Origin of the sequence: Pseudomonas iridis (assembly GCF_017980685.1) — a bacterium.
GTDB classification, from domain to species: domain Bacteria; phylum Pseudomonadota; class Gammaproteobacteria; order Pseudomonadales; family Pseudomonadaceae; genus Aquipseudomonas; species Aquipseudomonas iridis.
This window is the reverse complement of record NZ_JACXXO010000016.1, coordinates 1-57,671: the sequence shown is the minus strand read 5'-3', so window position 1 is coordinate 57,671 and position 57,671 is coordinate 1. Positions and strand designations below refer to the sequence as shown.

Annotated in this window: 52 protein-coding genes (1 of these 52 running past the window's edge); 19 read left to right on the top strand and 33 right to left on the bottom strand. The window is 58.9% G+C overall.

The features are described from left to right. The 3 genes in view from IEQ42_RS21860 to IEQ42_RS21850 are tightly spaced (each overlapping or abutting the next) and all read left to right on the top strand, a layout consistent with a single transcriptional unit that may run on beyond the window. Window positions 1-216: the 3' portion of a PP0621 family protein gene (locus tag IEQ42_RS21860; protein ID WP_042561130.1), read on the top strand. It extends 18 nt beyond the left edge of the window; the window shows 216 of its 234 coding nt (coding positions 19-234); its start codon lies off the left edge, out of view; the stop codon is at window positions 214-216. Further along, a complete protein-coding gene (locus tag IEQ42_RS21855) occupies window positions 206-1,795 on the top strand; it encodes a sensor histidine kinase (protein ID WP_210705168.1) in 1,590 nt (529 codons plus the stop codon). The genes IEQ42_RS21860 and IEQ42_RS21855 overlap by 11 nt, the downstream gene beginning before the upstream one ends. Further along, complete coding sequence (locus IEQ42_RS21850; protein WP_210705166.1) at window positions 1,792-3,138, top strand: sigma-54-dependent transcriptional regulator; 1,347 nt, start codon at window positions 1,792-1,794, stop codon at window positions 3,136-3,138. The genes IEQ42_RS21855 and IEQ42_RS21850 overlap by 4 nt, the downstream gene beginning before the upstream one ends. 129 nt (window positions 3,139-3,267) lie before the next feature. On the opposite strand, the gene thiO is transcribed toward IEQ42_RS21850, so the two are convergent. The 7 genes from thiO to IEQ42_RS21815 are packed head-to-tail and all read right to left on the bottom strand — an operon-like array spanning window position 3,268 to window position 10,051. Beyond that, complete coding sequence (gene thiO, locus IEQ42_RS21845; protein WP_210705164.1) at window positions 3,268-4,368, bottom strand: glycine oxidase ThiO; 1,101 nt, start codon at window positions 4,366-4,368, stop codon at window positions 3,268-3,270. 57 nt (window positions 4,369-4,425) lie between these two features. Continuing rightward, window positions 4,426-4,827, bottom strand: coding sequence for a type IV pilin protein (locus tag IEQ42_RS21840; protein WP_047303296.1), 402 nt, complete (start codon window positions 4,825-4,827; stop codon window positions 4,426-4,428). A gap of 15 nt (window positions 4,828-4,842) precedes the next feature. Then, window positions 4,843-7,932 (bottom strand): pilus assembly protein, encoded by a 3,090-nt coding sequence (locus tag IEQ42_RS21835; protein ID WP_210705163.1) that lies wholly within the window; start codon window positions 7,930-7,932, stop codon window positions 4,843-4,845. Further along, window positions 7,919-8,398, bottom strand: a complete 480-nt coding sequence (locus tag IEQ42_RS21830) for a pilus assembly PilX family protein (RefSeq protein ID WP_210705162.1) — start codon at window positions 8,396-8,398, stop codon at window positions 7,919-7,921. Before IEQ42_RS21830 ends, IEQ42_RS21835 begins: the two co-directional genes overlap by 14 nt. 11 nt (window positions 8,399-8,409) lie before the next feature. After that, window positions 8,410-9,123 (bottom strand): PilW family protein, encoded by a 714-nt coding sequence (locus tag IEQ42_RS21825; RefSeq protein ID WP_210705161.1) that lies wholly within the window; start codon window positions 9,121-9,123, stop codon window positions 8,410-8,412. After that, window positions 9,120-9,581, bottom strand: a complete 462-nt coding sequence (pilV, locus tag IEQ42_RS21820) for a type IV pilus modification protein PilV (protein ID WP_210705160.1) — start codon at window positions 9,579-9,581, stop codon at window positions 9,120-9,122. The genes IEQ42_RS21825 and pilV overlap by 4 nt, the downstream gene beginning before the upstream one ends. Then, window positions 9,578-10,051, bottom strand: coding sequence for a GspH/FimT family pseudopilin (locus IEQ42_RS21815; protein ID WP_210705159.1), 474 nt, complete (start codon window positions 10,049-10,051; stop codon window positions 9,578-9,580). Before IEQ42_RS21815 ends, pilV begins: the two co-directional genes overlap by 4 nt. 130 nt (window positions 10,052-10,181) lie before the next feature. Here IEQ42_RS21815 and IEQ42_RS21810 point away from each other — a divergent pair, with 130 nt between their 5' ends. Then, complete coding sequence (locus IEQ42_RS21810; protein WP_210705158.1) at window positions 10,182-10,736, top strand: GspH/FimT family pseudopilin; 555 nt, start codon at window positions 10,182-10,184, stop codon at window positions 10,734-10,736. Here the strand turns inward: IEQ42_RS21810 and ispH are convergent. The 6 genes from ispH to murJ form a co-directional block, all read right to left on the bottom strand. Further along, window positions 10,708-11,652 (bottom strand): 4-hydroxy-3-methylbut-2-enyl diphosphate reductase, encoded by a 945-nt coding sequence (ispH, locus tag IEQ42_RS21805; protein WP_210705157.1) that lies wholly within the window; start codon window positions 11,650-11,652, stop codon window positions 10,708-10,710. The genes IEQ42_RS21810 and ispH overlap by 29 nt on opposite strands. Before the next feature lie 138 nt (window positions 11,653-11,790). Beyond that, window positions 11,791-12,228, bottom strand: coding sequence for an FKBP-type peptidyl-prolyl cis-trans isomerase (gene fkpB / locus IEQ42_RS21800; protein ID WP_181818467.1), 438 nt, complete (start codon window positions 12,226-12,228; stop codon window positions 11,791-11,793). 7 nt (window positions 12,229-12,235) lie between these two features. Continuing rightward, window positions 12,236-12,748 (bottom strand): signal peptidase II, encoded by a 513-nt coding sequence (lspA, locus tag IEQ42_RS21795; RefSeq protein WP_042561143.1) that lies wholly within the window; start codon window positions 12,746-12,748, stop codon window positions 12,236-12,238. Next, window positions 12,741-15,572: an isoleucine--tRNA ligase gene (gene ileS, locus IEQ42_RS21790; protein WP_210705155.1), complete on the bottom strand. Its 2,832-nt coding sequence runs from the start codon at window positions 15,570-15,572 to the stop codon at window positions 12,741-12,743. The genes lspA and ileS overlap by 8 nt, the downstream gene beginning before the upstream one ends. Window positions 15,573-15,585: 13 nt before the next feature. Next, the gene (gene ribF / locus IEQ42_RS21785; protein ID WP_042561145.1) at window positions 15,586-16,524 is read right to left on the bottom strand and encodes a bifunctional riboflavin kinase/FAD synthetase; all 939 of its coding nucleotides are present in this window, start codon (window positions 16,522-16,524) and stop codon (window positions 15,586-15,588) included. A gap of 129 nt (window positions 16,525-16,653) precedes the next feature. Continuing rightward, window positions 16,654-18,192: a murein biosynthesis integral membrane protein MurJ gene (murJ, locus tag IEQ42_RS21780; protein ID WP_210705153.1), complete on the bottom strand. Its 1,539-nt coding sequence runs from the start codon at window positions 18,190-18,192 to the stop codon at window positions 16,654-16,656. Between the two features lie 252 nt (window positions 18,193-18,444). On the opposite strand from murJ, the gene rpsT reads away from it, so the two are divergent. Beyond that, window positions 18,445-18,717, top strand: coding sequence for a 30S ribosomal protein S20 (gene rpsT / locus IEQ42_RS21775; protein ID WP_003228351.1), 273 nt, complete (start codon window positions 18,445-18,447; stop codon window positions 18,715-18,717). Window positions 18,718-18,844: 127 nt separating this feature from the next. Here the strand turns inward: rpsT and IEQ42_RS21770 are convergent, their stop codons facing one another. The 7 genes from IEQ42_RS21770 to rplU form a co-directional block, all read right to left on the bottom strand. Continuing rightward, window positions 18,845-20,683 (bottom strand): toxin-antitoxin system YwqK family antitoxin, encoded by a 1,839-nt coding sequence (locus IEQ42_RS21770; protein WP_210705151.1) that lies wholly within the window; start codon window positions 20,681-20,683, stop codon window positions 18,845-18,847. A 22-nt stretch (window positions 20,684-20,705) separates the two neighbouring features. Continuing rightward, window positions 20,706-20,882, bottom strand: coding sequence for a hypothetical protein (locus IEQ42_RS21765; protein ID WP_210705150.1), 177 nt, complete (start codon window positions 20,880-20,882; stop codon window positions 20,706-20,708). Between the two features lie 130 nt (window positions 20,883-21,012). After that, window positions 21,013-21,480: a CreA family protein gene (locus IEQ42_RS21760; RefSeq protein WP_210705149.1), complete on the bottom strand. Its 468-nt coding sequence runs from the start codon at window positions 21,478-21,480 to the stop codon at window positions 21,013-21,015. Between the two features lie 10 nt (window positions 21,481-21,490). Next, window positions 21,491-22,609, bottom strand: a complete 1,119-nt coding sequence (proB, locus tag IEQ42_RS21755) for a glutamate 5-kinase (RefSeq protein ID WP_210705148.1) — start codon at window positions 22,607-22,609, stop codon at window positions 21,491-21,493. Between the two features lie 123 nt (window positions 22,610-22,732). After that, window positions 22,733-23,956: an Obg family GTPase CgtA gene (gene cgtA / locus IEQ42_RS21750; RefSeq protein ID WP_115146542.1), complete on the bottom strand. Its 1,224-nt coding sequence runs from the start codon at window positions 23,954-23,956 to the stop codon at window positions 22,733-22,735. A gap of 193 nt (window positions 23,957-24,149) precedes the next feature. After that, window positions 24,150-24,407 (bottom strand): 50S ribosomal protein L27, encoded by a 258-nt coding sequence (gene rpmA / locus IEQ42_RS21745; RefSeq protein WP_003176049.1) that lies wholly within the window; start codon window positions 24,405-24,407, stop codon window positions 24,150-24,152. Between the two features lie 35 nt (window positions 24,408-24,442). Next, window positions 24,443-24,757, bottom strand: coding sequence for a 50S ribosomal protein L21 (gene rplU / locus IEQ42_RS21740; protein WP_003176051.1), 315 nt, complete (start codon window positions 24,755-24,757; stop codon window positions 24,443-24,445). Between the two features lie 240 nt (window positions 24,758-24,997). On the opposite strand from rplU, the gene IEQ42_RS21735 reads away from it, so the two are divergent. The 3 genes from IEQ42_RS21735 to IEQ42_RS21725 all read left to right on the top strand — a co-directional run bounded on the left by IEQ42_RS21735 (window position 24,998) and on the right by IEQ42_RS21725 (window position 26,916). Beyond that, window positions 24,998-25,966 carry a polyprenyl synthetase family protein gene (locus IEQ42_RS21735; RefSeq protein WP_007909817.1) on the top strand — a complete coding sequence of 323 codons (969 nt, stop codon included), beginning with the start codon at window positions 24,998-25,000 and terminating at the stop codon, window positions 25,964-25,966. Window positions 25,967-26,110: 144 nt separating this feature from the next. After that, on the top strand, window positions 26,111-26,452 hold the full coding sequence (locus IEQ42_RS21730) for a zinc ribbon domain-containing protein YjdM (protein WP_210705147.1): 342 nt from the start codon (window positions 26,111-26,113) through the stop codon (window positions 26,450-26,452). 206 nt (window positions 26,453-26,658) lie between these two features. Next, complete coding sequence (locus IEQ42_RS21725) at window positions 26,659-26,916, top strand: PA4570 family protein (RefSeq protein ID WP_042561152.1); 258 nt, start codon at window positions 26,659-26,661, stop codon at window positions 26,914-26,916. 137 nt (window positions 26,917-27,053) lie between these two features. Here IEQ42_RS21725 and IEQ42_RS21720 read toward each other — a convergent pair whose 3' ends face one another. The 3 genes from IEQ42_RS21720 to IEQ42_RS21710 all read right to left on the bottom strand — a co-directional run bounded on the left by IEQ42_RS21720 (window position 27,054) and on the right by IEQ42_RS21710 (window position 28,721). Beyond that, window positions 27,054-27,671 (bottom strand): BamJ family beta-barrel-assembly machinery protein, encoded by a 618-nt coding sequence (locus IEQ42_RS21720; RefSeq protein WP_150595305.1) that lies wholly within the window; start codon window positions 27,669-27,671, stop codon window positions 27,054-27,056. A 123-nt stretch (window positions 27,672-27,794) separates the two neighbouring features. Continuing rightward, entirely contained in the window at window positions 27,795-28,100 is a 306-nt protein-coding gene (locus IEQ42_RS21715; protein ID WP_210705146.1) for a DUF6482 family protein, read from the bottom strand. Between the two features lie 132 nt (window positions 28,101-28,232). Further along, complete coding sequence (locus tag IEQ42_RS21710) at window positions 28,233-28,721, bottom strand: TIGR00645 family protein (protein WP_042561155.1); 489 nt, start codon at window positions 28,719-28,721, stop codon at window positions 28,233-28,235. A gap of 163 nt (window positions 28,722-28,884) precedes the next feature. Between IEQ42_RS21710 and IEQ42_RS21705 the strand changes: the two genes are divergently transcribed. Continuing rightward, complete coding sequence (locus IEQ42_RS21705; protein ID WP_210705145.1) at window positions 28,885-30,714, top strand: hypothetical protein; 1,830 nt, start codon at window positions 28,885-28,887, stop codon at window positions 30,712-30,714. Here the strand turns inward: IEQ42_RS21705 and IEQ42_RS21700 are convergent. Beyond that, the gene (locus IEQ42_RS21700; RefSeq protein ID WP_042561157.1) at window positions 30,711-31,031 is read right to left on the bottom strand and encodes a PA4575 family protein; all 321 of its coding nucleotides are present in this window, start codon (window positions 31,029-31,031) and stop codon (window positions 30,711-30,713) included. The genes IEQ42_RS21705 and IEQ42_RS21700 overlap by 4 nt on opposite strands. A gap of 324 nt (window positions 31,032-31,355) precedes the next feature. Further along, window positions 31,356-33,794, bottom strand: coding sequence for a Lon protease family protein (locus tag IEQ42_RS21695; RefSeq protein WP_210705144.1), 2,439 nt, complete (start codon window positions 33,792-33,794; stop codon window positions 31,356-31,358). 277 nt (window positions 33,795-34,071) lie between these two features. On the opposite strand from IEQ42_RS21695, the gene IEQ42_RS21690 reads away from it, so the two are divergent. From IEQ42_RS21690 to IEQ42_RS21675, 4 genes are all read left to right on the top strand, one after another. Continuing rightward, window positions 34,072-34,560, top strand: a complete 489-nt coding sequence (locus tag IEQ42_RS21690) for a DUF3015 domain-containing protein (protein ID WP_150595302.1) — start codon at window positions 34,072-34,074, stop codon at window positions 34,558-34,560. A 96-nt stretch (window positions 34,561-34,656) separates the two neighbouring features. Further along, window positions 34,657-36,510, top strand: a complete 1,854-nt coding sequence (locus tag IEQ42_RS21685; RefSeq protein WP_210705142.1) for an Lnb N-terminal periplasmic domain-containing protein — start codon at window positions 34,657-34,659, stop codon at window positions 36,508-36,510. Window positions 36,511-36,708: 198 nt separating this feature from the next. Next, window positions 36,709-37,065 (top strand): hypothetical protein, encoded by a 357-nt coding sequence (locus tag IEQ42_RS21680; RefSeq protein WP_210705139.1) that lies wholly within the window; start codon window positions 36,709-36,711, stop codon window positions 37,063-37,065. A gap of 70 nt (window positions 37,066-37,135) precedes the next feature. Further along, complete coding sequence (locus tag IEQ42_RS21675) at window positions 37,136-37,642, top strand: GreA/GreB family elongation factor (RefSeq protein ID WP_210705138.1); 507 nt, start codon at window positions 37,136-37,138, stop codon at window positions 37,640-37,642. Here the strand turns inward: IEQ42_RS21675 and gdhA are convergent. Both gdhA and ettA read right to left on the bottom strand, forming a co-directional pair. Beyond that, window positions 37,627-38,964: an NADP-specific glutamate dehydrogenase gene (gene gdhA, locus IEQ42_RS21670; protein ID WP_210705136.1), complete on the bottom strand. Its 1,338-nt coding sequence runs from the start codon at window positions 38,962-38,964 to the stop codon at window positions 37,627-37,629. The genes IEQ42_RS21675 and gdhA overlap by 16 nt on opposite strands. A 371-nt stretch (window positions 38,965-39,335) precedes the next feature. Beyond that, window positions 39,336-41,000: an energy-dependent translational throttle protein EttA gene (gene ettA, locus IEQ42_RS21665; protein ID WP_042561164.1), complete on the bottom strand. Its 1,665-nt coding sequence runs from the start codon at window positions 40,998-41,000 to the stop codon at window positions 39,336-39,338. A 286-nt stretch (window positions 41,001-41,286) separates the two neighbouring features. Here ettA and morA point away from each other — a divergent pair, with 286 nt between their 5' ends. The 5 genes from morA (at window position 41,287) to IEQ42_RS21640 (ending at window position 49,761) form a co-directional block, all read left to right on the top strand. Continuing rightward, on the top strand, window positions 41,287-45,144 hold the full coding sequence (gene morA / locus IEQ42_RS21660) for a sensor domain-containing protein (RefSeq protein WP_210705134.1): 3,858 nt from the start codon (window positions 41,287-41,289) through the stop codon (window positions 45,142-45,144). 248 nt (window positions 45,145-45,392) lie between these two features. Then, window positions 45,393-46,646, top strand: a complete 1,254-nt coding sequence (gene glyA / locus IEQ42_RS21655) for a serine hydroxymethyltransferase (RefSeq protein WP_210624914.1) — start codon at window positions 45,393-45,395, stop codon at window positions 46,644-46,646. A gap of 277 nt (window positions 46,647-46,923) precedes the next feature. Next, a complete protein-coding gene (locus tag IEQ42_RS21650; RefSeq protein WP_210705132.1) occupies window positions 46,924-48,237 on the top strand; it encodes a C4-dicarboxylate transporter DctA in 1,314 nt (437 codons plus the stop codon). Between the two features lie 84 nt (window positions 48,238-48,321). Continuing rightward, entirely contained in the window at window positions 48,322-49,026 is a 705-nt protein-coding gene (locus tag IEQ42_RS21645; RefSeq protein WP_150597082.1) for a FadR/GntR family transcriptional regulator, read from the top strand. A 24-nt stretch (window positions 49,027-49,050) separates the two neighbouring features. Beyond that, window positions 49,051-49,761, top strand: a complete 711-nt coding sequence (locus tag IEQ42_RS21640) for a GntR family transcriptional regulator (protein WP_210705130.1) — start codon at window positions 49,051-49,053, stop codon at window positions 49,759-49,761. A gap of 122 nt (window positions 49,762-49,883) precedes the next feature. On the opposite strand, the gene yjiA is transcribed toward IEQ42_RS21640, so the two are convergent. From yjiA to IEQ42_RS21625, 3 genes are all read right to left on the bottom strand, one after another. Next, window positions 49,884-50,855: a GTPase gene (gene yjiA / locus IEQ42_RS21635; protein WP_210705128.1), complete on the bottom strand. Its 972-nt coding sequence runs from the start codon at window positions 50,853-50,855 to the stop codon at window positions 49,884-49,886. A 162-nt stretch (window positions 50,856-51,017) separates the two neighbouring features. Then, window positions 51,018-51,215: a YbdD/YjiX family protein gene (locus IEQ42_RS21630; RefSeq protein WP_042561171.1), complete on the bottom strand. Its 198-nt coding sequence runs from the start codon at window positions 51,213-51,215 to the stop codon at window positions 51,018-51,020. Window positions 51,216-51,230: 15 nt separating this feature from the next. Continuing rightward, window positions 51,231-53,297, bottom strand: a complete 2,067-nt coding sequence (locus IEQ42_RS21625) for a carbon starvation CstA family protein (protein WP_210705126.1) — start codon at window positions 53,295-53,297, stop codon at window positions 51,231-51,233. Window positions 53,298-53,456: 159 nt separating this feature from the next. Here IEQ42_RS21625 and IEQ42_RS21620 point away from each other — a divergent pair, with 159 nt between their 5' ends. Next, window positions 53,457-53,825, top strand: coding sequence for a PilZ domain-containing protein (locus tag IEQ42_RS21620; RefSeq protein WP_210705124.1), 369 nt, complete (start codon window positions 53,457-53,459; stop codon window positions 53,823-53,825). A gap of 108 nt (window positions 53,826-53,933) precedes the next feature. Here the strand turns inward: IEQ42_RS21620 and radA are convergent, their stop codons facing one another. Genes radA through IEQ42_RS21605 form a run of 3 tightly spaced genes read right to left on the bottom strand, consistent with a single transcriptional unit; the run spans window position 53,934 to window position 57,493 of the window. After that, complete coding sequence (gene radA, locus IEQ42_RS21615; protein ID WP_210705122.1) at window positions 53,934-55,301, bottom strand: DNA repair protein RadA; 1,368 nt, start codon at window positions 55,299-55,301, stop codon at window positions 53,934-53,936. Window positions 55,302-55,346: 45 nt separating this feature from the next. Next, complete coding sequence (locus IEQ42_RS21610; protein ID WP_210705120.1) at window positions 55,347-55,892, bottom strand: ankyrin repeat domain-containing protein; 546 nt, start codon at window positions 55,890-55,892, stop codon at window positions 55,347-55,349. A 59-nt stretch (window positions 55,893-55,951) separates the two neighbouring features. Next, a complete protein-coding gene (locus IEQ42_RS21605) occupies window positions 55,952-57,493 on the bottom strand; it encodes a catalase (protein ID WP_210705119.1) in 1,542 nt (513 codons plus the stop codon). Between the last annotated feature and the right edge of the window lie 178 nt (window positions 57,494-57,671).

Here is a 57,671-nt window from a genome sequence, read left to right as displayed (position 1 = left end):
TGGATTGCCCTGATATTTGCCGCGATTTGGTTGTGGCGCAAGTTCAAGGCCCCTGCTTCGTCCGCCCAGTCTCCTCGCGAGCAAGATGCTGCGCCGATGGTGCGCTGCGCCCATTGCGGCGTGCATCTGCCCCGCGACCGCGCGCTGAGCCTTCAACAACAGTGGTATTGCAGCCAGGCTCACCTCGAGCAAGGCCCAGGTTCCAGTGATCGCTGAGGCCTCCCACGCCGACAGCAAACAGGCTCAGCGTCTGCTGCGCCTTTATCATCTTTACCGTTTAAGTGTCGGCATCACCTTGGTGCTGCTGATCTCCAGCAACATGGACAATCGCCTGCTGACGTCGGCCAACGACGATCTGCTGCGCAACGGCAGCTGGCTGTATCTGGTGCTGAACATTTTGCTGGTGGTGTTCCTGGAGAACACCCGACGCCCCGCGCAATTGTTCAGCCTGGCGCTGGTCGACGTTCTGATGCTGTGCGGCTTGTTCTACGCGGCTGGCGGCGTGGCCAGTGCGCTCGGCAACTTGCTGATCGTTTCTGTGGCGATCAGCAATACCTTGCTGCGCCGCCGCATCGGTCTGCTGATCGCCGCCATCGGTGCCATCGGCATTGTCGGTTTAAGCTTTCTGCTGAGTTTCAGCCACCCCCTGAGCGCCAACGAATACCTGCAGGCCGGCACCCTCGGCGCGTTGTGTTTTGCCGCGTCGTTGCTGGTGCAGGGGCTGGTCCGGAGGCTGGAGGTCAGCGAAACCCTGGCCGAGCAAACCGCCAGCAAAGTGGTCGGCCTGGAGGCTCTCAATGCGCTGATCCTGCAACGCATGCGCACCGGGATCCTGGTGCTCGACGAACAACGCCGGGTACAACTGGCCAATCACAGCGCGCAGACCCTGCTCGCGCAATCGCACCTTCAGGGCCATTTGATCGACGATTACTCGACCGCGCTGGTCGAACGCCTGCAACTGTGGCTGAACAACCCGACACTGCGCCCACAAAGTCTGAAAATCCCCGGCAACGGTCTGGAACTGCAACCAAGCTTCATCGCCCTCGAACAAAGCCCCAATCAACAAACCCTGGTGTTTCTCGAAGACCTCGCGCAGATCGCTCAACAAGCCCAGCAACTGAAACTTGCCGCGCTCGGGCGTTTGACGGCCGGCATTTCCCACGAGATTCGCAATCCGCTGGGCGCCATCAGTCATGCCGCGCAGTTGTTGGGGGAGTCCGAGGAACTCGATAGCGCGGATCGGCGTCTGACGCAGATTATTCAAGACCACTCCCAGCGCATGAACCGAGTTATCGAAAACGTCCTGCAACTGTCCCGCCGTCAACAGAGCGCTCCACAACGGCTGGACCTCAAGCCGTGGCTGGAAAACTTCGTCACTGAGAGCCGCATGCAGGCTACCGAACGGCAGAAGATTCATCTGCGGATCAACTCGGGCGACTTCGCCACCCTGATGGATCCCAACCAGCTCACACAAATTCTCGACAATCTTTTACGCAACGGCTGGCGTCACAGCGCCATGCTGCATGATCAGGCCGAGGTCTGGCTGGCCCTGTTCATCGACCCCGAGAGCCAACTGGCGGTGCTCGAAGTTCAGGACAACGGCCCCGGCGTACCGCTTGATCAGCAAGCGCATCTGTTCGAACCGTTCTTCACCACCAGCAGCCAAGGCACCGGCCTGGAGCTTTATCTGTCCCGTGAGCTGTGCGAAAGCAACCAAGCGCGCCTAGACTTCAATCCACGCCAAGGCGGCGGCTGCTTTCGCATCACCTTTGCTCACGGACGGAAACAAAGTTGAACACGAGCCCACGGCAAAAAATCCTCATCGTCGACGACGAACCCGATATCCGCGAACTCCTGGAAATCACCCTGGGACGGATGAAACTCAACAGCTACAGCGCACGCAATCTGGGCGAGGCCCAGGCGCTGTTGCAGCGCGAGACCTTCGACCTGTGCCTGACCGACATGCGCCTGCCCGATGGCACGGGGCTGGAACTGGTGCAGCATATTCAGCAACGTTATCCACAACTGCCGGTGGCGATGATTACCGCGTACGGCAGCCTGGAAACGGCAATCAATGCGTTGAAGGCGGGAGCTTTCGACTTTCTGACCAAACCGGTAGATCTCACCCGCCTGCGGGAATTGGTCTCCACAGCACTGCGCATGCCCGCCGCTGGCGACGCAAGCACCTCAATTGATCGACGCTTGCTGGGTGATTCGCCGCCGATGCGCAACCTGCGCAAACAAGTCGACAAACTCGCTCGCAGCCAGGCCCCGGTGTACATCAGCGGTGAATCCGGCAGCGGCAAAGAGCTGGTCGCACGACTGATCCACGAACAAGGGCCTCGCGCCGGCAAGCCGTTCGTGCCGGTGAACTGCGGGGCAATACCTTCGGAACTGATGGAAAGCGAGTTTTTCGGCCATCGCAAAGGCAGTTTTACCGGCGCGGTCGAGGACAAACCGGGCCTGTTCCAGGCAGCACAGGGCGGGACATTGTTTCTCGATGAAGTGGCGGACTTGCCACTGTCGATGCAGGTAAAGCTGCTGCGGGCGATTCAGGAAAAAGCCGTACGCAGTGTGGGCGGTCAGCAGGAAACCGTGGTCGATGTGCGCATTCTCTGCGCGACGCACAAGGACCTCGACGCAGAAGTCGCCGCCGAACGCTTTCGTCAGGATCTTTATTACCGGCTAAACGTGATCGAATTGCGTGTGCCGCCCCTGCGCGAGCGACGGGATGACATTGAGGTGTTGGCGGCGCACATGCTTCAGCGTCTGGCCAAAGACACCGGCCAACCAGCGGCATGCCTGCATCTGCACGCTTTGGAGGCTCTGAAAAACTATCGGTTTCCGGGGAATGTGCGGGAACTGGAGAACGTGCTCGAACGGGCGCATACCTTGTGCGAGAACCGTACGATCGAGGCTGAAGATTTGCGCTTGAGCGAGGGCAACTGTGCGGCGGATGGCGCGATTGCCGATCTGACGCAGATCGACAATCTGGAGGATTATCTGGAGAACGTCGAACGTAAACTGATTTTGCAGGCGCTGGAGGAGACCCGCTGGAATCGGACGGCGGCGGCGCAGCGGTTGAGTCTTTCGTTCAGGTCGATGCGTTACAGACTGAAAAAACTCGGTCTGGATTGAGGGCCCTATCGCGGGCCAGCCCGCTCCCACAGGTTTTGTTGGTGTACATGGGTTCGATTAACACCACGAACACTGTGGGAGCGGGCTTGCCCGCGATGGCGATCTAACAGACGCCTGGAAAATCCACGGCTAAATACGGCCTTCAGGCGCATACGCCGCCGGATCAATAATCGGCGCTCGCCCCAGCATCACATCGGCAAACAACTGACACGACGCCGGCGCCAACACCAACCCGTTGCGGTAATGCCCGCAATTGAGCCACAGCCCCTCAAACCCTGGCACTCGGCCAATGTAGGGAATCCCCTCCGGCGAACCCGGACGCAACCCTGCCCAATGCCCCACCACTTCGGCATCCGCCAGTGCAGGCAACAGCTCAACCGCCGAAGCCTTGAGGCTTTGCAACGCCACATCGGTCGGGGTCTTGTCGAAGCCTTCATGTTCCAGCGTGCTGCCAATCAGTATGTGCCCGTCACGACGCGGAATCGCATAGCGCCCCTTGGCCAGCACCATGCTCGGCAGAAAGTCAGCCGCACACTTGTAGAGAATCATCTGGCCTTTGACTGGCTCGACGGGCAGCGTCAGATCCAGCGTCTTGAGCAGATCACCGGTCCACGCGCCAGCCGTCAGCACCACCTGATCGCCAGTGATCACGCCAGTGGAAGTCTGCACGCCAATAACCCGCTCGCCCTCGCGAACAAAACCGCTGACTTCGCACTGCTCGTGAATAGTCACGTTCGGCAGCGCCAGCAAGGCTGCCTTCAGGGATTTCACCAGGCGTGGATTTCTCACATTGGCCACATTGGCCATGTAGATAGCCCGCGAGAATCCAGCACCGAGCACCGGCACGGCATCATGCGCCGCCGAGATATCCACAGCCCGCAACGGACGGTTTTCCCGCTCAGCCCACGCCAGCGCGTCGGCTTCGTCGTCCAGATCCAGCCAGTACAGGCCCGTGGTGTGGACTTCAGGATCAACGCCAGTGTCGGCAAACAAACGCTCGCCGAGCTGTGGATAAAAATCCTGCGACCAGTGCGCCAGGGCGGTGACCGCCGGGCTATAGCGCCACGGATACAGCGGAGAAACGATACCGCCGCCCGCCCAGGACGATTCCTGGCCGACATTCGATCGGTCCAGCAGCACCACGCTGCGCACTTCGGAGGCGAGGTTGTAGGCGGTCAGCAGGCCAATCACCCCGCCACCGACAATCACCACTTGCTGTTGCCTGGTCATGTTTGATCCAACCGTAAAAAAGACAGTGGGCGCAAAAGGCGCCCGAAGATAAGCGCCTCAGCGGCCCCAGCAATCCTTGGTGGTCAGCCCGGTGGTCGCGTTGTTCATGCTTCTGACACCGGTGTTGGTCAGGGTGAAATCCCCGCACTTGTCGGTGGCCATGGCCGTGCCCGTTTTACGGGCGGCCGTCAGCAGGAAGGTCTGATCAGTGATCGTCGGCGTAAGGGTGTAGAAATCATTGCCTGCGCTCAAACCGGTGATACCGGTGTAGACATTGTTCTTGGTGTAGAAACGTTCGAGGCTCTGTGCCTGCTCCGAGAGCAGCGACACCACTTCGGCGCGGCGGCCTTTCTTCACGTATTCGTTGTAGCTTGGAATGCTGATGGTGAGCACAATCCCGATGATCGCAATCACGATCATGATTTCGATCAGGGTGAAACCTCGGTTGGATCTGCGCATGCCTCAAACTCTCACTTACTGTATTTGTCGCCACATGATACGACGACTACCGCCGCCGCCCTTTTCAACAATGATGGTGATGGTGCCGCTGGTGTCGGTCATGCCTTTGCGTTTGCCGTCACTGGAGATGAAGTTCAGCGTCGGAATGCCGCCAGTGAATATCACGCCACTGGAGATCGTGTCATTGCTGTCGACCAGGTTGTCGGAATTGGTGTCGAGCACGGCATAGTTGAGCATCTTACCGCTGAACGCATCGAGTTCGACCAGTTTGCCGGTACCGAAACTCGCACAGGGATCGGTGGTGTCGACGCTGGCCGTGGTGAAGACGATACGGCCCAGCACGATACTCGCTTGATTGATGACTCGCTCGCCGGTCAGCACGTTGTTGTACACCAGCGGCAAGTACCAGCCCTTCTCCCCCGGATACGTCGTGTCGTTCTGCGTGGTGGTCAGGAATTGCCCGGAACTGCCAGAGAACGAGCCGGTAATCGCCTGCGGCTGCAAGTTGCCGACAGTGAGCTGCCCGGACCCGCCATCGGCATCCCACACTGAATAGAACGCCTGCAAATCCTTGTTGGTCTTGTCGGCGGTTTCGTTGAATTTACCCGTACCGACGAAGATCTGTTTACCGCCCGATGCGTTGTCCGCCAGCAAAGGTTGCGCCGTGATCGGCTGCGTCGCCCCGCCCGCCGTGGTGAACAGCGGCTTGCCGGAAAACGCCACGCCCCAGCTGTCGGGCGCAGTGGCGCTGAGGTCGAATTTCCACAACCGCCCTTTCAAGTCACCACCATAGGCAGCCTGCACCACATTTTGCGAGTTGACCTTGAGCTTCACCGAGGACAAACCGTTACTGGTGTCCGTACTGTCGACAACGATTTTTTTGATCAGCGAACCGTCGCGTACATCCAGCACATATAGCGCTGCCAGCCCCGAATTGCTGCCATAACCATTGGAGATAAACGCCGCCCAGCGACCATCGGCCAAGCGTGCCACTTCCGGTCGCGCATAGGCATAACCCAGATCATTAAAAGCGTTGCCGGTGTTAGCGATGGTCGGTGCGCTGACTTCCCACAACGCACGCATCACGTTGCCTGCGGAAGCATCGAACAGTTGCAGCGCATAAAAGGTTTTGCCACCCGCACCGGTGCCGCCAATGGCCAGGGTTTTCCAGGCGTTGTTGAGTTGCGCGTCATACACGCCGACCTGGCCGTCGACCAGAAACTTGTGGCTGACGCCATTGATGTAGTTCGGGTCGGCGATCAAGCGCAACGACGGCAACACACTGGATGGCATGTAAGCGTAACGCCGGGTGCCATTGACCGAGTTGATGACGTTGACGAAACCATCATTGGCATTCACCACCAGGCTGGCGCTCATGTTCGCCGCTTTGGTCGTCAGGTAAGTGCTGTAAGTGGTGTCGTTCGACAGGTCGGAGGCGGTTTTGTCCGCAGGCGAGGCCAGCACCAATGGCGAGTTGATGATGTCGCCGAGCAATACGCTGCGCACCTTGAGCCCGCTCTTGTTGGTGCCCTTGCTCCACTCCACCAGATCAATGCCGGTGATACCGGTGGGCAGGCCCTGACTGAGTGTCGTCTGCTGCGCGGCGGAAAAATTACCGTAGGCCAGCGTGACGGCGGCGTTACTGGAGGTGTTCCAGGATTGGTAAGTCGGCGCCGTGGCCCCGGGGACAATTGTGGTGTCGGTGTTCCAGAGTGCCGTCGAGGTATTAACGGTTCCGGCCGATGTGAAGCCGAATGCCTTGATCGTGCCGCGCCAGTCCTTGGGGTCATAGGTGGTTTGATAGAAACTGCTGTTACTGCTGAGGGTGGCTCCGCTAACGGCACCAGCACCGCCCGAACCGGCCTTGGAGGTGATGTCGCTCAGCGCCGACGACAACGCAGCATTGAGGCCAGCGCTGTCGGTTGCCTGATAGTACCGGCCCTGCCCGTAACTCGCTGCGTCCGAGAGCATGTCGTTGTCAGCGGCGAAGCCCACGGTGTAGGTGTTCATGTTCTGCTTGGGGAAATCCACTGCGTTCCAGCTCTTGCCTGCCGCGTCGGTGCCGGTGGAGCGCATGTCGATGTCGTAGGCAAATTTGGCGATGTCATCCAGATACAACGTGTCGCCCTCACCGTCGCCGTTAAGGTTGTTGCCGTCATTGTTGACGCCGTCCCAGTTCGGCAACCGGTTTGTGCCCAGCGGATCATTGGTCGGGAAGGTACGGTCGAAAGTCGGCAAGCCGTCAGTAATCACCACGCCGTAATTTTTCTGGCAGCGGTACTGGATCGGGCTGGTGTAGGTAGTCGGCGTACTGTTATAGAACGGCGCCATGCCGCGCATATAGCGAGTGACTTCGTAATAGGTTTCCGCCAATGGCGTGTTGGACACGGCGCTCAAGTTGTTGATCGAGGAGATCAACACGTTGTAATTGGAGTTCGCCTGGGCTTGGGTCACGCTGCCGGCGACCGGAGACAGATCAGCAATGGAACGGGCAATGTAACCTCCATTGCCAGAGTTGCTGCTGGTCGCCGGGTTGAACGTCGACAGGCCCATGCGCAAAGTGCGGTTACTGCTGACCAGTGCCGTGGATACGTTGCGTGCGACGTTGATTCGGTAATCGTTGGGGATCGCCCCGGTGGTGAAGTCGCGGGTGCCATTGTTGATGGCAAGACCAACCACGTACGAAATGTAATCCCCTGAATAGCGGGTATTACCGCCACCCACCGGGTCCGGCAGTTTCAGGCAAAGCGGCGCAAGGCTGTTGTTGTAAAACGCATAGGCACCGCCAGAGCAACCTGAGGTCGGCAGACTCGACAAGAACACTGTATCGCCCGTAATCGCTGGCGCATTCAGGCCTGAGCATAACCCCAGAAACGCATTGCACTCCCGGGCGGGCGTGCGGTTGAGCGTCGGATCGAATCCCGCCGCATAGATGATGCTGTTCATGCTCCCCGAATTGTCGATCAGCAACATAACGTTCGGTGGCACCGCCGCCGCACTCAGCAATGGCGAGTCAGACGGCGTGAACGCATAAGCCGGTGCGGCCAGATAGAAAGTCAGCAACATGCCGGCCAGCACAGATGCGCAGCGTTCAAAACTTCGCATAGATGCTCTCCACAACGCTACGCGAAGTACCGGCGATGCCGACAGCGGTCACCCGATAAAGCGTCGCCGAAGTGTTGCTCGGCACATTCACGGCGGTCAGCGTCGTACCGATGTTCTGCACACCATAGAAACCGTTGCCTGCGGCGATCCAGAGTACCCCTGAGGTCGAATTGAGCCCCGCCGTACTCACCACCGATGACTCGGCTGGCGGCGCACATTGCGTGGTGCCGCTGCACACTGCCAACGCAAAACTGTCCAGTTGCACCGCGCTCTCGCCCACACGCAACGCCGCTTCGGCGGTCTGAAATGATTGATTGCGCAGGCCTACGCTGCCGGCCATTTTTTCCTGCAGGTTGGCACTCTGCATCGATGACAGGCCGATCATCGTCATCAGCAACAGAAACACCAGACTGACCAGCAGCACCATGCCCTTCTGCGCCTGACGCTGATGGAGAGAAATCCTCATCGCCCTGACCCTCACTGCAAGCGGTTGCGCAAAGCGGCAACGACGTTGAAGGTTTGATTGCGCACCCGGTTGTTGGGGTCGGCGAGGGTCAGGCTCAGGCGCACGCTGCGAATACGTGCCGGATCGCCCGGATTGGTGCTGTAGGTCGAGGCTGCGACATCCGTCGCGGAACTCGCCAGACCGAATGTCACGTTGAAAGCACTGACGTTATTCACCAGCACCTGTTGCGCCGGATTGCCGCTGCCAGTCCCCATCAATATCTGGTTGTTGCTGAAGTTGTAGATCAGACGTCGTATCGGGAATGCGATCTGCCCGGTTGCCGGGCTTCGCAACCCGGTGTAGGCCGTCGCGCTGTTGCGGCAATCAGACAGCACTGTCCAGGTGGGTGTGCCGCCGCTACCACCAATATCCGCCGTGACTAGCGTCAGTTTGAGATTGGCGTTATCCCAATTGATCGGCGTGATCTGCGCCGCATTGAAGTCGCCGGCATTGCTTGAATCGGTGATGGTGCCAAGGCAGCCGAACATCCCGACCATGCGGATTTCCTGAATCATCTTGCTCAACACGAAGCGCGCGTCTTCCTGCATGGCAGCAGCGCTGTTCTGGCTGACATAGGTATTTTTTGCGGCGATGAAAATCTGCACCACGCCCAACACCACGATCAGCCCCAGCGCCAAAGCGACCAGTAATTCGATAAGACCGAAACCACGGTTTTGGCGCTTCATGGCGTGACCACCGGATCAACGGCGGCGCGACTGCTCAGGACAAAACTGCGTTGAGCATTGGCCGTGTTGGCCGCGCGCGCGTCACTCCAGGTGATGGTGATGGTGTAAACCCGCTGGTTGAGGGTGATGCTGCCCGTCGCGGTCGGCCCGCCGAAGTTGACGATACTGGTGGTGAAATCGTAGAGATCCTGATCCCGGGCGTTGCCAGGGTTGGCCGAGGTCGGAGGCGTAACGGTGTAATTGGCACCGGAGTTGGCACCGGAGTTGGCACGGATGCGGTCCATCATGTCGTAGGCGATGAAACTGGCCTGACTGGTCATGCGTGAACTGTCGGTGTATTTCAGCGCATTGATTTGCACCGCCGCCGCCCCTAGCAGCCCGACCGTCAGAATCAACAACGCGACCAGCACTTCGATCAGCGTCATGCCCTGCTGTACGCCTTTGCTCCCTGCCCTCATCCGCAACTTCCACCCAATTGAATTCGTCCGTTCAAACACACGTTAAGCGTCCTGCTCTGCGTTCCCAGCGTGTAACTGATGACCACTGCCGTTGAGGGTGCGGCCAGACCGCCGAGGTTGTTGAAATCCAGCGCGGTCACTCCTGAGGTTAGCGTCAGAGTGGCGCCGCTGCTCATCGCCGGAACAACCCGCAACACATTGGCCGCAGTGCCAGTACCGTCGTAGACAGCCAACTCACCGGTCCAGACGCTGCCCCCGGCGGTCGGACGCAGACGCAGCGTCGCGCCGCGGTCAATCGCTTCGAGCCTGGCGAAATTGATCGCCCGTTGCAGATCGCCCATTTCGGTATCGGCCTTGCTGCTTTGTATCGATCGGGTGAAAGCGGGCACCGCCAGTGTGATCAGGACCAACAAAATCGCGATGGCGACCAGCAACTCGATCAGCGTGAAACCTTTTGTACGATGATCCATCGATGCCCTCCGTTGCCGTCGGCTATACCTGCTTCTACACGCTAGAACATTCAACCAATACATGTCGGTTGATTTACTCGCAGCGGCGCAGGGAACGCGTCGCTGATCACACTCCAGGGAGGGCGTTTTCATGTCGCAACAAGGCTACAGCCTGATCGAACTGCTTATGGGACTGGCGATTGGCGCAATTGTTCTGCTGCTGGTCAGTCCGGCGTTTGCCACGCTTACCGAATCGAACCAGCGCGACCAGGCAGCGCAGTCATTGATCGAGGGTATTCGCAACGCCCGCACAACAGCCATCACGCGCAGTCAGACCACGGTGATTCATGGCATCAACGGCGATTGGAGTCAGGGTTGGCGGATCATTCTGGATATCAGCGGCAAGGGCGCGGAGGACAGCAACAACCCGCTGCTGATGGAGCATACGAGCGATGCGAAGGTACCGATTGTCGGCAATTGGCTGGTGAATCGTTATGTGCGGTTCAGCAATCTTGGGCAACCGCTGATGCCCGGGCGCAGATTTCAGGCCGGGACGTTACATATCTGCTCGACTCGCGAGGCGGTCAGCCAGCGCCAGATAGTGCTGGCGGCGACCGGTCGCGTGCGCCTGAGCAGCGAAAAGACTGAACAGGCGCTGTGTCAAAAAGCCAAAAGCGTTAAATCGAACGGACGCGCAGCTCTTTAGGCATGGAGAAGGTGATGTTCTCTTCGCGCCCGGCCAGCTCATCGGCGCCGGTAGCGCCCCAGGCGTGCAACTGCTGAATCACGCCGCGCACCAGCACTTCCGGCGCGGAAGCACCAGCGGTGATGCCGATATGCTCGACGCCATCGAACCAGCTCTTTTGCAGGTCTTCTGCGCCGTCGATCAGGTAGGCCGGGGTGGCCATACGCTCTGCCAGTTCACGCAAGCGGTTGGAGTTGGAGCTGTTCGGGCTACCGACCACCAGCACCACGTCACACTCGTCGGCCAGTTGTTTGACGGCGTCCTGACGGTTTTGTGTGGCGTAGCAGATGTCGTCCTTGCGCGGCCCACCGATGGCCGGGAAGCGCGTACGCAGCGCATCGATGACACGACTGGTGTCGTCCATCGACAAGGTTGTCTGGGTGACGAAGGCCAGCTTCTCCGGGTTGTGCACTTGCAATTCGGCGACGTCTTTTTCGTCTTCGACGAGGTAGATCGCGCCGCCATTGCTGGCGTCGTACTGGCCCATGGTGCCTTCGACTTCCGGGTGACCGGCGTGGCCGATCAGGATGCATTCACGACCGTCGCGGCTGTATTTCGCGACTTCGATGTGCACCTTGGTGACCAGCGGGCAGGTAGCGTCGAACACTTTCAGGCCACGACCAGCGGCTTCGGTACGCACGGCTTGCGATACGCCGTGAGCACTGAAGATCACGATGACGTCGTCCGGCACCTGATCCAGTTCTTCAACGAAGATCGCACCACGGCTGCGCAGGTCTTCGACGACGAACTTGTTGTGCACCACTTCATGGCGCACGTAGATCGGTGGCCCGAAGACTTCCAGGGCGCGGTTGACGATTTCGATCGCCCGGTCCACACCGGCGCAGAAGCCACGGGGATTGGCGAGTTTGATTTGCATGCTATGCCTCGTGTCTTGCGCGCGAAAACAATGAATTACCAACTGGGTGGGAGCGAGCCTGCTCGCGAAAGCTGATTGACATTCAACATCGATGTCGCCTGACACACCGCTTTCGCGAGCCGGCTCGCTCCCACATTTTTACAGCGCTTTGACGGAAATGATTTCCACGTCAAAGGTCAACGTCTTGCCCGCCAGCGGGTGGTTGAAGTCGATGGTCACTTGCGCGTCATCGAACTCTTTCACCACGCCCGGCAGCTCAGTATTGGCCGCATCGTTGAAGATCACCAGCAAACCGGGAGACAGTTCCATGTCGGCAAACTGCGAGCGCGGGATGATCTGCACGTTCTGCGGGTTCGGTTGACCGAAAGCGTTTTCCGGCTCGACGGTCAGGGTACGCTTGTCACCAGCCTTGAAGCCGAACAGCGCCGCTTCAAAACCCGGCAGCAAGTTGCCGTCGCCGACCTTGAAGGTCGCCGGAGCCTTGTCGAACGTACTGTCGACGGTGTCGCCGTTCTCCAGGCGCAATGCAAAGTGCAAAGTGACTTCCGTGTTCTGGCCAATGCGTTGCTCAGCCAATACTTGTTCAGTCATGAGCGGCCTCTTCGGTTTTCTTGGATTTGAACATATCCAGTGCCAGCATCACCGCGCCAACGCTGATAGCGCTGTCGGCGATGTTGAACGCCGGGAAGTACCAGCGGTTCTGCCAGTGCACCAGAATGAAATCGATTACATGGCCCAGGGCCACGCGGTCATACAGATTGCCCAACGCACCACCCAGCACCAGCGCCAAAGCGATGGCCAGCCAGGTTTCGTTGCGCCCCAGACGCTTGAGCCAGACCACCAGCACCGCACTGACCACAATCGCGATCAGGGCGAACAGCCAGCGCTGCCAGCCGGAGCTGTCAGCCAAAAAGCTGAAGGCAGCGCCGGTGTTGTAAGCCAGGGTCCAACTGAAGTAATCGGGGATGATCACGATCTGCTGGAACATTTCGAGCTTGTTTTCAAAGTAGAACTTGCTGGCCTGGTCGATGACCAGCACCAGCAAGCTCAACCAGAGCCAGCCCAACCGTCCGAAACGGCCAATGGCATTAGGCATAGTGACGAACCTCGCCAGCGCCGCTGATGTTGTCGACGCAACGACCGCAGATTTCCGGATGTTCCGGGTTCACGCCGACGTCTTCGCGGCAGTGCCAGCAGCGAGCGCACTTGGCGAATGCCGATTTGACGATCTTCAGCTTCAGGCCGCTGACTTCGGTAGCCACTGCGTCGGCCGGAGCCTGCACGAATGGTGCAACGCTGGCGGTCGAAGTGATCAATACAAAGCGCAGTTCGTTGCTTAGCTTGGCCAGGTCGGCAGTCAGAGCCTCTTCGGCAAACAGCGTCACTTCGGCTTGCAGGTTGCCACCGACAGCTTTCGCTGCACGCTGGATTTCCATCTCTTTATTGACCGCGACTTTCACTTCCATGATGCGATCCCAGTACTCACGGCCCAGCTCGAAGCCTTCCGGCAGTTCGGTCAGACCTTCGTACCAGGTGTTGAGCATGACGGATTCGTTACGCTCGCCCGGCAGGTATTGCCACAGCTCGTCGGCAGTGAAGGCGAGGATCGGCGCGATCCAGCGCACCAGCGCTTCAGAGATATGGAACAGCGCAGTCTGGCACGAGCGACGTGCCTTGCTGTCGGCGCCGGTGGTGTACTGGCGATCCTTGATGATGTCGAGGTAGAAACCACCCAGCTCCTGCACGCAGAAATTGTGAATCTTGGAGTAGACATTCCAGAAACGGTATTCACCGTAGTTCTCTTGCAGCTCGCGTTGCAGCAGCAAGGTGCGATCCACCGCCCAACGATCCAGCGCGAGCATTTCTTCAGCCGGCAGGATGTCGGTGGCCGGGTTGAAACCGGTCAGGTTGGAAAGCAGGAAGCGTGCGGTGTTACGGATCCGACGGTAGGCATCGGCACTGCGAGCGAGGATCTGCTCGGACACGGCGATTTCGCCGGAGTAATCGGTCGAAGCCACCCACAGACGCATGATGTCGGCGCCCAGGGTGTCGTTGACTTTCTGCGGTGCGATCACGTTGCCCAGGGATTTGGACATCTTGCGGCCCGCTTCGTCGACGGTGAAGCCGTGGGTCAGCAGTTCGCGGTACGGCGCGTGGTTGTCGATGGCGCAACCGGTCAGCAGCGACGAGTGGAACCAGCCACGGTGTTGGTCGGAACCTTCCAGGTACAGGTCGGCGCGTGGACCGGTTTCGTGGCCCATCGGGTGCGAACCGCGCAGGACGTGCCAGTGCGTGGTACCCGAATCGAACCAGACGTCGAGGGTGTCACTGATCTTGTCGTACTGCGGCGCTTCATCACCCAGCAGTTCGGCAGCGTCCATCTTGAACCAGGCTTCGATGCCTTCGACTTCAACGCGCTTGGCCACTTCTTCCATCAGTTCGACGGTGCGTGGGTGCAGCTCGCCGCTTTCCTTGTTGAGGAAGAACGGGATCGGCACGCCCCAGTTGCGCTGACGCGAGATGCACCAGTCGGGACGGTTGGCGATCATCGAGTGCAGGCGCGCCTGGCCCCAGGCTGGAACGAACCTGGTTTCTTCGATGGCTTTGAGCGAGCGAATACGCAGGGTGTCGCCGCTGACCGGCTCTTTGTCAATACCGATGAACCACTGCGCGGTGGCGCGGTAGATCAGCGGGGTCTTGTGACGCCAGCAGTGCATGTAGCTGTGTTCGATGACGGTGGTGTGCATCAGCGCACCGACTTCGGTCAGTTTTTCAACGATGGCCGGATTGGCCTTCCAGATGAACTGGCCGCCGAAGTATTCCAGCGTCGGCACGTAAACGCCGTTGCTCTGAACCGGGTTGAGGATGTCATCGTTGACCATTCCGTACTTCTTGCAGGTCACGAAGTCGTCTACGCCATAAGCCGGGGCGGAGTGAACCACACCGGTGCCAGCGCCCAGTTCGACGTAGTCGGCCAGATACACCGGCGACAGACGGTCATAGAACGGGTGACGGAAGTTGATCAGCTCCAGTTCTTTACCGGTGGTGGTCGCAACCACCGAACCTTCCAGGCTGTAACGAGCCAGACAGGCTTCGACCAACTCTTCAGCCAGCACCAGCAACTTGTCGCCGACATCAACCAGCGCGTAGTTGAATTCCGGGTGAACGTTCAGCGCCTGGTTGGCCGGGATGGTCCACGGGGTGGTGGTCCAGATCACGATCGAGGCAGGCTTGGCCAGCGACGGCAAGCCGAACGCGGCAGCCAGTTTGGCCTCGTCAGCAATCGGGAAGGCCACGTCGATGGTCGACGACTTCTTGTTTTCGTACTCGACTTCCGCCTCGGCCAAAGCCGAACCACAGTCGAAGCACCAGTTCACAGGCTTGAGGCCCTTGAACACGAAACCGCCCTTGACGATTTCGGCGAGAGCGCGGATTTCACCGGCCTCGTTCTGAAAATTCATGGTCTTGTACGGGTTGGCAAAGTCGCCCAGCACGCCAAGGCGGATGAATTCGGACTTCTGCCCTTCGATCTGCTCGGTGGCGTAGGCACGGCACAGTTCGCGGGTCTTGTCCGCGCCCAGGTTCTTGCCGTGGGTCACTTCAACCTTGTGCTCGATCGGCAGGCCGTGGCAGTCCCAGCCAGGCACGTACGGCGCATCGAAACCCGACAGGGTTTTCGAGCGGATGATCATGTCCTTGAGAATCTTGTTCAGAGCGTGACCGATGTGGATCGTGCCGTTGGCGTACGGAGGGCCGTCGTGCAGGACGAACTTCGGACGATCCTTGCCAATCTCGCGCAACTTTCCGTACAGGCCAATACTGTCCCAGCGCTGCAGAATCTGCGGTTCGCGCTGTGGCAGGCCGGCCTTCATTGGGAAGGCGGTGTCCGGAAGGTTTAACGTGGCTTTATAGTCGGTCATTTAAGGCTCTTCATTAGCGATGGGCGCTAGGTGCGGCTAGTGCACGGGCGGTGGCGACATCCGCATTGATCGCCGTTTTCAGCGCCTCCAGAGAGGCAAATCGCTGCTCTTCACGCAGCTTCTGGTGGAAAACCACCGTCAAACGCCGGTCATACAGATCGCCGGCAAAATCTAAAAGATGGACTTCAAGGTGGGCCTTGCCATCACCTTGTACCGTGGGCCGTACGCCAATATTGGCGACGCCGGGCCAGGTCTTGCCGTCGATGTCGACATCCACCAGATACACCCCGGTGAACGGTACGCGACGACGCTTGAGTTGAATATTGGCAGTGGGCGTACCCAATTGCCGAGCCAGCTTCTGGCCATGCAGCACACGACCGGCGATGCGGTACGGGCGGCCGAGCAAACGTTCGGCCAAGGCAAAATCGGCGGCGGCCAAGGCGTTACGCACCTGAGTGCTGCTGACGCGAATGCCATCCAGCTCGACGGTTTGCGCGGCTTCGACGGTAAATCCGTGAACCTGCCCGGCCTGCAACAGGAAATCGAAATCGCCGAGGCGGTCGCAGCCAAAGCGGAAATCGTCACCGACTTCCAGATGCTGCACGCCGAGCCCGTCCACCAGAATGGTGTCGACGAACTCACTGGCGCTGAGCTTGCTCAGACGCTGGTTGAAGGCCAGGCACAGGACCCGGTCGACACCTTCGGCGGCCAACAGCTGCAGTTTGTCGCGCAACCGGGCCAGACGTGCCGGCGCGGTCTCGGGGGCGAAAAACTCCCGTGGCTGCGGCTCGAAAATAACCACGCAGCTGGGTACGCCCAACTCGAGCGCACGCTCACGCAGTCGGGCCAGGATAGCCTGGTGACCACGGTGAACACCGTCAAAGTTGCCAATAGTGGCGACGCAGCCCCGATGCTGGGGGCGCAAGTTGTGGAGGCCTCGAACCAGCTGCATAACGCGCTTCTTGCTCATAAAGTGGTCGATTATAACCACACCCGACGGTCGACGACAGGCAACACCGTAACGCAAAGTGATCGAGCCGACAAAACTGCCGGCCCGCGCCCATTCACAAAGGGTAAAACCTCAGCTCAAGGCCTTGCGATTGAAGTCGCGCAGACGGAAACCGAGCAGCAGCAACATACCGAAATACGCAACCACGCCCGCCGCCACCAATGCGCCCAGACGCAGGAAGCGCTCAAGCATGTGGCCTTGATCCCACGCCGGCATGAAATGCATGCCGATCAGCAACACCACCGACATCACCGCCACTGCCACGATCAGCTTGAAACCGAACTTGGCCCAACCCGGTTGCGGCTGGTACATCTGCTGTTTGCGCAACTGATAGAACAGCAGCCCGGCGTTGAGGCACGCACCGGCACTGATCGCCAGGGCCAGCCCGGCGTGGGCCAGCGGACCAATCAATACCAGATTGAACAACTGAGTACACACCAGCGTGAAGATTGCGATTTTTACCGGCGTACGGATGTTCTGTTGCGCATAGAAGCCCGGCGCGAGCACTTTGATCACGATAATCCCGAGCAGACCGACAGAATAGGCAATCAATGCTCGCTGAGTCATTTCGGCATCGAAGCCAGTGAACTGACCATACTGGAACAACGAAACGGTCAACGGCTCGGCGAGGATCCCCAGCGCCAAAGAGCACGGCAACACCAGCACAAAGCACAGGCGCAGGCCCCAGTCGAGAATCCGCGAATATTCGTGGCGATCCTTGCTGGCGTAGGTTTTGGCCAGCGTCGGCAGCAGAATCGTGCCCAATGCCACACCCAGCACACCGGATGGCAACTCCATCAAACGGTCGGCGTAATACATCCAGGACACTGAGCCGGCGACCAGAAACGAGGCGAATATAGTGTTGATGATCAGCGAAATCTGGCTGACCGATACGCCAAGGATCGCCGGCAGCATCTGTTTCATCACCCGCCACACGCCGGTATCACGCAGATTCAGGCGCGGCAGCACCAGCATGCCAATCTTTTTCAGGTGCGGCAGTTGAAACAGCAACTGCGCCAAACCACCGACCAATACCGCCCAGCCGAGCGCCATGACCGGTGGATCGAAGTACGGTGTGAGGAACAGCGAAAACACGATCATGCTGACGTTGAGCAAGGTCGGTACGAACGCAGGCACCGAGAAGCGGTTCCAGGTATTGAGGATCGCACCGGCCAGCGAGGACAGAGAGATCAGCAATATATAAGGGAACGTCACCCGCAAGAGGTCAGAGGTGAGCTGGAATTTTTCCGGGGTATCGGTGAACCCCGGGGCGGTGGCCCAGATGACCCATGGCGCGGCGATCATGCCCAGCGCAGTGACCAGCGCCAGCACCAGCGTCAGCAAACCCGACACATAGGCGATAAAGGTGCGGGTCGCTTCTTCGCCCTGCTGGCTTTTGTATTCCGCAAGAATGGGCACGAATGCTTGGGAAAAAGCCCCTTCGGCGAAGATCCGCCGCAGCAGATTAGGCAGTTTGAAGGCGATAAAAAAGGCATCTGTCGCCATTCCGGCGCCGAATATACGAGCAATCAGCGTATCGCGAACAAACCCGAGAACCCGGGAAATCATCGTGATAGAGCTGACGGCGGCCAACGATTTGAGCAGATTCATTGAAGGAGTTTGTGCCTGTCGATAAACAGCAGGCGAATAAAGCGCCTACTTGTGCGATACTCCGCGCCGCAGCAGCACAGAGCCAAAGCTCGCGAGTTTACAGGTCAAGCGCCGGAAATAAATATCCCGCCTCTTTATACCTACCACTTAGCGGAACGATTCAAGTGCCCTTGACAAGACTTCTCTTCATCGGCATGATTCGCGGCCTATTTTGTTTGCTATTTCCTAAAAAGTCTTTCGAGGAGCTCGACGGTGGCCAACTCACCTTCCGCCAAAAAACGTGCAAAACAGGCTGAGAAGCGTCGCAGCCACAACGCCAGCCTGCGTTCCATGGTTCGTACCTACATCAAGAATGTAGTTAAGGCCATCGACGCAAAAGACGCTGAAAAAGCTCAAGCTGCATACGTTCTGGCTGTGCCAGTTATCGACCGTATGGCCGATAAAGGCATCATCCACAAGAACAAGGCTGCTCGTCATAAGAGCCGTCTGAATGGCCACGTCAAGGCACTGAAAGAAGCTGCCTAAGCGACGTAGTCATTAGAAAACCGACCTTCGGGTCGGTTTTTTATTGCCTGCAATTTGGCGCCCCTCTCATCACAACCCCGCAAACAGGCACGCACCCGATCAAGGGTACGCACCCGACTCACCGAGTCTACTCACCAAAATTGAACATCACCGGCTTCGGTGGAGGACACCCCTCTGGCGGCGGAAAGTTCTGCACGCCCGACTCATCGTACCCGGTGTAACAGCCGACCAGCTCGCCACCCTTAAAGTTGAAGCGACGCTCAACGACGCCGGTCGAGTAGTAGCAGACCATTTCACCTTCACGCTTCGCATAGGAATAGTCTTTGTATTCCCGCCCCTCAACGGTGATCAGACGATATCCCTGCATGGGCTCGGAGCACTTCAATTGCCCATTGGGGTAGTAATCGTTGTGTATCACACGATCATCCGCACCCAACAGCAACTCCTCGACCTTTCGCCCCTCGTGAGACTCGTGACGCACACTTTGCCTGACCCCGAACAGGTAATCGGCCTCGAAGTAGGCAACCCCATCACCGCGAAAACTACGCTGCAGGCCACACGGCTTGATTCTTGTGTACTTGCCATCGACCACATGGCAGTAATTTCTGTCTGAAACCAACGCCCCAGCCTCATTAAACGACTGATCGTTGCCGATGGGCTCATCCGCCTCATAAATAGCCACTCGGTCTAAACGACCATTTGAGTGATAGGTACGAAAGGGCCCCTCTCTATTTCCATGAAGCCAGGTGATGTCAGACAGCAGTACCGAACCATCATGGGTATAGGTCAGCGCACGCCCCTTGATCTGCCCCGCCACGTAGGTCGCCGAATAGGTCAGTTTGCCGTTTGCAGCGTAGATTTCCCTCAAGCCGTCCAGCGCACCAGCCTTGTAGTGCTCAAGCAGTCGCAGCACACCCGCAGCATCAACCTCGCGCAACTCTCCATCCTTTTTACCCGCGACAAACGACAAGGTTTGAATGCGGCCTCCGCCCACCTTGAGAGTCCAGGCGCCCTCCCTGGCACCTGACACGTAACCGCCCTCACCCTCACCACTGAGCCAATGACCGCTCTGCCGACCATTCCGGTACTCGCCGCGCGAGACAACCTTACTTCCTCTGACTCGCTCTGTCGGACCGTCCAGAACATCGTGCTTATACGTATCGAACCCGGAAATATCTTCGTCTTTATCGTACGCAGTGATCGTCCAGCGCCCCTCACGCAAACCATCGACGAACAAACCCTCGGAAACACTATGGCGCTCGTTGACCTCCCAGGTGCCCTGCCTCAAACCATTCGCATAAGCTCCCGAGGCCTCGGAGGCCGCTGCATCAAACTCGATCCAGTCACCCGTCTTCTTGCCCCGAACCATCACGCCTCGCTCCAGCACACGATCACCCCACAACTTAACGAGAGGGCCGTCCTCCGAACCCACATATCGTTTCGGGTCAGACTCCCACGCAATTTGCGTTACACGAAAGGCCGGAGCGAGCTCACCCTCCTCCATCGGGGTGCGCTCGTAGGTCAGCGTCAACCAACGCCCTTCGCGCTGCAGAAAGGTTTTCTTGTAGGCGTCATAGACACCATCTTCTGACGGCTCACCGCCCTCCGAGGCCGGAACGCCACCAACACCGAATTCGCCCACTAACGTGCCAGCCGTGGGATCGAGTGCATCGAACTCGGGGATGCCAGTTGTCGCCATCTCATAACCGTAGTCATAGGGCAGCAACTTGTTCAGCTCGCTCACTACCCGTGCGGCATTGAGCTTCTTCTGATTGCTCGCAATACGATCAAGAACCGGCTGCAGACTGTTCAGCTTGCGATATTTGCCCGATCGCTCACTGAGTCGATAGCCATGGAGCCCATTTCGCCCACCCGCTCGGGACAGGACAATCAAGGTCTGTATATCGCTATCGAGACTGGCGTAGAACACTGACTCGATGCTCGAATCACCGAAATCGTCGAGCATCTGCGGCACCGCTGTCGGCGCATCACACATGCACGCATACCCCACAACGCCCGATGGCTCGCGAACAAACGCCAACGTCGCCACTCTCCTGAGACTGGATCACCGGGTGCGCCAATGACTTTCCGGCATAAAACGGTTCGGCCTGCACTTGCATGGACAGCGAGCAACACACCATCAGCGACATAAAAAAAGAACGCATACGAATCCCTTCGCGCCTGAAGCACATCAATTCAACAAGGAGAAACAAAAAGGCGAGCCGAACGGCTCGCCCTCAATCATTCAACCAATGGGCCTGGAAAACAAACTCGACCCTGTAATGGTTTCCAGCCTTATTGCTGAACCGGCACCCACGGCAAAATCGGAATGGCCGTCACCGCATTCTGCGGACTGCCCTCGATCACGCGATCGCTATAGACCAGATACACCAGCGTATTGCGTTTCTTGTCGAGGAAACGCACCACCTGCATGGTCTTGAACACCAACGATGTGCGCTCCCTGAACACCTCATCGCCGTCCTTCAGCTCGCCCCTGAACTTGATCGGACCGACCTGACGACAGGCAATCGAGGCTTCGGCACGATCTTCCGCCAACCCCAGACCACCCTTCACGCCGCCCGTTTTGGCACGCGACAGGTAGCAGGTCACACCTTCGACCTTGGGGTCGTCGAACGCCTCGACCACGATCCGGTCGTTCGGACCGACAAATTTGAACACCGTCGACACCTGACCGATTTCCTCGGCCGAGGCCAGCAATGGCAGCGCCATCAACAGACCCAACAATCCTTTTGCTACGCGCATTGAATTTTCCTTACACCAGAATCAGGTTGTCACGATGAACCAGTTCCGGCTCAGCCATGTAACCCAGCAAACCGACAATCGCATCCGACGACTGACCGATGATTTTTTGAGCTTCCAGCGCGCTGTAGTTGGCCAGGCCGCGGGCAATTTCACGACCGTCCGGCGCCACACAGACCACCATCTCACCGCGACGGAAACTGCCCTGCACCAGCTTGACGCCAACCGGCAGCAGGCTCTTGTTGCCTTGAGACAGCGCCGACACAGCACCATCATCCAGCACCAGCGTGCCACGGGTTTGCAGATGCCCTGCCAGCCATTGCTTGCGCGCCGCCAGCATGCCGCGCTCGGGCGACAGCAACGTACCGATGCGCTCGCCCGCTTTCAGCCGATCCAGCACACGCTCGAGACGACCACCCACAATGATGGTGTGCGCACCGGAACGCGCCGCCAGCCGTGCTGCGCGCAACTTGGTTTGCATGCCGCCGCGCCCCAGCGCCCCACCGGTGCCACCCGCCACCGCATCCAGGCTCGGATCATCGGCGCGCGCTTCATAAATCAGCTGCGCCTCTGGATTGTTGCGCGGATCGGCATCGAACATACCGTCGCGATCGGTCAGGATCACCAGCAGATCAGCCTCAACCAGGTTGGCCACCAACGCCGCCAGCGTGTCGTTGTCGCCAAAACGAATTTCGTCGGTCACCACCGTGTCGTTTTCGTTGATCACCGGGATGACTTTCAGCTCGACCAGCGCTCGCAGGGTGCTGCGGGCATTCAGGTAGCGCTTGCGATCGGACAGGTCGTCGTGAGTCAGGAGAATCTGCGCGGTGTGCCGGCCATGCTCGGCGAAGCTTGATTCCCAAGCCTGCACCAGACCCATCTGACCGATAGCGGCGGCAGCCTGAAGCTCGTGCATCGCACTGGGTCGTACGGTCCAGCCCAAGCGACTCATGCCGGCCGCTACCGCTCCGGAGGACACCAGCACCAACTCGACGCCAGCCTCATGCAAGGCCACCATCTGCTCGACCCAGACACTCATTGCCGCACGATCCAGCCCTTTGCCATCAGCCGTCAGCAAAGCGCTGCCGATCTTCACGACCCAACGCTGCGCACCTGTCACCTTGCTCCGCATCATCTTCAACCTTAGCTTGAGGGCAGCGCGACCCAGCGCCGCCCATGACGTTATTTGTGACTTGCGATTTCCAGATACTAAAACGCCGCTCGATTGAGCGGCGTTCAAGTTTACTGCAACGAATCAGTCACGCACGTAAATGATTTCCGGACCGTCTTCGTCATCCACATCTTCTTCGTCCCAATCATCGTCGCCGATGTCGTGGACCGACTTCACGCCACTGCGACGCAGGGCACGCTTGTCATCCAGCGCCTGCAGTTGCGCACGCGCTTCGTCTTCGATGCGCTGATCGAGATCAGCCAGCTCTTCCTTGTAGGCAGGGTCGTTGGCCAGGCGGTCGGCACGATCTTCCATGTAACGCATGATGTCGTGGCACAGACGCTCGGTACCCAGCTTGGAGATGGCCGAGATCACGTAGACCGGACCAGTCCACTCCAGGCGATCAACGATCTCCTTGACGCGCTCCTCGTGCTCTTCTTCAAGGATCTGGTCGCACTTGTTCAGCACCAGCCAGCGATCGCGCTCAGCCAGGGACGGGCTGAACTTGATGAGCTCATTGACGATTACTTCAGCGGCATCCGGCGCGCTGGCGTCATCCAGCGGCGCCATATCGACGAGGTGCAGCAGCAGACGCGTACGCGCCAGGTGCTTGAGGAAGCGGATACCCAGGCCGGCGCCATCGGAAGCACCTTCGATCAGGCCCGGAATATCGGCAACGACGAAGCTCTTCCAGCGATCGACGCTGACCACGCCCAGGTTTGGCACCAGCGTGGTGAACGGGTAATCGGCAACTTTCGGCTTGGCTGCCGAGACCGAACGGATAAAGGTACTTTTACCGGCGTTCGGCAAGCCCAGCAGACCTACGTCGGCGAGCACTTTCATTTCCAGTTTCAGGTCGCGCTGCTCACCCGGTTTACCCGGAGTGGTCTGGCGCGGCGCACGGTTGGTACTGGATTTGAAACGGGTGTTACCCAGACCGTGCCAACCGCCCTGCACGACCATCAGTTTCTGACCAGCCTTGGTCAGGTCACCGATGACTTCCTGAGTAGCGGAGTCGATCACGGTGGTGCCGACTGGAACGCGCAGGATCAGGTCTTCACCTTTTTTACCGGTGCAGTCGGTGCTGCCGCCGTTGGAACCACGCTCGGCATCGAAGTGCCGGGTGTAACGGTAGTCGACCAGTGTGTTGAGGTTTTCGTCGGCCATCATGTAGATGGAACCGCCGTCACCACCATCACCACCGTTCGGGCCACCGTTCTCGATGAATTTTTCCCGACGGAAACTCATGGCGCCATTGCCGCCATCACCAGCTTTTACTCGAATCGATACTTCATCAACAAACTTCATAACCAACGCCTCTCGCCATACGGACGAGCCGAAAAACAATCAAGACATAAGACTCTTGCAAAAATGAGCGCAGCGACCCCAAAACACGACCTGTATCGCACGCCGACAGCCCATACAAACAGTTTTGCAAGAGACTCACCCCACAAACGAAAAAGCCCCGTCGCAAGACAGGGCTCTTCCAGCGATCTCGCGATTAAGCCGCGACAACGCTCACGTAACGGCGGTTGAACGCGCCTTTTACTTCAAACTTGATCACGCCTTCGATTTTCGCGAAGAGGGTGTGATCTTTACCCATGCCAACGCCGTAACCAGCGTGGAATTGGGTGCCGCGCTGACGCACGATGATGTTGCCCGGAATGATCTTCTGGCCGCCATACATCTTCACGCCAAGGCGTTTGGCTTCTGAGTCGCGACCGTTACGGGTACTACCACCAGCTTTTTTGTGTGCCATGAGTTCAATTCTCCTAGTGAGGAATTAGGCTGAAATTAAGCCTGAATACCGGTGATTTTGATCTCGGTGTACCACTGGCGGTGGCCCATACGCTTCATGTGGTGCTTACGACGACGGAACTTGATGATGCGGACTTTATCGTGACGACCTTGGGAGATCACTTCAGCCACAACAGTAGCGCCAGCAACAACTGGAGCGCCGATGTTTACGTCGTCGCCATTGGCAACCAACAGAACGCGATCAAAGGTAACGGATTCGCCGGTAGCGATTTCCAGTTTTTCGATCTTCAGGTATTCACCTGGGGCGACTTTGTACTGCTTGCCGCCAGTAACGATTACTGCATAAGACATGGTGTTTCTCCGATAATCCTGCTCACCCAGCTCTTTATAAGAAGAGGTATTGGCTGGCATGGCTGCATGGGGCTGGAAGGCCCGCTAGCAATTGCGTAAGGCAGGTGCTGCCCAGGAAGTTCAGGGTGCGCGATTGTACGCAAGCTATCGCAGGCTTGCAAGTAGCCGTCCATCGCGCCTTGACAGGTCTGGACGGGGGTCCTAGCATGCCGCGCAACCCTTCTGGAGCGACTCTCGCTGATGCAACCCCAAGCTTTCTACCGCGCGGTGGCGGACGATTTTAGCGCCGTCGACGGCATCATCAAGAAGCAGCTGACTTCCCGAGTGCCGCTGGTATCGAAAATCGGCGATTACATCACCTCGGCCGGCGGCAAACGCCTGCGTCCTTTATTAGTGTTGCTGTGTGGCAAGGCCCTGGGTCGCGAAGGCGATGACATGCGCCTGCTCGCCGCCACCATCGAATTCCTGCACACCGCGACGTTGCTGCATGACGACGTGGTCGACATGTCCGGCATGCGCCGTGGCCGTTCGACTGCCAACGCAATGTGGGGCAACGCACCAAGTGTGCTGGTGGGCGATTTCCTGTACTCGCGCTCGTTCGAAATGATGGTCGAACTGGGCTCGATGCCGGTGATGAAGATCCTCTCGCAGGCCACGCGCATCATCGCTGAAGGCGAAGTGCTGCAACTGTCCAAGGTCCGCGACGCGAGCACCACCGAAGAAACCTACATGGAAGTCATCCGCGGCAAGACCGCGATGCTCTTCGAAGCCTCGACCCACAGCGCCGCCGCGCTGGCCGGTGCGACCGCCGAGCAGAGCGAAGCCCTGCGCACCTTTGGCGATCATCTGGGCGTGGCATTCCAATTGGTCGACGATCTGCTCGACTACAAAGGCGACGCTGAAACCCTGGGCAAGAACGTCGGTGACGATCTGGCCGAAGGCAAGCCGACCCTGCCGCTGATCTACACCATGCGCGAAGGCACGCCTGAACAGGCTGCACTGGTGCGCCAGGCGATCCAGAAAGGCGGGATCGAAGACCTGGAAAGCATCCGCATCGCCGTGGAAGCTTCCGGTTCGCTTGAGTACACCGCGCAATTGGCCCGCGATTATGTGGCCCGTGCGATCAAGTGCCTCGAAGCGCTGCCGGCCAGTGAATACCGTGATGCACTGGTTGAATTGAGTGAGTTTGCGGTCGCCCGCACACACTGAAATCGCTAAAGAAAAATCAAAAAATCGCAGCTTTCGGCAGCTCCTACAGGGCTGTCGGAGCTGCGATTTTTTGCTTTTGGCGCCACCAGCGGAGAAACCCTATACAATGTGCGACTTTTAGCGATCCACTCTCAAGGAGCCCTAGTGAGCACGTTGCCACCCTGCCCGAAATGCAATTCCGAATACAGCTACGAAGACGGCACCCAACTGGTATGCCCGGAGTGCGCCCACGAGTGGTCTGCCAATGGCGAAGCGGAAGCTGCCTCCGATGACGCCGTGAAGAAAGATTCGGTCGGCAACCTCCTGCAGGACGGCGACACCATCACCGTGATCAAGGACCTCAAGGTCAAAGGCACGTCGCTGGTGGTCAAGGTCGGCACCAAGGTCAAGAACATCCGTCTGTGCGATGGCGACCACGACATCGACTGCAAGATCGACGGCATCGGCCCGATGAAGCTCAAATCCGAGTTCGTCAGAAAAGTCTGAACCTGCTGTCATCCATCCCACGCCCGCCGTGGGATGGAGCTTCACCCTCCCCAGCTCACTCGGTACATCCACGCAATAGCCAAGCGCCAGCCGTCTTGACCTTACGCAATCTTTACCCTGAAAAATCTGCAATCCGCCAATAGGCGCTTGCTATTTGATGAATAAGAATTATTCTCATTGAAACCCATTCAATGGAGATGAGAACCATGACTTATTTGATCGACGCCTGGCTGGATCGCCCACACCCCTACCTCAGAATCCTGCATCGGGAAACCGGGGAAGTCTGTGCGGTGCTTGAAGAGGAAGCCCTGCATGAGCTGCAGGATCAGGGTGATCTGGATGTGAACAGCCTGAACTCCAGCGAGCCGCTGGTGCTCAAGGAGCTGGTGCGCAATCTGTTCCTGTTCTGCTACGCCCGGGCCTTGCGCCCGACGAATGAACTGCATCACAAGATAGAACTATGAAAGTCACGGAAAAAACTGTGGGAGCGAACTTGCTCGCGAAGGCGTCAGTACATTCAAAAGAGATGCTGAATGAAATACCGCTTTCGCGAGCAGGCTCGCTCCCACATTGCTAACCCGTCACAAGGACAGGCCAGGTCTTACAGAACGTCCAGCAGCTCGACGTCGAATACCAGAACGCTGTGCGGCGGGATGCTGCCAACGCCTTGAGCGCCGTAAGCCAGTTCGCTCGGCACGTACAGACGCCATTTGCTGCCGGCATTCATCAGTTGCAGGGCTTCGGTCCAGCCGGCGATTACGCCGCCAACCGGGAATTCTGCTGGCTGGCCACGCTCGTAGGAGCTGTCGAACACAGTGCCGTCGATCAGGGTGCCGTGGTAGTGAGTACGCACTTGATCTTCACGGCTTGGCTTGGCGCCTTCGCCCTGAGTCAGCACTTCGAATTGCAGGCCGGACGCCAGAGTGGTGATGCCGTCACGCTTGGCGTTTTCAGCCAGGAATGCCAGGCCTTCGCCTGCTGCAGCTTCAGCCTTGGCAGCCGCTTCGGCTTGCATGATCTCGCGGATCACTTTGAAGCTGGCGGACATTTCTTCCTGACCCACACGGCTTTCCTTACCGGTGAAAGCGTCGGTCAGACCGGCCAGAATGGCGTCAAGGCTGACACCCGGTGGCGGGTTGTCGCGCAGCTGGTCACCCAGCTGACGGCCGATACCGTAGCTGACGCGAGTTTCGTCGGTGGACAGATTTACTTCGGACATGACACTGCTCCGCTGTGCGGACGACCAACAGACGTGCCGTGCGTACACAGCGCGTCCCGGCGCGCCCGGAACCAAAAGGGCGAGCAGACTAGCACAGATGCCTTGGCGTTTGGGGCGCCGGGTCTACAGTACGGAACGCCAGGCGAGCGGCACTTTCAGACTTTCCTCGCCACTGGCGCCGAGGCCACACATTTCATCATGTACCGAGGTGTGTACGAGGTTGAATGGCAGCACCGGGAAGCTATGCAGCACATCCCGGGCATGTTCGACCGAGCGTAGCGTCAACATCTGCCCTTGAGGATTGCTGAGCGGATACGCCGCTCCACGCATACGCGCTTCGAGCAGGTAGATGCCACCTTCCATGGAGATCAGGTTCAGCTCATCGACCTTGCCGGCGATGGCATACGCGTTCAACTCTTGCAGGTTCATGAACACACCTCACGCAGTGGCTGGCCATTAGGTCTACAGGGATATGCCCGCGGGCAAAAAAGCACAAGCCACAAACGACACCGCCCGTCTGTTTCGCAACAGACGGGCGGTTTTGCAGCACTCCAGGGATGATCAGTGCTTGGTGAGCTTATCCAGATAACCCATGGCAAATGCCGAAATCACAAACGTCATGTGGATGATCACGTACCACATCAGGTGCTCGGGATCGACGTTCTTGGCATCCATGAAAATGCGCAGCAAGTGGATCGAGGAAATCGCCACGATCGAGGCTGCCACTTTCATCTTCAGCGACGAGGAGTCCATGGTGCCCAGCCAGCTGAGCTTCTCTTTGCCCTCGTCGATGTCCAGTTGCGAGACGAAGTTCTCGTAGCCGGAAATCATCACCATCACCAGCAGGCCGCCGACCAGCGCCATGTCGATCAGCGACAGCAGGACCAGAATCAGATCCGACTCGGCCATCGAGAAGACGTTGGGGAGGATGTGGAAAACTTCCTGGAAAAATTTCAGTGCCAACGCCAGGAGCCCGAGAGACAGCCCGATATAGATCGGCGCCAGCAGCCAGCGCGTGGCATACATTGCATTTTCGATAAAGCGTTCCATTGAATCTCACACAAGGGGGGTTGTAATGGGGGGCGAGTATACCAGCCCGCTGTGACAGCCAGAAACCGCCTGAAAATCCGCTACCGGCGCACGTGTGCGGCATTTTTTTCTGCTAGTGTCCAAAACATTGACGGCCCAGCGAAAGCGGACAGGAAAAGTGGAAATGGATGTGCGATTGCCGATAACGATTGCCGGAATTTGCTTCACCCTGCTCCTTGGCGGCTGCTCGCAAAGTGACGAAAAGCGCACCGTCAGCCTTGAAGAAAAAACCGCAAAATTCGAACAGTCACTGGACGTCATCACCGATCCGAAGCTCAAGGACGCTGTCACCGAACTCGGCGGTTCGCTGCTGTTGCTCGAACGCGCACAGCTCAAGCTCGACAGCAATCCGGCACAAACCGAATACGGCGAAGACGCCCTCGGCGTGCTCAAGCACTACCCTAACCCGCAAGCGCTGGTTGATACGTTCATCAAGGGGCTGTTCGTGCTGCACAAAGATGCCAGCTCCGATTACCTCACCGATCTGCAACCGGTTTTTCCTTTCAACCTGAACATCCCCGGTGGTTTCCTGTTCCCGCATGGCGTGGAATGGCAGTCGGTAACGTTGAGCAACAAGCGCGTCATTGCTTATCAGCCGGAATGGTCGGAAACCGATCCGGGCATCCAGCTCAGCCCGTCCAGCTCCAACGTTACCAATCCCGATGACCTGACCGTGACCTACCCGTTCATCGATGGTCTTGGAGTGGACAAAAAGACCTTGCCGCAACCGGTGAGCCTGCAAGGCCAGGTCGAAGTTATCGCGCCGCGCCGCTTGTACAGTTTCGACTTGACGCAGAAAGATGTCGGTCAGACCCGCACCAACGACAATCTCAGCGTCAAACTGCTCAAGCTTGAAAAGAACTACGCCGAAGTCGAATTCAGCAACAACCTGCCGCTGGCCCCGGAAGTCGCGGACGCCCAGCTCAATCCGCTGATCGTTCAAGCGCGTGATGGCACTGGTCAATACCTGGTGCGTGCCGGTTCGATCAACGAAAGTCCGGAGCAGGTTTCCTTCTACCAAAAGCAACTGACGCACCTGCAACAGCAAAAAAACTGGAGCGACGCGCTGGAAAAGCAGCTCAGTGCCGACCAACTGGCGTTCGAGCAACAACACCCGCGCCGCTACAACAAGGTCTACTTCAATGGCCCGATCGAGACGCTGGAAGTCAGCCTGCTGGATTTTTCCTCGGTAACCGTGACACGCAAAGCACTGGATCTGCCAATTCGTACCTTCAGCCCACACACTGTGGAAAAAACCATCCAGCCATTGGACTTGCCGATTGTGGTGTATGACGATCTGGCCGCGAACTGGCTCAAAGGCGCGAGCCTGACCGAGGATCAGTTGAAGGCAGGCGTGCGTATTCAGCAATCGGTGGAGGACTCGAGCGCTGCGCGCATCGAGTTTTCTCACCGCCGCACCTTCAACGACGAACTGCTCGGGGACGACTTCAGCCCCGGGGTCAGCCCGGTGACATTCTTCACCGAGAAGCGCAGCGGCAAACTCGATGAACCGATCGAGCTACCACCCGAGGCTTATCAGGTCGATCCACTGCAAGCGACGATCACCTACGATTTGAACCTGTTCCCGGATACGCCGGCGATTGCCGTCGGCTCAATGCCGCTGTTTCTAGCCTCGGTCGAGAAAAAAACCTACGACGCCAGGTCTTTGCCCAAAGGTCTGGAGATCAGGAACAACACGCTGGTGGTGGACTTGAAGCTATTCCCTGCCGATGAATGGCGGTTCTTCGTCAAGGACGACAGCGGCAAATACCTCAAGCAGATTCTCTCGGTCAGCCACGATGCGAGCGCAGAAGGCCCGGCGCTGTTTGGCGTGCACTACTTCTATGGCCGTCCTACCCACGTGGAAACCTATCAGCGAACCAACCTCGCCACCGTGCAATACGGCTTTGAGGTCAAGCTCGACAAGGCGCAGATGCCTGACACCGCGCCCTAACCGTTGAGGCTACGACCACGCCCGCCGTTGATCTGCCGAAGCTGGGCCTGCAGGTGCAGGCTCCAGATCTGCGGGTCGTCGGCCAGTTCATAGCCGTGCAACGTCAGACTTTCAACGATGGTGTCGAGAATCGACTCGGCGGCAATCGGGCCGTGGAACGGACCTTGAGCTTTGATGGCGGAAGGTTGTTCGCCGGCCATGCCGGCAGCGAAGAGCAGCGTCCACATGCCGTTATCGCCGGCCAACGGTTTGATGGCACATTCGATACGGGTCACGAGACCCAGACATTGACGGGTGAGGCAGAGGTTGCGCGACATGGCGGCGACCCTCGGTGAAGCCGGTATTCAGCCCTCTCGGGAGGACTGGCTCGATCCAGTGATACTGTCGATATCCTTGAGCTGAGAATAGAAGAAAAGTCCGCCGCGCAAGCCATATGAAACCAGAATGCGCCGAATGGTCATTGTGTGAATATTGGCGTCAGAGTGATGGCACTTTTCACGAAGATCAGCGCAACAATCAATCTGGAAAAACACTGTGGGAGCGAGCCCGCTCGCGAACGCGAAGTGTCAGGCAACTTAATCGTCGTCTGATACAGCGCTTTCGCGAGCAGGCGCGCTCCCACAGATTTACTGCATGAAGGCTCAGGCAGGTTTGGCTTCTATCAATGCCTCCTGCGCCAATTCCTTCTCGGCTTCCTTGAGATCGTCTTCGCTGATCATCTCGGCAATATCGCGCAGGCGTTCCACTACTCGCGCATTGATGCTGCCCTCAGGGAATTCACCATCGGCGTTCGGCTCACCGGCCGGTTCACCGACCAGCAGGCTCAACGCTTCGTCGGCCTGACGCACCGCGTACACGTGGAATTGCCCTGCGCGCACTGCCGCCAGCACTTTCTCATCGAGCATCAACGTAGCGACGTTGGCCTGCGGAATGATCGCACCTTGCTCGCCGGTCAGGCCGCGCGCTTCGCAGAGGCGGAAGAAGCCTTCGATCTTCTCGTTGACCCCGCCCACCGCCTGCACTTCACCGAACTGGTTGATCGAACCGGTGATCGCGAAGCATTGCTTGAGCGGGGTTTTCGACAACGCCGAAATCAGCGTGCACGCCTCGCCCAGCGACGCACTGTCGCCATCGACGTAACCATAGGATTGCTCCAGTGCGATGCTCGCGGAAATCGCCAGCGGGAATTCCTGGGCGTAACGGCTGCCCAGATATCCGGTGAGGATCATCACGCCTTTGGAGTGGATCGGCTGGCCAAGGTTGACCTCACGCTCGATGTCGACGATACCGCTGCCGCCCGGGTACACCGTGGCGGAAATCCGCGCCGGCACACCGAATGCCGAGTCACCGACTTCAAGCACGGTCAGCCCGTTGCACTTGCCGACCGCCGCGCCATCGGTGTCGATCAGGATGATCCCGGCGAGCATGTCATCGAGAATCCGCGCCGACACGCGCCCGGTGCGGGTGGCCTTGGCTTTCAGGGCGCGCTCGATGTGACCGGCATCGGTCATTTCATCACCGGCCAGATGCCGGATGAAATCCGCCTCGCTGACCAGTTGGAACAGATCACCGATGCGCGCCGACAAACGTCCCTGGTGTTCGGCCAGACGTGCGCTGTAAGTTGCCAGACGCGCGACCGCATCGGCCGTCAGCGGCGCCATGCCTTCTTCCGAAGTACGGGTTTTCAGGAGCTGGGCAAATTGCTCCAGGCTTTCGTCGACCATCGGAATGTCTTCATCGAAGTCGACCAGAACGCGGAACATCTCCTGGAAGTCCGGATCAAGGTCCTGCAGCGTGTAGTACAGCGACCGCGCGCCGATGATGATGACTTTGACCTGCAACGGGATGTGCTGCGGGTTGAGGGTCACGGTGGCGAAGCGGCCCATCTCGCCCAGCGGCGATTCCATTTTCAGCTTGCGCGATTGCAGGGCGCGTTTGAGCGCATCCCACACGAACGGCTCGCTGAGCATTTTTTCCGCTTCAAGAATCAGGAAACCACCGTTGGCGCGGTGCAAGGCACCCGGACGCAACTGGCGATAGGTGGTGTAAAGCGCGCCTTGATCAGTGGTGTATTCGATGCGACCGAACAGGTTTTCGTAGGTCGGGTGTGGCTCGAAAACCACGGGGGCGCCACCGCTGACCGGATGACCGACCACCAGACTCGGCGCGTATTGTTCTTCCAGCAGCTTGCGGGCGACGGCGTCGGTCTTGCTGTCGTCGACCAGTTGCTCGACCACGGTTTTCAGCAGGTACACCTGCATCGCTTGCAGGTAACCGCAGACCGCTGCGTTCTCCGCGTACTTCTCGGACAACGGCGCCAGCAGTGGCTGCAAGGCCAGGGTGATGGTTTCTTCATTGAGCGAACGCAGCTGATTGTTCGACTCGCGCTTCCACTGCGGCAGGCTGGCGAGTTCTTCGTTCAGGCGTTCTTCGAGACCGGAAATGTCTTCGTGAAAACGCTCGCGATCGGCTTCCGGCAACTGGGCGAATTCAGCTTCATCCAGCGCCTTGCCGTCGAGCATCGGTGTGAAGGCGATGTTGCTGCTGTCGCGATACAGGGCAACGTCTTTTTCCAGGGCCAGACGCTCAATGATGTCGAGGGCCTTGTCGTAGCGCTGGTTGAAGGCGCGGTCGATGGCGCTTTTCTTTTGCTGATAGGACGGGTGTTCGAAGACCGCCGGAAAAGTCGCCAGCAGGTTGTCGATCAAGCCGTTGATGTCACCGATGAACGCGCCGGCCGTGCCCGATGGCAACTCCAGTGCGCGCGGTTCGCGCGGTTCATCGAAATTATTCACATAGACCCAGTCCGCCGGGGTCTGCAGGCGCTTGCCTTCGGCTTTCAGGTAGCGTTTGACGAACGAGAAGCGACCGGTACCGGGCTCGCCCATGACAAAGACGTTGTAACCGGGGCGTGGCATGGCCACACCGAACTGCAAGGCTTCGACCGCACGTTCCTGGCCGAGCACACCGCGAAAGGGCTCCAGATCATTGGTGGTAGTGAAGCTGAACTGTTCAGCGGAAAACGGACGGGTCAGCGCTTCGGGCGCTAGACGCAAGCTGGCAGCAACAGGATCAGGCATCGGGCTTCCTTAACAATCAGGCGGGGCAGATAGCGGCATTCTGGCGCTGCCCGTACCCCACTGGCAAGGCGCGCCATGTGACAAAGCATAGACAAACGCCCGGCCCGTGACCCGCCCCCTTGAAACAGGGGGTTATTCCAAATATTTTGCAAAAACTCACGGAACCCCAGGAACGTGCCTAAACTCCAAACTGCGCGGCTGGAACTAATACCGGCCCACTGGCACCGTCAGGCGCCAGAACCCTGTCCATTGGTATGCACATAAAGAGAACAAAGCTATGAAACGGATTCTTCTCGGTACTCTCTTCACCGCTGTATCCATCAACGCAATGGCGCAAGCTCCAGGCGGCCCGGATTGCGGTTGGGGCAACATGCTGTTCGAAGGTCAGCGTGGCACCCCGGCTCACTTCCTGGCATCCACCACCAACGGCACTTCCGGTAACGCCACGTTTGGTATGACCTCCGGCACCAACGGTTGCTCGACCAACGCGTCGCTGACCTATGGCGGCAAATCCTGGTTTGCCATGAATGGCATGATGAACGAGCTGTCTGAAGACATGGCCAAGGGCAACGGCGAAGCGCTGACGACCTACGCCGTGGTACTGGGCGTGGCGCCGGAAGACCGTGCGCACTTCGCTGCTGTGACTCACGAGCACTTCCAGCAGATCTTCAGCAAGGCTGACGTGACCGCTGAAGACGTGCATACCAACACCCTGTCCGTGCTGAAATCAGACGCACGTCTGGCCAAGTACGCAACGCAGGCTTAAGCTCGACCCTGCCCGCTTCCTTCGGGGAGCGGGTTTTTATTTTTTCGGCCCGTCCCTCCTTGGGCTTTTGTTTTTTTCCTGTTTAAGTTGCCGACTATGCTCAAACGCCTTGCCTGGCTGGCGCTCTGTGTCTGCGCCCCGCTGTCCGCCGCGCCAAACATCGATCCTCAACGTTTGCAGCAACTGGCCAATGACCGCTTCTGGATTTCCCTCGGTCATTACGAAACCGCCAAGCTTGGCGGCTGGCGCAGCTATGTCAGCGACAAGAAGTTCTTTCTCGCGCCCGATGGCAATGAACACCCCGACCGTGAGCTGGCCGCCACCGTGCAGGCGTTGTACGCCCCGGCCAGTCTCGGTGAGCAGCACGCGCAATGCGTTTATCCGGCCCGCACCCGTTGGTTGAAAACCCAGCTCAACCTGACCGACCTGCCGATGCCGGCGTGCGCCGAATACAAAAAGTGGTTCAAGGACGTCTCGCCGCACAGCGCGGTGATGATCTTCCCGGCAGCGTATCTCAACAGTCCGTCGTCGATGTTCGGCCACACCCTGCTGCGTATCGATCAGGCTGACGTGCAAAGCGACAAGACCTCGCTGCTCAGTTACGCGATCAACTTCGGCGCCTACATCGAAGGTTCGGACAACAGCATTCTTTACGCCTGGAAAGGCTTGATGGGCGGTTATCCGGGGCTGTTTGCGCTGGTGCCGTATCAGGAAAAACTCTCCGAATACCGCAGCCTGGAAAACCGCGACTTGTGGGAATACCGGCTCAACCTGACGCAAGAAGAAACCGCGCGCATGGTCGAGCACGTGTGGGAGTTGAAGCAGATCCAGTTCGACTATTTCTTCTTCGACGAAAACTGCTCGTACCGTCTGCTCGAACTGCTGCAAGTGGCCCGGCCGAGCCTGCGCCTGACCGAACAATTCCCGCTGACCGCAATCCCTACTGACACGGTCAAAGCCGTTAAAGAAGCGGGTCTGGTGGAAAGCATCGAATACCGCCCGTCCCGTGAACGCGAATTGCTCAGCCGCGCCGAACCGTTGACTGACGAAGAACAGCAATGGGTGCTGAAAGTCAGTGCCGAGCAGCAGGTGTTGCAGGAACCGGCCTTCAAGGCCCTGCCCCGCGCCCGGCAAGCGCTGATCATCGACGCCGCGTATCGGCTGGAGCGCTACCGCGCCAACGGTCAGGAACGTGATCCACAACGGGCGCAGCGCAGCTTTGAACTGCTGCGGGCGATCAACAAGAACCCGGCACCGGAGCTGGAAATTCCTCGTCCCGGTCTGCCGGAGGATGGCCACGAGTCGCGCACCTGGCAGGCCGGCCTCGGTACTCGCGGCGACCGTGCGTTCGCCGAGTATGGCTTGCGCATGGCGTATCACGACCTCAACGACAACGCCGAAAGTTTCCCGCTCGGCGCGCAAATTGAAATCCTGCAGATGAAGCTGCGCCAGTACGAAGGCAATCACTGGCAGTTCCAGCAACTGGATCTGGCGACCATTCGCTCACTGACGCCACGTAACGATCTGCTGCAGCCGCTGTCGTGGCAAGTCACGGGCGGACTTGAACGCGTGCCGGGCAAGCATGATGACGAAACCCTGGTCAGCCACGTCAATGGCGGCGGTGGCGGTACGTGGCAATTGGGTGAAGACGTGCTCGGTTTTGCCCTCGGCACGGTGCGCGTCGAACACAACAATGACTTCGCCGAGTTCGTCTCCCCCGCTGGCGGTTTCAATACCGGCGTGTTGTGGAAAAACCCGCTGGGCAATCTCAGCCTCGAAGCCAAGGGTGATTATTTCTTCAATGGCGAAGTGCGCCGTAGCCTGAGCCTGAATCAGCAGTGGGAGTTGTCACGCAATCTCGGCCTGCGCCTGAGTGCACAGCGTGAGTTCAGTCATTTGGCAACGCCTGAAACCGAAGTCATGCTTGAAGTGAAGTGGTATCACTACTGAACCTGTGGGAGCGGGCTTGCCCGCGATAGCGGACTCTCAGCCAACAGAGATGTTGAATGTGATGGCCTCATCGCGGGCAAGCCCGCTCCCACTGGGATCTCCACTGGTTAACGAATTACTCACGCGCCTTTCACCAACATCCAACGAATCCCCTTCTAGACTCACCCCATAAGCCGTGTGACGGCTCGGGAGAGTGCGATGTGGCGGTGTGTGGTTTCGCTGGGTGTTTTGCTATTGCTGAGCGGTTGCCAGACCACTCACGAAGATCTGATCGCCAAGGGCTATCCACCGGCCTTCGCCGACGGGTTTGATGACGGTTGCGTCAGCGGCCGACAAGCCGCCGGATCGATCAGCGGCGAGTTTCGCAAGAATGTGCCGCGCTATCTCAAGGACAAGCAATACGCCGAGGGCTGGACCGACGGTTTTCGCCAGTGTCAGGCGATGCTGGAAAACAAGGATCGCAACGACTATCGCAACGAGCACTGGGACGAGCGCGAGCGCGCCTGGCAGCAGCAGAAGGATCAGGGCGACGCGCGGGCCTATCGCTCGCAATAGGTCGTTTGCAGACATCCGATGAAACCAAATCCCTGCGAGCATGGCCCAACCCATTAACGGGGAGGACACCATGAGCCGTGCTTTCGTCAACGAAGACAACGCCGCCGCGCAAGCCGATCAGCCAGTCGAACGGCAGGTCAGCGCGCAGCCCAATTACGTCACACAGCAAGGTCTGCAACAGTTGCAGGCGAAAGTCGCCGAGCTGCAAGCCTTGCACGCCGAGCAAACGGCAAAAGGTGAACAGGCCGACAAACAACGTCAGGCCGATCTCGAACGAGATTTGCGTTATTTCAATCAGCGCCTCGGCAGCGCACAAGTCGCCGTCGCCGCGACCTCTACAAACAAAGTGCAAATCGGCAGTTGGGTGACCTACGCCGACGAACATGACACCGAACGCCGCGTGCAACTGGTCGGTGAGGATCAGGCAGACGCAGCCAAAGGCCTGATCAATTGGGGCTCACCGCTGGGCCGGGCCCTGCTTGGCGCCCGGCTCAACGACGAGGTGCTATGGCAGCGCCCCGCCGGCGATCAAATGATTGAAGTGATTCGCATCGAGCCGAATCAGACCACACCCTGAGCGAGCATCGCGTCGGCGACTTTGACGAAGCCTGCGATGTTCGCGCCTTTGACGTAGTTGATCCGCCCGTTCTCTTCGCCGTAATGCACACAGGCGTGGTGGATCGACTGCATGATCGCGTGCAACTTGCTGTCCACCTCACCCGCCGTCCACAACAGGCGCATGGCGTTCTGCGACATTTCCAGACCGCTGACGGCCACGCCGCCCGCATTGGATGCCTTGCCCGGCGCGAACAGAATCCCCGCCTCGATGAAGATATCCACAGCCTCCAGAGTGGTCGGCATGTTCGCGCCTTCGGCCACACACACGCAGCCGTTGCGCAGCAGCACGCGGGCGGATTCGGCGTCGAGTTCGTTTTGCGTGGCGCAGGGTAGCGCTATGTCGCAGGCCAGCGACCAAGGCAACTGACCGGCGCGGAACTCCAGGTTGTAGGCTGCCGCCAATTCGCTGATCCGTCCGCGTTTGACGTTTTTCAGTTCCAGCAGCGCCAGCCACTGTTCTTCGCTCAACCCGGCTTCGCAATACAACGTGCCTTCGGAGTCGGACAGGGAAATCACCTTGCCGCCCAGATCCATGACCTTACGCGCGGCGTATTGCGCAACGTTGCCGGAACCGGAGATCGCCACGCGTTTGCCTTCAACGGTCTGCTGGCGGCGCTTGAGCATCTCTTCAGCGAAATACACGCAGCCAAAACCGGTAGCTTCCGGGCGAATCAGGCTGCCGCCGTACGTCATGCCCTTACCGGTCAGCACGCTGGTGAACTGGTTGCTCAGGCGCTTGTACTGACCGAACAGGAAACCGATCTCCCGCGCGCCGACGCCGATGTCGCCGGCCGGCACGTCAACATCAGCACCGATATGGCGATAAAGCTCGCTCATGAACGCCTGGCAGAACCGCATGACTTCGGCGTCGCTCTTGCCCTTCGGATCGAAGTCCGAGCCGCCCTTGCCGCCGCCCATTGGCAACGAGGTGAGCGAGTTTTTGAAAGTCTGCTCGAAGGCGAGAAACTTCAGCACGCCCATGTTCACCGATGGGTGGAAACGCAAGCCACCCTTGTATGGACCGATGGCGCTGTTCATCTGGATACGGAAACCGCGATTGACCTGGGCCTTGCCCTGATCGTCGACCCACGAAACGCGAAACACCACCGCGCGCTCCGGCTCACAGATGCGCTCCAGAATCCCCGAGGTCAGGTAATGCGGATTGGCCTCAAGAAACGGCCACAGACTGCGCAGGACTTCTTCGACAGCCTGGTGGAATTCGGGTTGATCCGGGTCGCGTTGTTTCAGGCGTGCGAGGAAGGATTCGACGGATTCGATCATGGAAAAAGTCTCGGCAAATTTATTATCGTTGGAAGAAATTGAGCCGGACTGTAGCAAACGAAATGCGCACAGGAACAGCGCAAGATGTCGCAGATATGAAATTAAATGGTGCGCAGGATATAAATCAGACTGTTTTTTGGCCTGTTACGCACCCGAACGGTGAGATCAGGTTCAAGTTATGCACCAATAGTTATACCGCCATCGCTGGCAAGCCAGCTCCCACAGTTTCAGCGGTGTTCACCTATTCCGGGCACATCAAAAATCCTGTGGGAGCTGGCTTGCCAGCGATCAATCCACCTCGGTACCCCGAAAAAATCCAGGCAAAAAAAACGGAGCCCGAAGGCTCCGCTTTTTCATGCAACCAACCCGAATCAGGCCAGTTTTTTGTGGCGTACCCGGTGTGGCTGGGCCGCTGCTTCGCCGAGGCGCTTTTTGCGGTCGGCTTCGTACTCGGTGTAGTTACCTTCGAAGAAGATCGCTTGCGAGTCGTCTTCGTACGCCAGGATGTGGGTCGCGACGCGGTCAAGGAACCACCGATCGTGAGAGATCACAATCGCGGCGCCCGGGAAGTCCAGCAAGGCCTCTTCCAGCGAACGCAGGGTTTCAACGTCAAGGTCGTTGGACGGTTCGTCGAGCAGCAGGACGTTGCCGCCCTCTTTCAGAGTCAGCGCCAGGTGCAGGCGACCACGCTCACCACCGGACAGGTCCTTGACGAACTTCTGCTGATCGCCACCCTTGAAGTTGAAGCGACCGACGTAGGTACGCGACGGGATCTCGTAGTTGCCGATGCGGATCTGGTCAGAACCGTCGGAGATCTGCTGGAACACGGTTTTGCTGCCGTCGAGATCTTCGCGGCTCTGATCGACGCACGCCAGTTGCACGGTTTCGCCGACTTCGATGCTGCCCGAATCCGGTGTTTCCTTGCCCATCAACATGCGGAACAGGGTCGATTTACCGGCACCGTTACCGCCGATTACGCCGACGATGGCGCCCTTCGGCATCGAGAACGACAGGTTGTCGATCAACACGCGATCGCCGTAGCCTTTGGAAACGTTCTTGAATTCGATGACCTTGTCGCCCAGACGCGGACCGGCCGGGATGTAGATCTCGTTGGTTTCCGAACGCTTCTGGAATTCCTGCGATTGCATTTCTTCGAAGCGTTGCAGACGAGCCTTGGATTTCGACTGGCGGGCCTTGGCGCCTTTGCGCACCCACTCCAGTTCTTCTTTCATGGCTTTTTCGTGAGCCGACTGCTGCTTGGATTCGGCAGCCAGACGATCGGACTTGGCTTCAAGCCAACCCGAATAGTTGCCTTCGTAAGGAATGCCCGCGCCGCGGTCGAGTTCCAGAATCCAGCCAGCAACGTTGTCCAGGAAGTAACGGTCGTGCGTGATCGCAACCACGGTACCCGGGAAGTCGTGCAGGAAGTGCTCCAGCCACGCCACGGAGTCAGCGTCCAGGTGGTTGGTCGGTTCGTCGAGCAGCAGCATGTCCGGAGCGGACAGCAGCAGACGGCACAGGGCCACACGACGTTTTTCACCACCGGAGAGGAATTCGACCTTGGCGTCCCAGGCCGGCAGACGCAGCGCGTCGGCGGCGACTTCCAGTTGACGGTCCAGGTTATGGCCGTCGCTGGCTTGCAGGATCGCTTCGAGCTTGGCCTGTTCGGCAGCCAGTTTGTCGAAGTCGGCATCTTCTTCAGCGTAAGCCGCGTAGACCTCGTCCAGGCGTGCCTGGGCGTTCTTGATCACGCTGACCGCTTCCTCGACCACTTCACGCACGGTCTTGGTCGGATCAAGTTGCGGCTCTTGCGGCAGATAACCGATGTTCAGGTCCGGCATCGGACGGGCTTCGCCTTCGAACTCGGTGTCGACACCGGCCATGATTTTCAGCAGCGTGGACTTACCCGAACCGTTGAGGCCGAGCACGCCGATCTTGGCGCCGGGGAAGAAGGACAGCGAAATGTTTTTGAGGATTTCCCGCTTCGGCGGAACAACTTTGCCCAGCCGATGCATGGTGAAGACGTATTGAGCCATGGAGAACCTTGGGTCAGTGACAGATGAATGATTGGAGCGCAGGCGATGCCCGGCCAGACCGATGCGCGTCGTTCATTTGATAGTCATCAATGCGTGCGCGCAGAAAAAGTCTGATTGTAGGAGCTGGAACGCTCCCGCGTAACCGGCAAAGCTACCTTAATGATAGAAGGCAGTCCACTCGCCAGGGGCTGGCACTTCGCCACGACTCAAGGCATGCTAGCCCCCCTCTGGGCGTCCGGCTTATAGTGCACGTCGCGCCAGTCCAGCCAGACCGCAGGATTACAGCTTGTCCAATGTCACTCCGCCAGCCTCTGTGAGCAGCACCCAACCGGCGCCAGGCTCGCCCCTGCGCGGAACATTAAAGGGTGCGCTGGCGACACTCGTGCTTTTGCTGTTGGCATTGCTGTTCTGGCAATTGCTCGACCAATTGCGCGAAACCCAGAAAAACCAGCGCCAATACACCATCGATTACACCGCCGATCTCGCCTCGCAGGTTAGCCTGAACATGGCGCTGAACGCGCAAATCGCGCTCAATCTGCTACCGATCGTCGAACAGCCGCAGTCAGCCGACGAACAGCAGGCGTTGCTGCGCAAGCTTCAGCAATCGTTGCCCGGCCTGCGCAGCATGGCGCTGCTCAGTCCTTCCGGCAGAATCATCAGTGACAGCGCAGCGGACAGTTCCGACGCCGACTACCTGACTGAACTGGTGCGCCGAAGCCGCTCCCAGGCGCATTACTTCAGCAACGCGGACGACGGTTCTCTGGTGCATTTGCTGCTGCATCAGGCCAGCGGCAACACGCGCGGCTACTGGGTCTTGCGCCTGGCGCCGATCTTCTTCGACTCGCTGACCAAACAAAGTGAAACCGGCCTGCGTCCACTGTGGCTGGTGGAAAACCGTCTCAACCATCAGATCATCAGCCGCGATGAGGCACCGTCGTCGGCCAAGCCCGGCGTGCTGAGCCCGGATGACCTGGCCAACACCGTGCTCACTGTGCCGCTGAGCAGCAGCGACTGGCAGTTGCGCGGCCTGTTCGACCGTCAACGTGTGCTTGAAGAGTTGCTGCCGGCGTTCATCGGCAAATGCCTGCTGGGCCTGGCCTTCTCGATGCTGCCGGTGATTGCGCTGCTGAACATGCGCCGCCGTCAGCGCCAACTGCATGAGGGGCGTCGCCGATATCAGGACATTTTCGAAGGCACCGGCGTGGCCCTCTGCGTGCTCGACCTGTCCGGTCTCAAGCAATTTTTCGACAAGGTGCAGATCCAGACCAGCGACCAGCTCAAGGCCTGGCTCGATCAGCCGCAACAGCGCCAGCAATTGCTCCAGGAACTGCGCGTCACCGAGGTCAATCAGGTGGCGCTGCAACTGCTCAACGTCAATTCCTGTGACGACGCCTGGCAACTGTTGATCGACGGCCATCCGCACCGTTATTGCGCGATCGGCCATCAGATTCTGGATGCCGTGCTGCAGCAGCAAAAGCAGCAAAAGCAGCTGGAACTGGAAATCAAACTGCCCGACATCAATGGTCGTGACCAGCATCTGTGGATGGTGCTGCGCCTGCCGACCGAGCAGCATGACTACAAAGCCGTAATCCTCAGCATCAACGACATCACCAGCCGCAAACTGATCGAACTGTCGCTGCTGGAACGCGAAGGTTTCTGGTCCGACGTGGTGCGTACCGTGCCGGATCACCTGTACGTGCAGGACGTGATCAGCCAGCGGATGATTTTCAGCAACCACCACCTCGGCCAGACACTCGGTTACAACCGCAGCGAACTGCATCAGATGGGCGAGTATTTCTGGGAAATCCTGCTGCACCCCGAAGATGCCGATTACTACCATCGCTCCCGCCAGATGCAGCGCCACGCCGGTTACAGCCAGTTGCTGCAATGTCAGTTGCGCTTCCGCCATCGTGACGGCGAATGGCGGCGCTTCGATATCCGTGAACAGGCACTGGCCCGCGACAAGCACGATCAGGTCACGCGGATCATCGGCGTGGCCAAGGACATCACCGAGCAGATCGAGGCCAGCGAATCCCTGCGCGACAGCGAGCAGCGCTATCGCATGCTCGCCGAAAGCATCAGTGACGTGATCTTCTCCACCGACAGCAAGCTGTCGCTGAACTACGTCAGCCCCTCGGTGCAAGCGGTGCTGGGTTATGACGTCGAGTGGATTTTTCAGAACGGCTGGCAATCGACCATCGCCAACCCGCAGCAACTGAATGGCATCCACGCCCTGATGGATCGGGTCAGCAAGGCTTTGGACAAACCCGAGCAACTGGCGCTGTTGCGCAATCAGGTCCAGACCCAGCTGTTCCTGTTCGACTGCCTGCGCGCCGACGGCCGCAAGATCCCGATCGAGTTGCGCCTGGTGCTGGTGTGGGACGAACACGGTGCGTTCGAAGGCGTGCTTGGCGTGGGACGCGACATCAGCCAGCAGCGCCGCGCCGAAAAAGACCTGCGCATGGCCGCCACGGTTTTCGAACATTCGACTTCGGCGATCCTGATCACCGACCCGGCCGGTTACATCGTCCAGGCCAACGAAGCCTTCAGCCGCGTCAGCGGTTACGCGGTGGCCGAAGTCCTCGACCAGTTGCCGAACATGCTCACCGTCGACGAACAACAGGACGCACACCTGCGTTACGTGCTCAAGCAATTGCATCAGCACAGCACCTGGGAAGGCGAGGTCTGGCTCAAGCGCCGTAACGGCGAGCATTACCCGGCGTGGGTCGGCATCACCGCGGTGCTCGATGACGAGGGCGATCTGGCCAGTTACGTGTGCTTCTTCAGTGACATCAGCGAGCGCAAGGCCAGCGAACAGCGAATTCACCGCCTCGCCTACTACGACGCCCTGACCCACCTGCCGAACCGCACGCTGTTCCAGGATCGTCTGCACACCGCGCTGCAATCGGCCGAGCGGCAGAAGTCGTGGGTGGTGCTGATGTTCCTCGACCTCGACCGTTTCAAACCGATCAACGACTCCCTCGGCCACGCGGCCGGCGACCGCATGTTGAAGGACATGGCCACACGTCTGCTGGCCTGCGTCGACGATGACGACACCGTGGCGCGCATGGGCGGCGATGAATTCACCTTGCTGCTGCAACATCGTTCCAGCCGCGAACTGGCGCTGAACCGGGCGATTCATGTCGCCGAGCAGATTCTCGCCAGTCTGGTGCGGCCGTTCGTGCTCGAAGGTCGTGAGTTCTTTGTCACCGCCAGTATCGGCATCGCCCTCAGCCCGCAGGACGGCAACGAACTGAGCCAGTTGATGAAGAACGCCGACACCGCGATGTACCACGCCAAGGAGCGCGGCAAAAACAACTTCCAGTTCTATCAGGCCGACATGAACGCCAGTGCACTGGAGCGCCTGGAGCTGGAAAGCGACCTGCGCCATGCATTGGAACAAGACGAATTCGTCCTGTATTACCAACCGCAATTCAGCGGCGACGGCAAACGGCTGACCGGTGCCGAAGCCCTGCTGCGCTGGCGTCATCCGCGTCGCGGACTGGTGCCGCCAGGAGATTTCATTCCGGTACTGGAAGAGCTCGGGCTGGTGGTCGATGTCGGCGACTGGGTGATCAGCGAGGCGTGCCGTCAACTCAAGACCTGGCACCAGAACCGTGTGCGCGTGCCGAAGGTGTCGGTGAACATCTCGGCGCGGCAGTTCTCCGACGGCCAGCTCGGTACGCGGATCGCCACGATCCTGCGCGAAACCGGTCTGCCACCGGCCTGTCTGGAGCTGGAATTGACCGAAAGCATTCTGATGCGTGAAGTCAGCGAGGCGATGCAGATCCTCGCCGGCCTGAAAAACCTCGGCCTGAGCATCGCGGTCGATGACTTCGGCACCGGTTATTCATCGCTGAACTACCTCAAGCAGTTCCCGATCGACGTGCTGAAAATCGACCGTACCTTCGTCGATGGCCTGCCGTCCGGCGAGCAGGACGCGCAGATCGCCCGAGCGATCATCGCCATGGCTCACAGCCTAAATCTGGCGGTGATTGCCGAGGGCGTGGAAACTCACGAACAACTGGACTTCCTGCGTGAGCATGGCTGCGATGAGGTTCAGGGGTATCTGTTCGGGCGACCGATGCCGGCGGGACGGTTTGAGGCGCAGTTCAGCAATGATGCGCTCTTCATGTTTGACTGAGTTTTTGGGGTGAGGCTCCTGGCCTCATCGCTGGCAAGCCAGCTCCCACAGGGATTGATGTCGATCACACAACCCAGCGGCCACCCCGGTTACTGTGGGAGCTGGCTTGCCAGCGATGGGGCCAGCAAAAGCGCCGCACATCTGTGATGAGCGCCACTTGTCTGCGACATGATGTCGTTTCATATGCCATCCAAAAGCGGTTGGGTTAGAATGCCCCCCTTTTCTGCCCCCGATCCTTGAGGACCGCCATGTTCAGCCGTGATTTGACTATTGCCAAGTACGACGCCGATCTCTTTGCCGCCATGGAGCAAGAAGCCGTGCGCCAGGAAGAGCACATCGAGCTGATCGCTTCGGAAAACTACACCAGCCCAGCGGTGATGGAAGCTCAAGGCTCGGTACTGACCAACAAGTACGCCGAAGGTTATCCGGGCAAGCGCTACTACGGTGGCTGCGAGTACGTCGATATCGTTGAGCAACTGGCCATCGACCGCGCCAAAGAACTGTTCGGCGCCGACTACGCCAACGTTCAGCCGCACGCCGGCTCGCAAGCCAACAGCGCCGTTTACCTGGCCCTGCTGTCGGCCGGTGACACCATTCTGGGCATGAGCCTGGCCCACGGTGGTCACCTGACCCACGGCGCCAGCGTTTCCTCCTCCGGCAAGCTGTACAACGCCATCCAGTACGGCATCGACGCCAACGGCCTGATCGACTACGACGAAGTCGAGCGTCTGGCGGTTGAGCACAAGCCGAAAATGATCGTGGCCGGTTTCTCTGCCTACTCGCAGATCCTGGACTTCCCGCGTTTCCGCGAAATCGCTGACAAGGTTGGCGCTTACCTGTTCGTCGACATGGCTCACGTGGCCGGTCTGGTTGCCGCGGGCGTTTACCCGAACCCGGTGCCTTTCGCTGACGTCGTGACCACCACCACGCACAAGACCCTGCGCGGTCCACGTGGCGGCCTGATCCTGGCTCGCGCCAACGCTGACATCGAGAAGAAGCTCAACTCCGCGGTATTCCCGGGCGCCCAGGGTGGCCCGCTGGAGCACGTGATTGCCGCCAAAGCGATCTGCTTCAAGGAAGCGCTGCAGCCTGAGTTCAAGACTTACCAGCAGCAAGTGGTGAAAAACGCCCAGGCCATGGCCAGCGTGTTCATCGAGCGCGGTTTCGACGTGGTTTCCGGCGGTACTGAAAACCACCTGTTCCTGCTGTCGCTGATCAAGCAGGAAATCTCCGGTAAAGACGCCGACGCCGCTCTGGGCAAAGCGTTCATCACCGTGAACAAGAACTCCGTGCCAAACGATCCACGCTCGCCGTTCGTGACTTCCGGCCTGCGCTTCGGTACTCCGGCTGTGACCACTCGTGGCTTCAAGGAAGCAGAGTGCAAAGAACTGGCAGGCTGGATCTGCGACATCCTGGCAGATCTTTCCAATGAAGCGGTGATCGACGCCGTTCGTGAGAAAGTCAAAGCCATCTGCAAGAAACTGCCGGTATACGGCGCTTAATTGCGACGCTAAACCCGCAGCATGAAAAACCGGCCAAGTGATTGGCCGGTTTTTTTTCGCCTGAAATATTTTCAAACGCCTGAACCGCTCAAGAATGGGACTCACCGCTCAACTGGTCAGACCGGTCATGCCAATTCGTCATTTTTCACTTGCGATTGATAAAAAACAGCGCCTAGACTGCACCCGCACTGGACATACCGGTAAGACCACAATAATTAAGTCCTGAATCTGATACGCCCCGCGTACGGCAGCCAGGACACCGACCAGGATTTCTCCCATGCTCAAATGGTGCTCGCGTTCAATCTTCCTCCAAGTGGTTCTCGGACTGGTGCTCGGCATCGTCTGTGGGCTGACCCTTCCGGAATACTCGGCCCAGCTCAAACCGCTCGGCGACGGCTTCATCAAACTGATCAAGATGCTCATCGGCCTGATCGTGTTCTGCGTAGTGGTCAGCGGCATCAGTGGCGCGGGCGACTTGAAGAAGGTCGGCCGGATTGGCCTCAAGTCTGTTATCTACTTTGAAGTGCTGACCACCATCGCGCTGGTGATCGGTCTGGTATTCGCCTTCAGCACCGGCATCGGCAGCGGTGCGAATATCCACCTGGAGCAATTGTCCACGGCCGACATGGGCGATCTGGCCGAGCGCGGCCAGCACATGCACACCACCACGCAGTTCCTCATGGACCTGATCCCGACATCGGTGATCGGCGCCTTTGCCGAGAACAACATTCTGCAAGTGCTGCTGTTCTCGGTACTGTTCGGCAGCGCTTTGAATCTGGTCGGCGAAGCGGCCTCCGGCATCTCGCGACTGATCAACGAACTGAGCCATGTGATCTTCCGGATCATGGGCATGATCGTGCGTCTGGCGCCGATCGGCGTGTTCGGCGCCATCGCCTTCACCACCAGCAAATACGGCATCGATTCCCTGCAACATCTGGGCAGCCTGGTCGGCTTGTTCTACCTGACCTGCATCGCGTTCGTCAGCGTGATTCTGGGGCTGGTGATGCGTGCGTCCGGCCTGCGGATGTGGCCGCTGCTCAAGTACCTGCGCGAAGAACTGCTGATCGTCATGGGCACCGCGTCCTCGGATGCCGTGTTGCCACAGATCATGCGCAAACTTGAACACCTGGGCATCGGCAGCTCGACCGTCGGACTGGTGATCCCCACCGGCTACTCGTTCAACCTCGACGGCTTTTCGATCTACCTGACGCTGGCCATCGTTTTCATCGCCAACGCCACCGGCACGCCTTTGGCCATGACTGATTTGCTGACGATTCTGCTGGTGTCGCTGATTACCTCCAAAGGCGCCCACGGTATTCCCGGTTCGGCCTTGGTGATTCTCGCGGCGACATTGACGGCAATTCCGGCGATCCCGGTGGTCGGTCTGGTGTTGGTGCTGGCGGTGGACTGGTTCATGGGCATCGGCCGCGCGCTGACTAACCTGATCGGCAACTGCGTCGCCACCGTGGCCATCGCCCTCTGGGAAAAAGACATCGATGTACAACGCGCGAACAAAGTACTTAGCGGTCAGCAGGGCTATACCTTTCAACCGCGTAAAACAGCAACTCCGGCGCACCAGCAGGAGTTCTGATTTCAACCCTGCCGGGATTGCCGCTGGGCTGCGATCTTTCGATCTGGCCTGCGGCAGATCCCGCAGGCACATGGAGCAAGACAAGTGATTACCACATCCACCGTCGTCAACTCAGTCGTAGAAAAACTCCGCGCCGCACTGGCCCGCGGTCAGTGGCGCTCCGGCGACATGTTGCCGGGCCAGCGCGAACTGGCCGAACAACTGGGTATCAGCCGCCCAAGCCTGCGCGAAGCGGTGATCGTCCTGGAAACCCTTGGCCTCGTCCGCTCAATGCCGGGCAAAGGTGTGGTGGTGCTCGACGCGCAACTCAGCGACAGCCAGAGCCACGACAGCGCGGTGGCCGGCGCCAGTCTCGAAGACGTGCTGCAACTGCGCTACACCCTTGAACCGTTCATTGTCGGCCTGGTGGCGCAGTCGATCAGCAGCAAGGAAGTCGGCCAGTTGCGCCTGACCTTGATGGACATGCGCGAAGCCCTTGAAGCCGGCGACAGCGAAGCCGGAGTCAGCGCCTACATTGCCTTCCATGAAGAGCTGTTCACCCTGACTTCAAACCCGATTTTCCAGAGTGTGGTGCAGCAGACCAGCAACGCCCTCAAGCAAAGCGCTGAAGTGCTGCGCAACTCCCCGGAACATCTGGCCGAACGGCTGGAAGAGAACGAAGCCGTGGTCCGTGCGATTCGCAGCAAGAACAGCGCCCAGGCCAGCGCTGAAATGCGCCGGCACATTCTGCGTGAGGCGCAGCGGATGGGCATCGAGATGAACATTCCGGACGACCACTTGAGCAACTGAAATATTTCACACTGGAGACCGGCCATGAACAGCCTTGCCTCGCCGTCGCACCCTCGCCAGATGTCAGCCGCCCTGCCCTTCTCCCGCCTGCGCGCGCCGGAGGATGATCTGTATCCGCGACTGTTCGACGCGATTCTGGAGGAGCGCATCGACCCGAGCAGCCGCTTCACCGAAGACAGTCTCAAGCAGATGTTCGGCGCCAGCCGCGCAGATGTTCGCCGGGTGCTGACGCAGTTGTGCAACGAACACGTCATCGTATTGCGCACCAATCATCGCCCACGGGTGGCCGAGCCGGATGCGGAACAGAATCGACAGACGTTGCATGCGCGGCGACTGGCTGAAAACACGCTGGTGCGCCTGGCGTGTCAGCGCCCACAGGCTGATGGCTTGAAACGTCTACGAGCGCTGATCGAGCGTGAGCGGCAGGCTGTAGAGCACGATCAGCGGGGCGCGGCGATTCGCTTGTCCGGGGAGTTTCATCTGCAATTGGCGCGGATGGCGGGGAATGCACCGTTGGCGCATTTTCTTGGCACTCTGGTGCCGCTGACGTCACTGGCCATTGCGCGGTGTGGCGGGACTACGCACAACTGCTGCGCGTGGCAGGAGCATTTGGCACTGGTTGAGGCGGTGGAGTGTGGGGATGTTTGCAGAGCCAGCATGCTGATGAATCAACATCTGGATCATCTGGAGGACACCCTCCTGTATTCCGTCAACGATCGCTGCGTCGTCGGCTAGATCGCCATCGCGGGCTTGCCCGCTTCCACAGTGGTCAAGGTGCCGACAGCATTCATGACCGACGCTTGACCTGTGGGAGCGGGCTTGCCCGCGATAGCGTCATCACTGACGCTGAAGATCCATCAGCTCGCCACCACGTTGGCAAACCCCGCCCGAATCTTCTCTTCCGGCAAATCATCGGCAATAAACACGATCACACTCTCGCGTTTCTCACCCTCGGCCCATTCGGTGTCCCAGTCGAAACCGTAGAGTTTCAGCACGCCCTGAAACACCAACCGACGATCTTCCCCGGCAATGTTCAGCACGCCTTTGTAACGCAGCAATTGCTTGCCATGTTCTTCCAGCAATTCATTCATGAACTCGCTGAGCTGATCGATATCTAGCGGCTGATCGGTGCGCAGTACCAGGCTTGAAATACGGTCGATCGAAGGTGCTTTGCTCACCGGGCGCAGACTCAGGCCGCCGCCGAGGTCAGCATTGAGGTTGAAGCCGCGAACATCCAGCAGTTCGGCCAGATCGATGTTGCCATGCTCGACCACGCGGATCGGCGCACGCCGGTTGATTCGGGTCAGACGTTCGCTCAGCGCGGTGAATGTGGCTTCGTCCACCAGATCGGTCTTGCTCACCAGCAAACGGTCGGCGAAACCGATTTGCGCCTGGGCGATGGTCTGGGTCAGGTGCACGTCGGCGTGAGCCGCGTCGACCAGGGTGATGATACCGTCGAGCAGGTAACGCTCGCGCAATTCCTCGTCGATGAAAAAGGTCTGCGCGACCGGTGCCGGATCGGCCAGACCGGTGCACTCGATGACCAGACGATCGAAGGCGATCTCGCCGCTGTCCAGGCGTTCAAGCAGCAGGTACAGAGCCTTGGTCAGATCAGTGTGGATGGTGCAGCAAACGCAACCGTTGGCCAGGGTCATGACCTGCACCGGCTCGTCGCCCAGCAACTGGGTGTCGATACCGGCATCGCTGAATTCGTTCTCGATGACGGCGATTTTCAGGCCGTGCTCGGCTTTCAGGATATGGCGCAGCAACGTGGTCTTGCCGGCGCCGAGGAAACCGCTGAGCACTGTTACGGGTATTGGAGAAGACAAATCGATCCCCTTCACAAAATGAATGAACAACACAAAACAAATGTGGGAGCCAGCCTGCTGGCGATTGCGGCGTATCATTCGACATGGATGTCGACTGACACGCCCTCATCGCTAGCAGGCTAGCTCCCACAGGGGGGATTGCATCAACCTCAGGCTGTCAGATCAACAGCACTTCGGCCCACCCTTGCCACCGTAACGGGCTTCCTGACGTTCGCGAAAGAACATCTCGTAGCTCATCACCGGTTTGTCCGGGTGTTTGTTTTGCATGTGCTCGACGTAAGTGTCGTAGTCGGGCATGCCGACCATCAGGCGCGCGGCCTGACCGAGGTATTTACCGAGGCGACTCAGGTCATTGAACATGCTGCAATCCTCTGGTTACGCATCCGGCAAAGCCTGGAATGGCGATTCTTTATCCGTACGCTCTTTTTTGCCCCAGGCAGCGATGCCGACCTTGAGCGCATAGAACAGGATGCTGAATACCACGAACAGGAACAGCACCGTCAGCGTGGCGTTGGTGTAAGCGTTGAAGATCACGTGCTGCATCTGCTCGACGCTTTTCGCGGGAGCAATCACCTGACCATTGGCCAGTGCATCGCTGTACTTCCTGGCCAACGACAGGAAGCCGATCGCCGGGTTGGCGTCGAACAGCTTGATGAAGCCTGCAGTCGTGGTGCAGATCAACAGCCATGTTGCCGGCAGCAGCGTGACCCAAATGTAGCGCTGGCGCTTCATCTTGATCAGGACCACGGTGCCGAGCATCAGCGCGATACCGGCCAGCATCTGGTTGGAGATACCGAACAGCGGCCACAAGGTGTTGATGCCGCCCAGTGGATCGATCACGCCCTGATACAGCAACCAGCCCCACATCGCCACACAACCGGCAGTGGCGATCAGGTTGGCGGTCCAGGATTCGGTACGCTTGAGCGCCGGAACGAAGGAGCCGAGCAGATCCTGCAGCATGAAGCGCCCGGCACGAGTACCGGCGTCGACTGCGGTCAGGATGAACAGCGCTTCGAACAGGATCGCGAAGTGGTACCAGAACGCCATGGTGTTTTCACCCGGCAGGACACTGTGCAGGATCTGCGCAATACCCACCGCCAGGGTCGGTGCACCGCCGGCACGGGCGAGGATGGTGGTTTCGCCAATGTCATTCGCCACGGCTTGCAGCGCCTCAGGCGTGATTGCAAAACCCCAACTGGTGACCACTTGCGCAACCGACACCACGTCACTGCCGACGACGGCCGCCGGGCTGTTCATGGCGAAGTACACGCCTGGCTCGATCACCGATGCAGCGACCATGGCCATGATCGCCACGAATGACTCCATCAGCATGCCGCCGTAACCGATGTAACGGGCGTTGGTTTCGTTATCCAGCAGCTTGGGCGTGGTGCCCGAAGAAATCAGCGCGTGGAAACCGGAGACCGCACCGCAAGCAATGGTGATGAACAGGAACGGGAACAGACCGCCCTTCCACACCGGGCCGGTGCCGTCGACGAACTGGGTCAGCGCCGGCATTTTCAGCTCGGGCATGGTCACCAGAATGCCAATCGCCAACGCGACGATGGTACCGATCTTGAGGAAAGTGGAGAGGTAGTCACGCGGCGCCAGAATCAGCCAGACCGGCAGCGAGGCAGCGACAAAACCGTAGCCGACCAGCATCCAGGTAATCTGCACACCCGTGAAGGTGAACGCCTTGGCCCACACCGGATCGGCGGCAATCTGCCCACCAAGCCAGATCGAACCCAGCAGCAGCAATACGCCGACCACGGAGATTTCGCCGATGCGACCCGGGCGGATGTAGCGCATGTAGATGCCCATGAACATCGCGATCGGGATGGTCGCCATCACGGTGAAAATGCCCCACGGGCTTTCGGCGAGTGCTTTGACCACGATCAGCGCCAGCACCGCGAGGATGATGATCATGATCAGGAAGCAGCCGAACAGGGCAATGGTGCCGGGAACACGGCCCATTTCTTCACGCACCATGTCACCCAGGGAACGGCCGTTGCGTCGGGTCGACATGAACAGAACCATGAAGTCCTGCACCGCGCCCGCCAGCACCACGCCGGCAATCAGCCAGAGTGTGCCGGGCAGATACCCCATCTGCGCCGCCAGCACCGGGCCGACCAGAGGCCCCGCGCCAGCAATCGCCGCGAAGTGGTGACCGAAAAGAATGTGTTTGTTGGTTGGAACAAAGTCCAGACCGTCGTTGTTGAGCACGGCGGGGGTGGCCCGACGCGGATCGAGTTGCATCACATGGGTTGCGATGAACAGGCTGTAGTAACGATACGCAACCAGATAAATGGCCACGGCAGCGACCACAATCCACAAGGCGTTAATGGCCTCGCCTCGGCGCAATGCCACTACGCCCAGGGCGCACGCTCCTACGATTGCCAGCACTAGCCAGGGTAAGTGGCGTAGCAGGCTATTATTGTTTTTCATTTTATTATTCCAGCCAGGGTGGACAAGAAAGACAGCCACCCCGAGTTTAGCGCTTACGGCGACAAAGGCCATACCCCGACATAGGTCTAGACGCCTTGATCGTTGGCTGCACCCGGCTGGTCGGGTCTATAGTCAGCAAACCTTCGAGAGGATTGCGCCATGAGCGAGCACCCAGCAGAGCGTCGCCGATTCAAACGTATCGCGTTCGATGCCCGAACTGAATTGAGTCAGGGCGAGTACATCTGGCCGGTCAAGTTGATTGATCTCTCGCTCAAGGGACTGTTGATCGAAAAACCCGAACCGTGGCTGGGTGATCGGGAACGGCATTTCCTCGTGGAGATTCATCTCAATGATGAAGTCGGCATCAAGATGGATGTGCAGCTGGCCCACGATGACCGCGGCCAACTGGGTTTCGTCTGCAAGCACATCAGCCTGGAGTCGATCGAACGCCTGCGGCGCTTGATTGAGTTCAATCTGGGCGATCCGCAGGAGCTGGAGCGGGAGTTGGGTGCGCTGATCGAAATCTGATAAAGCCTGGCCGTGAGCTGCCGAAGGCTGCGATCTTTTGATCTTGCTTTTTAAAAGATCAGGATCAAAAGATCGCAGCCTTCGGCAGCTCCTACAGGGAGTTGGTAGTTATTCGAAAAGCGCGTCGAGGGCTTGTTCCAGTCGGGTCACGGCAATGATCTGCAGCCCGGGCGGTGATTCCTTCGGCGCGTTGCCCTTCGGCACAATGGCGCGTTTGAAACCATGCTTGGCCGCTTCCTTCAACCGCTCCTGACCGCTTGGTACCGGGCGCACTTCGCCGGACAACCCGACTTCGCCAAACACCAGCAGGTCGTGGGGCAACGGCCGATTGCGCAGGCTCGACATCACGGCCGCCATCAGCGCCAGGTCGGATGCGGTTTCCAGCACCTTCACCCCACCCACCACGTTGAGGAACACATCCTGATCGTGAGTCGGTATGCCGCCATGGCGATGCAAAACCGCCAGTAACATCGCCAATCGGTTCTGATCCAGACCCAGCGTCACACGGCGCGGGTTGGCCAGATGACTGTCATCGACCAGCGCCTGCACTTCCACCAGCATCGGCCGGGTGCCTTCCCACGTCGCCATCACCACGCTGCCCGGGACTTCTTCCTGAGCGCGCGTGAGAAAAATCGCCGAAGGGTTGGAGACCTCTTTCAAACCCTTGTCGGTCATGCCGAACACGCCCAACTCGTTGACGGCGCCGAAGCGGTTTTTCACCGCCCGCAGCAAACGCAAACGGCCATCGGATTCGCCTTCGAAATACAGCACGGTGTCGACCATGTGCTCAAGCACGCGCGGGCCGGCAAGCGCGCCTTCCTTGGTCACGTGGCCGACGAGGAAAATCGCCGTGCCGCTCTGCTTGGCATAGCGCACCAGCAACGCCGCACTCTCGCGCACCTGAGACACGCCGCCGGGCGCCGATTGCAGTTGTTCGGTGAAGATCGTCTGGATCGAGTCGATCACCATCACCTTGGGTTTTTCCTGACGTGCCGTGGCGATGATGGTCTCGATGCAGGTTTCGGTCATCACCCGTAGCTGATCCTGAGGCAAACCGAGGCGGCGGGCGCGCATGGCCACTTGCTGTTGGGATTCTTCACCGGTGACGTACAGCGCCGGCATGCTTTTGGCGAGGTTGCACAGGGTCTGCAACAGAATCGTCGACTTGCCGATACCCGGGTCGCCGCCGATCAACACCACCGAGCCATCGACCAAGCCTCCGCCCAGCACACGATCCAGCTCACTGGAGGCTGTGGAAAACCGTGGAATCTCTTCGATGCTGACTTCGGCCAGGGTTTTGATCTGCGCCTGCTGCCCGGTCCATCCGGTGCGTCCGGAGGGCGCCGTCGCGCCGCCGCTCTCGATCATGGTTTCGGTCAGCGTATTCCAGGCACCGCACTCGCCACACTGGCCGGCCCACTTGGGAAAGGTTGCGCCGCACTCGGTGCAGCCGTACATGCGCTTGGCCTTGGCCATCAGAACCCCCGACAAAAACCGCGATGATAACGCACGCGCCGCCGATCAGCGCGGCGCTGCGGTACGGATCTCGCCGCTGGCCAGACGTGCGGCGCTGTTGCCCAGCGGATCTTCGGCATCAAGGTCGGCGCCTTTGGCTTTCAGCGCGTCGAGCAATTCAAGGCGTTTGAACAACCCCGCGTACATCGCCGCCGTCTGACCGGCACCGTTACGTTGATCGGGGCTGCAATCGGTGGCCATTAACCGACGGGCGATCTGTAACTCACCCTTGAAGATCGCGCCCATCAACGCCGTATTGCCGCGCTGGTCCTGGGCACAGGCATCCGCACCAGCGGCGAGCAAGCGCTCCACTGCGGGTGCCTGACCGTGATAAGCCGCCAGAATCAGCGCGGTGTAACCCTTGCCGTCGCGGGTGTCGAGTGAATAACCGGACTCGATAAAGGTATCGAGCATTGGTACGTCACCGCGCCGGGCGGCGTCGAAATAGTAATCCTGTAGCTGTTCTTTGATCGCGTCAGGGCTTTGCACGGCCGGTGCTGCCAGCGCACCACAGGACATAAACCCGAACAATAGAAACAGATAAACACGCATCAGCAGTCTCCCTCAGCGAAACGGGGCCTGACTCAGGCCCCGCGTTACGTTGCGTGGAATCAGTCGACCAGTTTGGCTGCCAGTGCCTTGACCCGGCTCAAGTCACCCTTGGCCACTTCAGTGACACCAGTGCCGTACTCGGGATCAGCCTTATAAAGGAAGGACAGGATGATGTGCTTGCTCTCGTCATCGGTGGTGGCCAGCGAGCCTCCAAAGCTGTCGATCAGATCGCGACGCTCTTTCTTGCTGAACGAGCGGTACAGATCGCCTGCCTGCTTGAAGTTCTGCTCACGCTGGATCTTCGCCTGCTGCGTGCTGCCCGACAGCGCCATCTGGCTGTAGCGCGCGGTTTGTGTTTCTTCACGCGGTTGCAGACGGCTCGGTTGATAGTTCACGCCGGAAGCGCTGGCACCGAAGTTCATCGCACCATCCTGGTTGCCATTGTTCAACGCAACTTTAGGTGCGTTGATCGGCAATTGCAGGGCATTGGCACCGAGGCGGTACATTTGTGTATCGGCATAAGAGAACACTCGACCTTGCAACAAGCGGTCTTCGGAAGGCTCGATACCAGGAACAATATTGGCCGGCGCCATGGCTACTTGTTCAGTTTCCTGAAACACATTTGCCGGATTACGATTAAGGACCATTTGTCCAACTTTTCGCTCCGCAATACCTGGCCAGATCTTCGTTGCATCCAATGGATCAAAATCAAACTTGGACAAATCTTGTGGTTTTAGCACCTGAATGTACAAGTCCCACTTCGGGAAGTTGCCCTTGTTTATATTCGTAACCAAATCGTTAGTCATGTGACTGTAGTCTTGGCCCTGGACTTTGCCGACTTGCTTGGGCGTCAGATTGTTGATGCCCTGCAAACTCTTCCAGTGAAACTTGACGTAATGCACTTCGCCTTTGGCATTGACCAACTTATAGGCATGCACTCCGTTGCCATCCATCTCTCGATAACTGGCCGGTGTACCCGAGTTGGAATACAACTCGGTCAGCGTACGCGTGGCTTCCGGTACATGGGAGAAGAAATCGAACCGGCGCGAATCGTCGTCAAGGTTGGTGCGTGGGTCAGGCTTGAACGCATGCACCATGTCCGGGAATTTGATTGCATCGCGAATGAAGAAGGTCGGGAAGTTGTTGCCAACCAGGTCCCAGTTACCGTCGGCCGTGTAGAACTTGGTGGCGAAACCGCGCGGATCACGCAGGGTTTCCGGGGAGTGATTACCGTGAACCACAGCAGAGAAACGCACAAATACCGGGGTACTCTGGCCGGCAGCGAACACCTTGGCCTTGCTCAAGTCGCTGAGGTCGTTGGTCACTGTAAAGGTGCCGTGGGCACCGGTGCCCCGTGCATGTACCACGCGCTCGGGAATGCGCTCGCGGTCAAAGCGCTGCAGTTTCTGGATCAGTTGCACATCCTGCAACAGCACCGGGCCATTGGCTCCTGCCGTCTGCGAGTTCTGGTTGTCACCTACCGCGGCACCGTTGTCGCGAGTCAGCGGAGCGGCATGCACGGAAAAGGTCAGCAGGCTGGCAGTGATGACCCCAAGCGTGCGGCGATGGGGAAAAGCCCCTAATCCAATAACGGAATTCATATCAGGATCCTCTGTTTTTTTTGAGCGCATCCAGGTGCGCCAACACAAGGCTAGGGAAACTCTGAAAAAGGCTTCCAGATTTGGTGAAATACCCGCCTCACAGGAATCGAACGGTTGAGTCCCGATGAAACAGATGTCCTTCGCCGATGCTGAGTACGCCGGCAAACGTAAGCAGACC

Bases quoted from the DNA above. Each gene is read 5' to 3' on its own strand.
- gdhA (WP_210705136.1), bottom strand. From the start codon at position 38,964: ATGATCGAATCCGTCGAATCCTTCCTCGCACGCCTGAAACAACGCGAC.
- IEQ42_RS21605 (WP_210705119.1), bottom strand. From the start codon at position 57,493: ATGAATTCCGTTATTGGATTAGGGGCTTTTCCCCATCGCCGCACGCTT.
- ribF (WP_042561145.1), bottom strand. From the start codon at position 16,524: ATGCAGCTGGTTCGAGGCCTCCACAACTTGCGCCCCCAGCATCGGGGC.
- IEQ42_RS21695 (WP_210705144.1), bottom strand. From the start codon at position 33,794: ATGCCTGATCCTGTTGCTGCCAGCTTGCGTCTAGCGCCCGAAGCGCTG.
- IEQ42_RS21625 (WP_210705126.1), bottom strand. From the start codon at position 53,297: ATGAAAAACAATAATAGCCTGCTACGCCACTTACCCTGGCTAGTGCTG.
- IEQ42_RS21630 (WP_042561171.1), bottom strand. From the start codon at position 51,215: ATGTTCAATGACCTGAGTCGCCTCGGTAAATACCTCGGTCAGGCCGCG.
- IEQ42_RS21620 (WP_210705124.1), top strand. From the start codon at position 53,457: ATGAGCGAGCACCCAGCAGAGCGTCGCCGATTCAAACGTATCGCGTTC.
- IEQ42_RS21720 (WP_150595305.1), bottom strand. From the start codon at position 27,671: ATGTCCGAAGTAAATCTGTCCACCGACGAAACTCGCGTCAGCTACGGT.
- IEQ42_RS21700 (WP_042561157.1), bottom strand. From the start codon at position 31,031: ATGTCGCGCAACCTCTGCCTCACCCGTCAATGTCTGGGTCTCGTGACC.
- IEQ42_RS21715 (WP_210705146.1), bottom strand. From the start codon at position 28,100: ATGAACCTGCAAGAGTTGAACGCGTATGCCATCGCCGGCAAGGTCGAT.
- IEQ42_RS21760 (WP_210705149.1), bottom strand. From the start codon at position 21,480: ATGCGCGTAGCAAAAGGATTGTTGGGTCTGTTGATGGCGCTGCCATTG.
- thiO (WP_210705164.1), bottom strand. From the start codon at position 4,368: ATGACCAGGCAACAGCAAGTGGTGATTGTCGGTGGCGGGGTGATTGGC.
- IEQ42_RS21690 (WP_150595302.1), top strand. From the start codon at position 34,072: ATGAAACGGATTCTTCTCGGTACTCTCTTCACCGCTGTATCCATCAAC.
- IEQ42_RS21840 (WP_047303296.1), bottom strand. From the start codon at position 4,827: ATGCGCAGATCCAACCGAGGTTTCACCCTGATCGAAATCATGATCGTG.
- radA (WP_210705122.1), bottom strand. From the start codon at position 55,301: ATGGCCAAGGCCAAGCGCATGTACGGCTGCACCGAGTGCGGCGCAACC.
- IEQ42_RS21830 (WP_210705162.1), bottom strand. From the start codon at position 8,398: ATGAGGATTTCTCTCCATCAGCGTCAGGCGCAGAAGGGCATGGTGCTG.
- IEQ42_RS21675 (WP_210705138.1), top strand. From the start codon at position 37,136: ATGAGCCGTGCTTTCGTCAACGAAGACAACGCCGCCGCGCAAGCCGAT.
- ispH (WP_210705157.1), bottom strand. From the start codon at position 11,652: ATGCAAATCAAACTCGCCAATCCCCGTGGCTTCTGCGCCGGTGTGGAC.
- IEQ42_RS21825 (WP_210705161.1), bottom strand. From the start codon at position 9,123: ATGAAGCGCCAAAACCGTGGTTTCGGTCTTATCGAATTACTGGTCGCT.
- murJ (WP_210705153.1), bottom strand. From the start codon at position 18,192: ATGAATCTGCTCAAATCGTTGGCCGCCGTCAGCTCTATCACGATGATT.
- lspA (WP_042561143.1), bottom strand. From the start codon at position 12,748: ATGCCTAATGCCATTGGCCGTTTCGGACGGTTGGGCTGGCTCTGGTTG.
- proB (WP_210705148.1), bottom strand. From the start codon at position 22,609: ATGCGGAGCAAGGTGACAGGTGCGCAGCGTTGGGTCGTGAAGATCGGC.
- IEQ42_RS21770 (WP_210705151.1), bottom strand. From the start codon at position 20,683: ATGCTCGACGATTTCGGTGATTCGAGCATCGAGTCAGTGTTCTACGCC.
- IEQ42_RS21810 (WP_210705158.1), top strand. From the start codon at position 10,182: ATGTCGCAACAAGGCTACAGCCTGATCGAACTGCTTATGGGACTGGCG.
- IEQ42_RS21640 (WP_210705130.1), top strand. From the start codon at position 49,051: ATGAACAGCCTTGCCTCGCCGTCGCACCCTCGCCAGATGTCAGCCGCC.
- IEQ42_RS21710 (WP_042561155.1), bottom strand. From the start codon at position 28,721: ATGGAACGCTTTATCGAAAATGCAATGTATGCCACGCGCTGGCTGCTG.
- IEQ42_RS21835 (WP_210705163.1), bottom strand. From the start codon at position 7,932: ATGCGAAGTTTTGAACGCTGCGCATCTGTGCTGGCCGGCATGTTGCTG.
- IEQ42_RS21705 (WP_210705145.1), top strand. From the start codon at position 28,885: ATGGATGTGCGATTGCCGATAACGATTGCCGGAATTTGCTTCACCCTG.
- IEQ42_RS21765 (WP_210705150.1), bottom strand. From the start codon at position 20,882: ATGCGTTCTTTTTTTATGTCGCTGATGGTGTGTTGCTCGCTGTCCATG.
- glyA (WP_210624914.1), top strand. From the start codon at position 45,393: ATGTTCAGCCGTGATTTGACTATTGCCAAGTACGACGCCGATCTCTTT.
- rpmA (WP_003176049.1), bottom strand. From the start codon at position 24,407: ATGGCACACAAAAAAGCTGGTGGTAGTACCCGTAACGGTCGCGACTCA.
- IEQ42_RS21650 (WP_210705132.1), top strand. From the start codon at position 46,924: ATGCTCAAATGGTGCTCGCGTTCAATCTTCCTCCAAGTGGTTCTCGGA.
- IEQ42_RS21735 (WP_007909817.1), top strand. From the start codon at position 24,998: ATGCAACCCCAAGCTTTCTACCGCGCGGTGGCGGACGATTTTAGCGCC.
- pilV (WP_210705160.1), bottom strand. From the start codon at position 9,581: ATGAGGGCAGGGAGCAAAGGCGTACAGCAGGGCATGACGCTGATCGAA.
- IEQ42_RS21815 (WP_210705159.1), bottom strand. From the start codon at position 10,051: ATGGATCATCGTACAAAAGGTTTCACGCTGATCGAGTTGCTGGTCGCC.
- rplU (WP_003176051.1), bottom strand. From the start codon at position 24,757: ATGTCTTATGCAGTAATCGTTACTGGCGGCAAGCAGTACAAAGTCGCC.
- ettA (WP_042561164.1), bottom strand. From the start codon at position 41,000: ATGGCTCAATACGTCTTCACCATGCATCGGCTGGGCAAAGTTGTTCCG.
- IEQ42_RS21610 (WP_210705120.1), bottom strand. From the start codon at position 55,892: ATGCGTGTTTATCTGTTTCTATTGTTCGGGTTTATGTCCTGTGGTGCG.
- IEQ42_RS21685 (WP_210705142.1), top strand. From the start codon at position 34,657: ATGCTCAAACGCCTTGCCTGGCTGGCGCTCTGTGTCTGCGCCCCGCTG.
- IEQ42_RS21680 (WP_210705139.1), top strand. From the start codon at position 36,709: ATGTGGCGGTGTGTGGTTTCGCTGGGTGTTTTGCTATTGCTGAGCGGT.
- ileS (WP_210705155.1), bottom strand. From the start codon at position 15,572: ATGACCGACTATAAAGCCACGTTAAACCTTCCGGACACCGCCTTCCCA.
- cgtA (WP_115146542.1), bottom strand. From the start codon at position 23,956: ATGAAGTTTGTTGATGAAGTATCGATTCGAGTAAAAGCTGGTGATGGC.
- IEQ42_RS21725 (WP_042561152.1), top strand. From the start codon at position 26,659: ATGACTTATTTGATCGACGCCTGGCTGGATCGCCCACACCCCTACCTC.